The organism is Halomonas sp. M4R1S46 (genome assembly GCF_025725685.1).
Lineage (GTDB): Bacteria > Pseudomonadota > Gammaproteobacteria > Pseudomonadales > Halomonadaceae > Halomonas.
In genome coordinates this window covers 4,122,898-4,179,246 of sequence record NZ_CP107008.1, presented here as the reverse complement: position 1 = coordinate 4,179,246, position 56,349 = coordinate 4,122,898, and the positions used below count along the sequence as shown (strand labels likewise).

Sequence of the window (56,349 nt, the reverse complement as noted above, 5' to 3'; positions counted from 1 at the left end):
GGCGGTGAGCATGATCGCCATCGTGCTGTTCGGCAGCCTGCTCGGCATGTGCCTGCCCTTCGTGCTCGACCGCCTGGGCTGGGACCCGGCCACCGCCTCGGCGCCGCTGGTGACCACCCTGATCGACGCCTCGGGCGTGCTGATCTACTTCGGCTTCGCCACCCTGATGCTTACCGCCGGCTAGAGCGAATAGCAGCCCCGCTTCGACCTGTCCCGGCGTCCCCGAGCATATCCAATGGCGACTGCCTTCGCCCGTCGTGAGCGGGCGGACAGCCGGGCCCCGAGCATGTATTCTCTTGCTCCGCCCGAACGCCTTTTCCCAACGTCTCACAGGATACTTCCATGGATTGGTTACAGATTGTCCTGCTGTCTTTCATCCAGGGGCTGACCGAGTTCCTGCCGATCTCCAGTTCCGCTCATCTGATCCTGCTGCCGGTGTTGACCGACTGGTCCGACCAGGGCCTGGCCTTCGACGTGGCCCTGCACCTGGGCAGCCTCGCCGCGGTGGTCCTCTATTTCCGCCACGAACTGGTCGCCATGGTCGGCAGCTGGGGGCGCAGCGTGGCGGGGCGCGGCACCGACGAGGATGCCCGCCTGGCCTGGTGGGTGATCCTGGCGACCGTGCCGGTGGGCCTGGCGGGGCTCGCCTTCAAGGACAGCATCGAGGTGGTGATGCGCTCGCCGCTGGTGCTCGCCGGCGGGCTGATCGTCTTCGGCCTGCTGCTCGGCTATGCCGACTGGCGGCACCGCGGGGTGCGCAACGAGTATCACATGCTCTGGCGCGATGCCCTGTGGATCGGCCTGGCCCAGGCCCTGGCGTTGATTCCGGGGACCTCGCGGTCGGGCATCACCATGACCGCGGCGCTGCTGCTGGGCCTGAACCGCGAGGCCGCGGCGCGCTTCTCCTTCCTGCTGTCGATCCCGGTGATCGTGCTGGCGGGGGGGCTGGAGGCGCTGAGCCTCGCCGAATCGGCCGTCCCGGTGGCCTGGCTCGACCTGGCGGCGGGGACGCTGCTGTCCGGCATCAGTGCCTATCTGTGCATCCACTTCTTCCTGGTGTTCATCAAGCGGATCGGCATGCAGCCCTTCGTGGTCTATCGGCTCATTCTCGGGGGCGCCCTGATCTGGCTGTTCGGCTGAGAGTTTTTCCAAACGCCGGGCGAGATGAGCGCCGGGGACGAGGCGGAGCGAGGGTCTTTTGACCATGGACGGCAAAAGTAGCGCCCATGGACGGGTTTACAGCGCCCTCGCGCAGGCTTGTCGCCGGGAAAGCTCATCTCATTTGCCTGGCTGTGAAAGAAGATCCAATACGTCTCGCTCTATTTGGAGTCCCGTCATGTCACTCCCTTCCCATCGCCTCGCCATGCTGCTGCTGCTGGTCGTCCTGCTGGCCGGCTGCTCGGAGCGGACGCTGGAGTCGCCGGTCACCCTCGAGGGCGATATCTTCGGCACCTACTACCAGGTGACCCTCGCCGACCCGATCACCGCCGAGCGCCGCGCCGCGTTGGAGGACGGCATCCTCGCCGAGCTCGAGAGCGTCGACGCGGCCATGTCCACCTACCGCGACGATGCCGAGCTGGTGGCCTTCAACCAGGCCCCGGTCGGCAAATGGCAGACACTCTCCGCGCCGCTGATCGAGGTGCTGTCGATCGCCCATCGAGTGGGCGAGGCCAGCGGCGGCGCCTTCGACGTCACCGTGGGCGGGCTGGTCAACCTGTGGAGCTTCGGCCCCGAGGCGCGGCCCCGAGAGGTGCCGGAAGACGCGCTGATCGAGCAACGGCTCGCCGAGGTCGGCATGGACACCCTGGAGATCGATGCGGACCAGCGGCGCGCGCGCCGCCTGAAGGACGTCTTCGTCGACCTCTCCGGGGTGGCCAAGGGCCATGCCACCGACCGGGTGGCGGCCTATCTGGCGGCACAGGGTATCGAGAATTACCTGGTCAACATCGGCGGCGAGCTCGCGGTGGCCGGTCACCGCGACGGCGAGGCCGATCCCTGGCGCATCGGCATCGAGGTGCCGCGGGATGGCCGGCCCCAGGCCCAGCATGTGCTGCCCCTCCACGCTACATCGGTGGCCACCTCCGGCGACTACCGCAACTATTTCGAAGAGGATGGCCACCGCTACTCGCATACCATTGACCCGCGCACCGGGCGCCCGATCCAGCATCGCCTGGCCTCGGTGACGGTCGTGGATGCCTCCAACGCCCGTGCCGACGCCTGGGCCACCGCCATGTCGGTGCTCGGCGAGGACGAGGGCATGGCCCTGGCCCGCGAGCACGACCTGGCCGTGCTGGTGCTGGTGCGCAACGAGGCCGGCGACGGCTGGATGAGCCTGGCCAGCCCGGCCTTCGCGGCGCGCTTCGGCCACGACAGGCTCGAGGAGATGGGCATCGAGGTGGCCGACGGGGCGGCCGGCAACGTGGCAGCCAGCGACGTGGCAGCCGAGGCCCCGGAAGCACTAGAATGACCCGATTCAATGAGTGATCACAAGGAGTCACGATGAGCCTCGACGTGGTGATACTGGCGGCCGGGCAGGGCACCCGGATGCGTTCCACCCTGCCCAAGGTACTGCACCGCCTGGCGGGCAAGCCCATGGTGCGGCACGTGATCGACACGGCCCGGGGGCTCGAGGCCGAGCGTACCCATGTGGTGGTCGGCCATGGCGCCGAGCACGTGCGCGAGGCCCTGGCCGACTGCCGGCTGCGCTTCGCCCTGCAGGCCGAGCAGAAGGGCACCGGCCACGCCGTGGCCCAGACCCTCGATGCCCTCGGCGACGGCAAGGTGCTGGTGCTCTATGGCGATGTGCCGCTGATCCGCCGCGAGACCCTGCGCGGGCTGCTCGAGTCCGTCGACGAGCAGCACCTGGGCCTGCTCACCGTGACCCTCGAGGAGCCCGACGGCTATGGCCGCATCCTGCGCGATGAGGCCGGCGAGGCCGTGGCCATCGTCGAGCACAAGGATGCCTCGGAGGCCGAGCGTGCGGTACGCGAGTGCAACACCGGCATCATGGCCATGACCGCCGCCCAGCTGCGTCGCTGGCTGCCCCGGCTATCGGCCGACAATGCCCAGGGCGAATACTACCTCACCGACATCATCGCCATGGCCGCCGCCGAGGGCGTGAAGATCGCCACCGCCCAGCCGGCGCGCCCCCTGGAGGTCGAAGGCGTCAACAACCGCGCCCAGATGGCCCGTCTCGAGCGCGCCCACCAGGCGGATATCGCCGAGGCGCTGATGGCGCAAGGCGTGGCCCTGCTGGACCCCTCGCGTCTGGACGTGCGGGGCACCCTGAGCTGCGGGCACGACGTCGAGATCGATGTGGGCTGCGTGTTCGAGGGCGAGGTGGAACTCGGCGAGGGGGTGCGCATCGGGCCACATTGCGTGATTCGCGACAGCCATATCGGTGCCGAGACCGTGGTCGAGCCGCACAGCGTCATCGAGGGCGCCGTGGCCGCCGGGCGCAACCGCATCGGGCCCTTCGCCCGGCTGCGTCCCGGCTCGCGGCTGGCGGTGGGGGCACGGGTCGGCAACTTCGTCGAGACCAAGAACGCCGAGGTCGGCGAGGGCAGCAAGATCAACCACCTGAGCTATGTGGGCGATGCCCGGCTGGGGCGAGACGTCAACGTCGGTGCCGGCACCATCACCTGCAACTATGACGGCGCCAACAAGCACCACACCGAGATCGGCGACGGTGCCTTCATCGGCTCCAACACCGCCCTGGTGGCCCCGGTGAGCGTCGGCAAGGGCGCCACCGTGGGGGCCGGCTCGACCCTGAGCCGCGACGTGGCGGACAACGCCCTGGCGGTGAGCCGGGCGCGGCTGATCACCAAGGACGATTGGCTACGACCGGTCAAGCACAAGGACTACTGAGGAGAACGGCATGTGTGGAATCGTCGGCGCTGTCGCCCAGCGCAACGTCCAGGGCATCCTGCTCGAGGGCCTCAAGCGCCTGGAATATCGCGGCTATGACTCGGCGGGCATGGCCATCCGGGCCGACGACGGCCGGTTGCAGCGCCGCCGCGCCCTGGGCAAGGTGGCGGCCCTGGAGGACAAGCTCGCGGCGGCCCCCCTGGCCGGCCACAGCGGCATCGCCCACACCCGCTGGGCGACCCATGGCCGGCCCAGCGAGGCCAATGCCCACCCCCACCAGTCCGGGGAGCGCCTGGCGGTGGTGCACAACGGCATCATCGAGAACCACGAGGCCCTGCGCCACGAGCTCGAGGCCGACGGCTACACCTTCGCCTCCGAGACCGATACCGAGGTCGTGGCGCACCTGCTCGAGCGCGAGGCGCGTCAGGGCGACCTGCTCGGCGCGGTGCAGCGGGTGCTGGCGCGCCTCGACGGGGCCTATGCCCTGGGCGTGATCCATGCCGACGAGCCGGATGTGGTGATCGGGGCGCGCAAGGGCAGCCCGCTGGTGGTGGGCGTGGGAATCGAGGAGGCCTTCCTGGCCTCCGATCCCCTGGCCCTGCTGCGCGTCACCGACCGTTTCATCTACCTGGAGGAGGGCGACGTGGTGCGCCTCGCCGCCGGCGGGGAGATCACCATCCTCGATGCCATGGGGACCCCGGTGACCCGGGAGATCCAGACCTTCGAGCACGGTGATGGCGCCGCCAGCAAGGGCGAGTATCGCCACTTCATGCTCAAGGAGATCCACGAGCAGCCGGCGGTGATCGCCGCGGCCCTGGAAGGGCGCCTGGGCGATCGCAGCGTGCTGGTGGAGAGCTTCGGGCCCGAGGCCGAGACGCTGTTCGCGGGCGTCAGGCAGCTCCACCTGGTGGCCTGCGGGACCAGCTACCATGCCGGCCTGGTGGCGCGCTACTGGCTGGAGCGCTATGCGGGGGTCCCCGTGCAGGTGGAGGTGGCCTCGGAGTACCGCTACCGCCAGGTGGTGGTCCCCGAGGGCACGCTCTTCGTCACCCTGTCCCAGTCCGGCGAGACCGCCGACACCCTGGCGGCCCTGCGCTTCGCCAAGGACCGCGGGTACCTGGGCAGCCTGGCGATCTGCAACGTCCCGGGCAGCTCCCTGGTGCGGGAATCCGACCTGACGCTGATGACCCGGGCGGGGCCGGAGATCGGGGTGGCCTCGACCAAGGCCTTCACCACCCAGCTGACCGCGCTGATGCTGCTCACCCTGGCGTTGGGCCGGGTACGCGGCCAGGACCCCGACGAGCAGGCCGGCCTGGTCGAGGCCCTGCGTGGCCTGCCCGGGTTGGTACGGCGCGTGCTGTCCCTGGACCCGGCCATCGAGGCGCTGTCCACGGCCTTCGGCGAGAAGCACCATGCCCTCTTCCTCGGCCGCGGCGCGCACTTCCCCATCGCCCTGGAGGGGGCCCTGAAGCTCAAGGAAATCTCCTACATCCATGCCGAGGCCTATCCGGCCGGCGAACTCAAGCACGGGCCGCTGGCCCTGGTCGACAGCGAGATGCCGGTGATCTCGGTGGCGCCCAACGACGAGCTGCTCGACAAGCTCAAGTCCAACCTCCAGGAGGTGCGGGCGCGGGGCGGCGAGCTGTTCGTCTTCGCCGACGCCGAGGTGGGCCTGGCGGAGGAGGAGGGGGTCCATGTGCTGCGTCTGCCCCATGTGCACGAGGCGCTGGCGCCGATCCTCTATACCCTGCCGCTGCAGCTGCTCTCCTATCACGTGGCGGTGCTCAAGGGCACCGACGTGGATCAGCCGCGCAACCTGGCCAAGTCCGTGACGGTGGAGTGAGCGCGGCGGACATCCCGCCGCCCCTGCACCTGGGCCTGCCCATGTGGGCCAATCCCGACTGGCGCGGCGGCCTCTACCCGCCGCACGGGGGCGGCGACGGACACCTGGCCGACTATGCTCGGGTGTTCTCCGCCGTGGAAGGCAATACCACCTTCTACAGCGGGGCCCCGCGGCCGGAGACCGTGGCCGCCTGGTCACGCCAGGCGCCCTCGGCCTTCCGCTTCTGCTTCAAGCTGCCGGCGAGCCTGACCCACGAGCGCCGCCTGGTCGGGGTGGCCGCGGATCTCGAGGCGTTCCTGGCGACCCTGGCCCCCCTGCGGGATCGCCTGGGCCCGGTGATGATCCAGTTGCCCCGCGACTTCGGCGCCGACGAGCTGCCACGGTTGGACGCCGTGCTGTCCCGCTGGCCGAGGGCGATTCCCTGTGCCGTGGAGGTACGCCACAGCGATTTTTTCCACAAGGGCGCGGCCGAGACGGCTCTCAACAGGTTGTTGATAAGTCATGGCGTGAACCGCGTCATGCTCGACGTCCGCCCGCTGTTCTCCACACCGGCCGGCGACCACCCCGGCATGCGTCAGGCCCAGGGGGAAAAGCCGAAACGTCCATTACACGTGCTTTCCACGGCGAATCATCCGGTGGTGCGTTTCATCGGGCATGTTGACGCGGCGATCAACATCCGCTATTTCGCCCCCTGGATCGAGCGCCTCTCCCTGTGGATAAAACGGGGGAAAACCCCTTTCCTCCTTGTGCATACCGCCGACAACCGTCAGGCGCCCGAACTGGCTCGGCGGCTCTACCGGGACCTGGCGCTCCGGGCCGACCTTCCTGCCTTGCCGGCCTTCCCCGGGGAGCGGCAGACGCGGCTGTTCTGATCGACCTCGAGGCGCCGGGCGGTTTCGTGCCGATGGCTGGCCATCAAGCGTATGATCGGATACTTTTACGGGTCGATCGTCACTTGCCATCGGATATTGCGGATTTTCACGCCTATCCCGCGTGATCCTGCGCATATCCCTCCATGAGGTTTCCGCCGCCATGAGGTTGGCGGAAGCGTTGCCTCGGCAGCGATCCTGCTCGGCATCCGTGATGCCCTTGAATGCGCCATCCCGTGATCCGGGGTGGCGCGGACGTGGCGACTACAACCACAACGCCGTCATCGCATCCGATCGATCGATGACGACACGTACCATCAGGGTGATTTATGTCCATCAAGCAACATCAACATGCGCACTGGTCGTCCCGGCTGGCCTTCATCCTCGCGGCGACGGGGTCCGCGGTCGGCCTGGGCAATATCTGGAAGTTTCCCTACATGGTGGGGGAGAGCGGCGGGGCGGCCTTCGTGCTGGTCTACCTGCTGTGCATCGGCCTGATCGGCCTGCCGATCCTGGTGGCCGAATGGCTGATCGGCCGCCGCGGCCAGAACAACCCGGCGAACGCCATGGCCGACCTGGCCAGGGCCGCCGGCCGTCCGCGGGTCTGGGTGCTGGTCGGCATCAGCGGGATCCTCGGCGCCTTCCTGATCCTCTCCTTCTACAGCGTGATCGGCGGCTGGTCGCTGTACTACACCCTGAACTCGGTCACCGGCGCCTTCAGCGGCCAGGACGCCGACGGCATCGGCGCGCTGTTCAACGCCATGCTGGCGAGTCCCGGCCTGCTGCTGGCCGGTCACTCGGTGTTCATGCTGCTGGTCATCGGCATCGTGGCCCGCGGCGTGACCAAGGGCCTGGAAGGCGCCGTGCGCACCCTGATGCCGGCGCTGGGCGTGCTGATGGTGGTGCTGGTCGGCTACGGCATGACCACCGGCCACTTCGGCCAGGCACTGGTCTACCTGTTCAACCCGGACTGGAGCGCCCTGTCCGGCGAGACCGTCCTGGCGGCCCTGGGGCATGCCTTCTTCACGCTGTCGCTGGGCATGGGCATCATGATGGCCTATGGCTCCTACCTGGGCCGGGAGGTCGACCTGCTCAAGACCGCCCGCACCGTGGTGATCATGGACACCGTCATCGCCCTGGGGGCCGGCCTGGCGATCTTCCCCATCGTCTTCGCCAATGATCTCGACCTGGCCTCCGGCCCGGGCCTGATCTTCGTCACCCTGCCGCTGGCCTTCGGCCAGATGGGCGGCGGCATCATCGTCGGCCTGATGTTCTTCCTGCTGCTGACCTTCGCCGCCCTGACCTCGGCCATCTCGCTGCTCGAGCCGGTGGTGGAGTTCGTCGAGGAGCGCACCCCGCTGTCCCGCGTGGCCTCCACCCTGGTGGCCGGCGTGGCCGCCTGGGGGCTGGGCATCGCGGCGCTGCTGTCGTTCAACCTGTGGAGCGACCCGGTGCTGTTCGGCCTGAACGTCTTCGACCTGCTCGACAAGCTGACCAGCAAGTTCATGCTGCCGCTGACCGGGCTGGGGGTGATCCTGTTCACCGCCTGGCAGCTGGATCGCCATGAGGTGGCCAGGGAACTGGGACTGTCGGGCACCGCTGCGAGCCTCTGGCACCTGGTGACCCGCTTCATCGCCCCCATCGGCGTGGCGGTGGTGTTTATCTCCAGCCTGTAAGGCAGGCCGGCGACCGCCGGGGGAAAGCGCCCCCAAGAGCCCCGCTGCGGCGGGGCGCTGCATGTCCGGGGACGCGGGCCGGGGCGGTCGAGGTCAGTGCATCTCGTCCTCGCTCGCCTCGTCCTCCGGCAGGTCGGCGATGTCCTGGCTGAGGCGCTTGAACTCCTCATGGAGCTCGATGCCCCGCCGGGCCCGCAGGTTGCGCTGCGCCGCGGTGCGGGAGCGCTGTTCGTGTTCGGCGACTTCCATGCTCATGAAGATGTCGAGAAGTTCGCTCTTGACGGAGGTTAACCGTTCGACATTGCGCATGATCGACTCTCCTGTCTGCAGTGAGGGTGCCGGCATCGAGGGACGCTGCGCGACACTGCATTTCTTACTATACCGTACTTGACAGAATGATGACCGTCAGGGCCCAGCGCTGCCTGGCACCGGCCGCCGGGTCTGGCCCGGGAGGCGAGGGCACGCGAGAGTCCCCCTCGAGGGCCCGCTTGGGGCATAATGTGGTCCATAACCCGCTGAGTCGCGTGGCGCGCCGAGCGAACGCCCCGTGACTCGCCGACAAGGAGTGCCGCGTGAGCCTTGGCCTGTTCGATGAAATGAGACGCCGCATGGAGCACTTCCGTCGCTCCGAGCAGAAGGTGGCGCGTTTCGTGCTGCGCAACCCCGACGAAGTGATTCACATGCGCATCGTCGACCTGGCCACCGAGGCCAAGGTCAGCGAGCCCACGGTGGTGCGCTTCTGCCGGGCCCTGGGCTGCAATGGCTTCCAGGACTTCAAGCTCAAGCTGGCGCAGATGCTGGCCACCGGGAGCCAGTTCGCCCAGTTCTCCATGAACGACAGCGACTCGGTGGCCGAATTCTCCCACAGCATCTTCGACTCCACCGTCGGCACCCTGCTGTCGGTGCGGGACCGGCTGGACAACGAGGCGCTGAGCAAGGCGATCAACGCCCTGGGCATGGCCAACCGGGTGGAGTTCTACGGGTTCGGCGCCTCCGGTGCGGTGGCCTTCGATGCCCAGCACAAGTTCTTCCGCCTGCAGATCTCCACGGCGGCCTATGCCGACCCGCACATGCAGAACATGTCGGCGGCGACCCTCAAGGACGGCGACGTGGTGGTGGCCATCTCCCAGACCGGGCGGACCCGGGCCCTGGTGGCCAGCGTACGCATGGCCAGGGAGGCCGGTGCCACGGTGATCGGCCTCTGCCCCAGCGGCTCGCCGCTGGCCGGCGAGGTCACCCTGCCGCTGTACATCGACGTCCACGAGGACACCGAGATCTACACGCCGATGAGCTCGCGCATCGCCCACCTGGTGCTGATCGACGTGCTGGCGGTCGGCGTCGCCAAGACCCGCGGCCCGAAGCTCGACGAGCAGCTCAAGGCGGTCAAGAAGAGCCTCAACCCCCTGCGCTTCCCCGAACCCAAGCCATAAGCCCGGTTGCGCCGGGAGCTATAAGCTTTAAGCCGGAAGCTTGAAGAAACCCCCTGGACCCTAGCCTGGGTGGCCACATGCTGCCTTCGAGCTTCCGGCTCCGCCGGGTGCAATATGCTAAGCTGTCGACCCATTTTCCAAGCAGCGATGCCTTCCCGCTATGGACGACGTCACGGCGATTCTCGACCACATGAACCCGGCCCAGCGCGAGGCCGTCAGCGCGCCTCAGGGCAACATGCTGGTACTGGCCGGCGCCGGGTCGGGCAAGACCCGGGTGCTGGTGCACCGCATCGCCTGGCTGATGCAGGCCGAGGGGCTCTCGCCCTATGCCGTGCTGGCGGTGACCTTCACCAACAAGGCCGCCCGGGAGATGCGCACCCGTCTGGAGGCCCTGCTGGGCATCTCGCTGCGTCACGTCTGGGTCGGGACCTTCCACTCCATCGCTCATCGCCTGCTGCGTACCCACTGGCAGGACGCCCGCCTGCCCCAGCACTTCCAGATCATCGACAGTGACGACCAGCTTCGCCTGATCAAGCGCCTGCTGAAGGATCATCGCATCGACGATGAGCGCTTCCCGCCGCGCCAGGTGCAGTCCTTCATCTCCGGCTGCAAGGAGGAGGGCCTGCGACCCCATCAGGTGGATGCGCATGGCGACGCCTATCTGGGCCAGATGGTCGAGCTCTACGAGCGCTACCAGCTGACCTGCGAACGCGGCGGCCTGGTCGACTTCGGCGAATTGCTGCTCCGAAGCCTCGAGCTGCTGCGCGACAACCCGGCGCTGCTGGCCCATTACCAGGAGCGCTTCGCCCATGTGCTGGTCGACGAGTTCCAGGACACCAATACCCTGCAGTATGCCTGGCTCAAGCTGCTCACCGGCATGCGCACGCCGATGACCGTGGTCGGTGACGATGACCAGTCCATCTACGGCTGGCGCGGTGCACGGATCGAGAACATCCGCCGCTTCGAGCAGGAGTTCCCGGCGACCCGCACGGTACGCCTGGAGCAGAACTACCGCTCCACCAGTGCCATCCTCGATGCCGCCAACGCCCTGATCCGCCATAACGCCGAGCGCATGGGCAAGGAGCTGTGGACCGCCGGCGAGCGGGGCGAGCCGATCTCGGTCTACAGCGGCTTCAATGACCTCGACGAGTCGCGCTTCATCGTCGACACCATCCGCGAGAAGGTCGAGGAGGGCATCAACCGCCGCGAGATCGCCATCCTCTACCGCTCCAACGCCCAGTCCCGGGTGCTCGAGGAGACGCTGATCCGCCAGGGCGTGCCCTACCGGATCTATGGCGGCCAGCGCTTCTACGAGCGCCTGGAGATCAAGAATGCCCTGGCCTACCTGCGCCTGCTGCTCAACCGCGACGATGACGCCTCGCTGGAGCGGGTGATCAATGTCCCGGCCCGGGGCATCGGCACCCGCACCGTGGAGGTGCTGCGGGAACGGGCACGGCAGGCCGGCGTGCCCCTCTGGCAGGCGCTGCACGACGCCCAGTTGGACGGGGCCCTCAGGGGCCGGGCCGCCACCTCGGTGAAGGCCTTCGCCGACCTCATCGAGCGGCTCGACAACGAGACGGCGGGCCTGGCGCTCCACGAGATCATCGACCATGTCAACGAGCGCTCCGGCCTGGTGGAACACCATCGCAACGAGCGTGGCGAGAAGGGCCAGGCCCGGGTCGAGAACCTCGAGGAGCTGGTCACCGCCGCCAAGGCCTTCACCCAGGGCGAGGCCCTGGAGCCGGTGGAGGCCGGCGAGGGCGCGGCGGCCCTGGAGGCCTTCCTCGCCGAGGCGGCGCTGAATGCCGGCGACCATGAGGCGGACGAGTTCGAGGATTGCGTGCAGTTGATGACTCTGCACTCGGCCAAGGGCCTGGAGTTCCCGGTGGTGTTCGTCGCCGGCGTCGAGGAGGGGCTCTTCCCCCACAAGATGTCCCTGGAGGAACCCGGTCGCCTCGAGGAGGAGCGCCGGCTGTGCTATGTGGGCCTGACCCGGGCGATGCGCAAGCTCTATCTCACCCACGCCGAGCTGCGTCGGCTGCATGGCAAGGAGACCTTCCAGCGGCCGTCGCGCTTCCTGCGTGAGCTGCCCGAGGAATTCCTCGAGGAGGTGCGCCTGCGCGGCCAGATCTCGCGCCCGGTCACCGCCTCCCGCCCCATGCCGGCTCGGCGTCGGGACGCCATCGACGGGGGCGGCGACCTGCCGTCGCTGTCGCTGGGCCAGCGAGTCAGCCACCCGATCTTCGGCGAGGGGGTGATCCTCAACGCCGAGGGTGAGGGCGAGCGGGCTCGGGTCCAGGTCAGCTTCGAGGGCGAGGGGGACAAGTGGCTGGTGCTGGGGTTCGCCAAGCTGACGCCGCTGTAGGAAACCCGGATTTAGTGTTGCGCTCGATGACCCGCCTCTCAGCGCTCACGACATGAATCCGCGCTTTCTGTTGAGGGCGGCTGATATTGGCAATGGGCCAGGCAGTCGTTCGCTTGCCGCTGAAATCGGCTTTCACGCATACTGCCGAAGGAACAGGCGTGCCCCTCGGCGCGCCGTACAACAATCATCGAGGAGTCGCGCCCGTCATGGAACGTCGCAATTTTCTCAAGACCGTCGGGGCCGGCACCGCCGGTGTCGTCGCCGCGCCCTTCGTCTCCACTGCCGGTGCCCAGGAGCCCATCACCTGGAACATGGTGACGTCCTGGCCCAAGAACTTCCCGGCCCTGGGCACCGGTGCCAACGAGTTCGCCGAACGCATCGAGCGGATGTCCGGTGGCCGCATGCGGGTCCGGGTCCACGGCGCCGGCGAGATGGTCCCGGCCCTGGAGGTCTTCGACGCGGTGTCCGGCGGTACCGCGGAGATGGGCCATTCCGCATCCTACTACTGGCGCGGCAAGGTCGCGGCCGCGCAGTTCTTCACCGCGGTGCCCTTCGGCATGACCACCACCGAGACCAACGCCTGGCTCTACCATGGCGGCGGCCAGGCGTTGTGGGACGACCTCTACGCCGAGCACAACCTCAAGCCCTTCGCGGTGGGCAACACCGGCACCCAGATGGCCGGCTGGTTCAAGAAGGAGATCGACTCCCTGGAGGACATGCAGGGACTCAAGCTGCGGCTGCCGGGGCTGGCCGGCGAGGCGATGAGCGGCATCGGCGTGACCACCCTGACCATCCCGGGCAGCGAGATCTTCACCTCCCTGCAGACCGGGGTGCTGGACGCCGCCGACTGGGTCGGCCCCTACAACGACCTGGCCTTCGGCCTGCACCAGGTGGCGGAGTACTACTACACCTCGGCCTGGAACGAGCCCAGCGCCATCCTCGAGGGCACCGTCAACCTGGAGGCCTGGAAGGCCCTGCCGGACGACCTGAAGGCGGTGGTGAGCGAGGCGGCCCGAGCCTCCAACCTGGCGATGATCAGCGAGTTCGCCTTCCGCAACGCCGAGGCGCTGCGGACCCTGGTCGACGAGCACGGCGTGAAGCTGCGCGCCTTCCCCGATGACGTCATGGCGGCGCTCCACGAATCGTCGCAGCGGGTCCTTCGCCAGCAGGTCGAGAGCGACGAGGCGTCGCGCCGTGTGTACGAGGCCTACCGCGACTTCCAGCAGAAGGTCAGGCCCTTCACCGACGTCGGCGAGTTCGCCTACCTCAAGGCGCGGGAGCGCCTGGCCTGAGCCCGCGGAGGTCCTGCCGCGGCGATGACGGGAAGGAGGGCCGGGTGGCTCAGCCGCCCTGACGCACCGCGCGGATCCGGCCGTTGTCGTCCAGCGCGACCATCACGAAGCGCGCCTCGGTCACCTTGTGCAGTTCGTCGGGGTCGCGCTCGTGGGGGGCGCGGCTCCAGACCTCCACATCGATCTTGATCGAGCTGTGGCCGATCTCGCGGACGTCGGTGAAGATGTTGACCATGGAGCCCACGCGGACCGGGCACAGGAAGTCCATGGCCTCGATGGCGACCGTGGCCGTGCGGCCGAGCGCCTCGCGGCCGGCGGCCAGTTCGGCGGCCTGGTCCATGTGGCCGACCAGCCAGCCGCCGGGGATGTCGCCATGGAAGTTGGTGTCCTGGCGGCTCGCCACCAGCTTGAGCGTCAACTGGCCACGGGGCGCCGGGATATCGTCGAGATCGGTCATGGGGGAGCTTGCCTGGCTTGTTGTTGTGAGCGGTGTCAGCAGCCGGGGGCGAGACGCTGCCGTGGCCCCTGGATCGGCAACTCATGATAAACAGCATGGCCCCGGGGGCTCCACCTTTGCGACATCATGCCACGCGACGCGAGCCCTCGCGCCCGGTTTCCTTGGAGGACGCATGACACGGGCCTATCGCTCCCCATCATTCTGGGCCGCGCTGTTGATCGTGGCCGGGCTGTTCGCCGGCCCCGCGGAGGCGGAGCATCGCATCGGGACCCTGGATACCGTCGGCTCGGACACCATGGCGGGACTGATGCTGCGCTGGGGCGAGCGCCTCGCCCGGCGGCACCCGGGTCTGCGGGTCCAGTTGCAGGCCAGCGGTTCGGCCAGCGCGCCGCCTGCCCTGACCGCGGGCACCACCCTGGTGGGCCCCATGTCGCGCCCGATGACCGAGGCCGAGCGCCAGGCCTTCGTGGCGCGCTACGGCTATCCGCCCCGGGAAGTGGTGGTGGCCCGGGACGCCCTGGTGGTGGTGGTGCATCGGCACAATCCGCTGTCGAGCCTCTCCCGGCAGCAGCTCGACGCGATCTTCTCGGAGACCTATCGTTGCGGGGCCGAGGTCGGCATTCGTCGCTGGGCGGCGCTGGGGCTCGAGGTCCCGTCCGGTCGCATCGTGCTGCACGGACGCAACGCCGTCTCCGGCACCCATGGCCTGTTCCGCCGAGAGGCCCTGTGCGGCGGTCGCTTCCGGCCCTCGGTCAACGAGCACCCCGGGTCGGCCGCCGTGGTGGCCGCCGTGGCCGCGGACCCCCAGGCCATCGGCTATGCCGGCCTCAATCACCTGATGCCCAGCGTCCGGGCGATCCCCCTGCGGAATGCCGAGGGCTTGCGCCGGGCCCCCGAGCCTGGCGCGGTGCGCCGCGGCGACTATCCGCTGGCCCGGGATCTGCGCCTCTACGTGAACCTGCCGCCGGGGGAGTCCCTGCCGGCCGCCGAGCAGGCCTTCATCGAGCTGGTGCTGTCCACCGAGGGCCAGGCGATCGTCGAGGAACTCGGCTTCGTCTCGCTGCCCGAGGGCGTACTGTCGCGACAGCGGCGTCGGCTGGGGCTCGAGACGCGGTAGTGCTTTCACCAGACTGTCATGACAATGTCGTATTTTTCCGCTAGCCCATTCATCCCGGCCCGGACCCCATGACGCCATCCCCCTCCACCTCGCCCATGCGACAGCGCCTGCGCCAGGGGCGCGACCGCCTGGCCACCGCCCTGATCACCGCCGGGGGGATCGGCGTGATCGCCGCGGTGATGGGCATCGCGGTCTTCCTGGTCGTCGAGGTCGTGCCGCTGTTCTGGCCTGCCGAGCCCCCCGGGGTCCGCCTCGAGGCGCTGTGGCTGCCCCAGGACGTGGCGGGGCTGGACGCCCCGGCCTACCGCTGGCAACCCACGCTGGCCGACGATAGCGGCCCCCTGTTCAGCTTGCCCCCGCTGGTCTGGGGCACCCTGGAGGCGGCGGCCTGGTCGCTGGTGATCGCCGTGCCGCTGGCGCTGGGGGCCGCGGCCCATTCGGCGCTGTTCATGTCGCGTCGCCTGCGGGCCCGCCTGCGGCCCACCCTGGAACTGATGGAGGCCCTGCCCGGCGTGGTCATCGGGTTCGTCGCCGGCCTGGTACTGGCACCCTGGCTGGAAAGTCACCTGGGCCTGGCCCTGGCACTGTTGCTGCTGGTGCCGCCCGGCCTGCTGCTGGCCGGCGGGCTGTGGCGGCAGCTGCCGGCCCGACTGCAGCGACGCCTGCCGTTGGGCTGGGCGGCCCTGTGGCTGATGCCCTGGCTGGTGCTGACCTGGCTGCTGGCCCATTGGCTGGGGCCCCGCCTCGAGACCCTGTGGTTCGGCGGCGACCTGCGGGCCTGGCTGGAGATCACCCTGGGACTGGACTATGCCAACCGCAATGCGGTGATCGTCGGCATGGCCATGGGCTTCGCGGTCGTGCCCAGCATCTATGCCCTGGCCGAGGATGCCCTCTCCGGGGTGCCGCGAAGTCTCGCCGAGGGGGCCCAGGCCCTGGGGGCGACCCGTTGGCAGACCCTGTGGCGGGTCATGCTGCCGGCGGCCAGCCCCGGGGTGCTGTCGGCGGTGATGATCGGCGCCGGCCGGGCGGTGGGCGAGACCATGATCGTGCTGATGGCCAGCGGCAACACCGCCCTGATGACGGCCAATCCCCTGGATGGCCTGCGTTCCATGGCGGCCAGCATTGCCATCGAGCTGCCGGAGGCCGCGCCGGGAGGTACCCACTATCGGCTGCTGCTGCTGGCGGCCTTGCTGCTGTTCGCCTTCACTTTCCTGGTGAACACCCTGGCCGAGGTGGTGCGGACCCGGCTGCGCCGTCGCTATCGTCGCCTGGGAGGCCCGTCATGAGAGGCTGGCATCGCGAGACGGGGCGCGCTCGCCTGCCCCGCGGCGAGGGGCCCTGGGCCTGGCTGTCCGCCGGCAGCGTGTCGCTGTCGCTGCTGCTGTTGGCCCTGCTGCTGGGGCTGCTGGCGAGCCGTGGGCTGGGCCACTTCTGGCCCGGGGATGTCGCCCTGGTCACCCTGCAGGACGGTCGCCAGCTGGCCGGCCGGGCGGTGAGGGAGGACCCCCTGCCCGACGGCAGCGGCCATGAGCGGCTCTATCGCACCGGCAACCGCGACCTGGACGGGGCCATCTGGGACTGGGTGGCCCTGGACGCGATCCGCGAGGTGAGCCATCCGCCGGAGCTGCTGGTGGTGGAGCGCCGGCGCTGGAGCGAGTTCGTCGGCCGGCTGGTGGCCCTCGAGCCCGAGGCGGGCCCCCGGCTCGAGGGCGAGGCGGCCTGGTCGGCCCTGACGGACCGCCTGGTGGAGCTCGCGGCGCGGCGCGAGGCGATACGCGAGCTGCGCGAGCAGACCATCCTGCCGCTGGTGCGTCGCCTGGAGCGTGAGGGCGAGAGCGCCGGGGCCACGCGGGCGCTGGCGGCGGCCGAGGCCCGGATCGCCGAGCTGCGCGCGTCCCTGGGCGGGGCCCGCCTGGTGCTGGAGAGCGTGTCCGGGCAGCGGCTGATCCAGCCCCTGGACGAGATCGTCCGGGCCCGGCGTCCCAATGCCATGTCCGGGCTCGACAAGCTCGCCGCCTGGGGACAGGGCGTCTGGCGCTTCCTCTCCGAGGGCCCCCGGGCCGCCAATACCGCCGGCGGCGTGTGGCCGGCGATCTTCGGCACCGTGCTGATGGTGGTGCTGATGTCGCTGGTGGTCACCCCCTTCGGGGTCCTGGCGGCGGTGTACCTCAACGAGGTGGCCCACCAGGGGCGCCTGACCCGGCTGGTGCGCATCGGCGTGCGCAACCTGGCCGGGGTGCCCTCCATCGTCTACGGGGTCTTCGGCCTGGGGGTGTTCGTCTACGGCATCGGCGGGCGCCTGGACAGCTGGTTCTTCGAGGCCTCGCTGCCCTCGCCGACCTTCGGTACGGGGGGGCTGCTATGGGCGTCGTTGACCCTGGCGCTGCTGACCCTGCCGGTGGTCATCGTGGCCACCGAGGAGGGCCTGGCGCGCATCCCCCACCGCCAGCGCGAGGGAGCCCTGGCGCTGGGCGCGACGCGCCTGGAGATGCTGACCCGGGTGGTGCTGCCCATGGCCACGCCGGCGATGCTCACCGGGGTGATCCTGGCGGTGGCCCGGGCGGCGGGGGAGGTGGCGCCGCTGATGCTGGTGGGGGTGGCCAAGCTGGCGCCCCAGGTGCCGATGGACGGCGACTTTCCCTTCCTGCATCTTGAAAGGAAGTTCATGCATCTGGGGTACCATATCTTCGATGCGGCCTTTCACGGCGGCGATGTGCAGGCGGCCATGCCGTTGATCTACGCCACGGCGTTGCTCTTGGTGCTGGTGATCCTGGTGCTTAATCTGACTGCAATATTTCTGCGTCACCATCTGAGATCGCGCCACGGTACTCTCTCGTCGTATTGAGCTCGTCGTATCGAGATGCTGCTGTCGCCCCAAGGAGCCCTGATGCCAGTCATGCGGGAAGCGCGCCCCGCCAGGGGAGCGTTCATCGACTTCGATCCCGAGGCCACCAGCCTGGAGATCCGCGGCTTCGGCTTGCGCTATGGCGACAAGCCGGCCCTCAACGACCTGACCCTGCGGGTGCCGCGGCATCGGGTCACGGCCTTCATCGGGCCCTCGGGCTGCGGCAAGTCGACCCTGCTGCGGGCCCTCAATCGCCTGCACGACCTCAACGAGGAGGTGGTGCAGGAGGGCGAGATCCGCCTCGAGGGACAGGATATCCATGCGCCCGAGGTAGCGGTGGCGGAGCTGCGTCGACGGGTGGGGATGGTCTTCCAGGCGCCCAACCCCTTCCCCATGTCGATCTACGACAACGTGGCCTTCGGACTGCGCCTGCAGGGCGGGCTGCGCAAGCGACGCCGCGACGACATCGTCGAGTGGGCGCTGCGCTCCGCGGCCCTGTGGGACGAGGTGAAGGATCGGCTGCGGGCCTCCGCCTGGTCGCTGTCGGGGGGCCAGCAGCAGCGCCTGGTGATCGCCCGCACCCTGGCGGTGGGGCCCGAGGTGCTGCTGCTCGACGAGCCGGCCTCGGCCCTGGACCCGATCTCGACCCTCAAGGTCGAGGAGCTGATCCGCAACCTGAAGGCGAGCCTGACCCTGGTGCTGGTCACCCACAACATGCAACAGGCGGCGCGGGTCTCGGACTACACCGCCTTCCTGCAGAACGGCGAGCTGGTGGAGTATGCCCCCACCGATACCCTCTTCACCAACCCGCGCCTCGCGCGCACCGAGAATTACATCACCGGGCGCATGGCCTGACGCACTGCGCCCCCAGGAGAGTCTCATGGACATCACCAGCGATATCCACAGCCAGCATATCTCGCGGCAGTTCAATCATGAGCTCGAGGAGCTCAAGACCCACCTGATGGCCATGGGTGGCCTGGTCGAGAAGCAGGTGCAGGATGCCGTCCGGGCCCTGCTCGACGGGGACTCCACCCTGGCCCGTCAGGTGGTCGACAACGACCGTGCCGTCAACGACATGCAGATCAAGATCGACGACGAGTGCACGCGTGTGCTGGCCCGTCGCCAGCCCGCGGCCTCGGACCTGCGCCTGGTGCTGGCGGTGATTCGCGCCGCCTCCGACCTGGAGCGCATCGGCGACGAGGCCAGCAAGATCGCCCGCAACGCCGGGGAGCTGGTGGACAGCCACAGCGGCACCCGCGGCTTCGTCGAGGTGCGCATCATCAGCGAGCACGTGCGCAAGATGGTGCGTGATGCCCTGACCGCCTTCGCCCGCTTCGACACCGAGCTGGCGCTCAAGGTGGTCCAGGAGGACGATCAGGTCGACAGCGAGTATCAGAGCGCGATGCGTTCCTTGATGACCTTCATGATGGAGGATGCCCGGGCGATCTCGCCGGTCCTCGGCATCATGTGGATCCTGCGGGCCCTGGAGCGGATCGGTGACCACGCCAACAACCTGGCCGAGTATGTGGTCTATCTGGTCAAGGGGCTCGACATCCGCCACACGGACCCGGATGATCTCGACGAGGACATGCTCGGCGAGGGCTGAACCGCCCCCGATGCGCGCTGTCCCTGAACGGGCCGTCGCCCCTGGCGACGGCCCCTTTCGTCGTGATGGAGGAAATGACACCGATGCTGGATGCCTTCACGGCGCTGTCCCGGGGGACCCGACTGGTCTACTCCCGGGGGCTGCGCCGCTACGTGTTCCTGCCGATTCTCGCCAACCTGGTGGTCTACGCCGGCATGCTGGCCTACGTGCTGGCCCATTTCAGCGGCTGGCTGGAGGGCTGGATGGCCATGGTGCCGGCCTGGCTCGACTGGCTCAGCTGGCTGATCTGGCCGCTGTTCCTGCTCAGCCTGGTGGTGATCGTGTTCTTCACCTTCACCCTGGTGACCCACCTGATCGCCGCGCCCTTCTATGGCTTCCTGGCGGAGAAGGTCGAACGCGAGGTGACCGGCCGGGCGCCGCTGGACGATCGCGGCTTGCTGCGCGCCGGCGTCGATGCCATGGGGCGTGAGCTGGTCAAGCTGGGCTACATCCTGCCGCGCCTGGCGGTGCTCCTCGTGATCAGCTGGATCCCGGTGGTGAACCTGGTCGCGCCGTTGCTCTGGGCGCTGTTCTCGGCCTGGACCATGGCCATCACCTACCTCGACTACCCCATGGACAACAACCAGGTGACCTTCGGCGACATGCGACGCCGCCTCGCCGCGCGGCGCTGGCCGACGCTCAGCTACGGCGGCTGGGTGACGCTGATCACCTGGCTGCCCCTGGCCAATCTGTTCCTGCTGCCCGGCGCGGTGGCCGCCGCGGTGCTGATGTGGGATCGCCACTATCGCGACCTCGCGCCGCTTGGCCAGGCGGCACCGCCCCGGGCGCGCTGAGGCACCCGGCATCGGTGACACGCGGCCGGCGCGGCGAGGCTGCCCGCATCGCCCGGCCCGTTCAGGCGCGCTGCGAGGCCGGCTGTGGCTGGCCATCGACCAGCCGGGCGGCGGGAAACAGGCAGCGGAAGGTGGCGCCCTCGCCGGGGCGGGAGTCGATCTCGAGGCGGGCGTCGTGGCGCAGCAGCACGTGCTTGACGATGGCGAGTCCCAGGCCGGTGCCGCCGGTGGCGGTGCTGCGCCCCTTGTCGACGCGGTAGAAGCGCTCGGTGAGGCGCGGGATGTGCAGGGGGTCGATGCCCTCGCCGTCGTCCTCCACCTCCAGGCAGGCGCCCTCGCCCCAGGCCCGCCAGCGCAGCACGATCCGGCTGCCCTCGCCGGCGTAGCGCACGGCATTGAAGGCCAGGTTGGAGACGGCGCTGTGGAGTTCCTTCTCCGAGCCCCGCACCCCCCGCGGGTCCTCGATGGCCACCTCGAGGTGGTGACGCCCGGCGGAGAGCGCCTCGGCATCCCGCCGCACGGCCTCCAGCAGGGCGGCGGGGTCGAGACGGGTGTCGTCCTGGCCGCCCCGGTCGATCTCCAGGCGCGAGAGCAGCAGCAGGTCGTTGACCAGGTTCTGCATCCGCGTGGTCTGGCTCTGCATCTGGGCGATGCCCCGTCCCAGCCGGGGGGGCAGCTGGTCGGCCATGTCGCCGTAGGTCTCGAGATAGCCCGCCAGCACCGTCAGCGGGGTGCGCAGCTCGTGGGAGACGTTGGCCACGAAGTCGCGGCGCATCTGCTCCAGGCGGTGGAGGCGGGTGATATCGCGGGCCATCAGCAGGCGTTCGTCGTCGCCGTAGAGGGTGATCTGGAACTGCAGGATCATCTCCTCGTCGATCGGCGACGAGAGGGTCAGGGGCTCGCGATAGTCCCGGGCATGCAGGTAGTCGACGAAGCGCGGATCGCGCAGCAGGTTGGTGATGTGCTGGCCGCGGTCATGGGCCGGTTGCAGGCCCAGCATGCGCTCGGCGGCGCTGTTCCACCATTCCATGTCACCGTGACGGTCGAGCATCACCACGCTGTCGCGCATCGCCTCCGAGGACTCCTGGATGCGCCGCAGGGTGTCGCGCAGCCGCCGCTGGGTGATGCGCTGGCCCTTCTGGTAGCGGTAGAGGCGGTCGAACAGCTCGCCCCACAGGCCGGAGGCCGCCGGCGGCTCGTCATGGGGGCGGTGCGTCAGCCACTGCTGGAGGGCATGCAGCTGGCGCAGCTGGTAGCCGAGATAGAGCGCCAGCGCCACCGCGACGCCGGCACCGATGGCCGAGAAGGGCCAGCCGACCAGGGCGCCGGCGAGCACCAGGGCCGTCAGCCGCCACAGTTCCCGTCGCCACAGCCGCGTCACGTCAACCCTTGGCGGAGAAGCGGTAGCCCGTGCCGCGCACGGTCTGGATCAACTGCTGGTGGGGCTCGCCCAGGGCCTTGCGCAGGCGGCGGATGTGTACGTCGACGGTGCGTTCCTCGACGTAGACGTTGCCGCCCCAGACCTGGTCGAGCAGTTGTCCCCGGGTGTAGGCGCGCTCCTGGTGGGTCATGAAGAACTGCAGCAGCCGGTACTCGGTGGGGCCGATCTCCAGGGACTGGCCGTCGACGCTGACCCGGTGGCTCACCGGGTCGAGCATCAGGCCGTCGACCTCCACCGGGTCCTCCACGCCGCGGGGGGTGGCCCGGCGCAGTACGGCCTTGAGGCGGGCCACCAGCTCCCGGGGCGAGAAGGGCTTGGTGATGTAGTCGTCCGCCCCGGACTCGAGCCCCTGGATCTTGTTGTCCTCCTCGCCCTTGGCGGTGAGCATGATGATCGGCAGCTCGGCGGTGCTCTCCTCGCGCTTCAGGCGCCGGGCGAGCTCGATGCCGCTGGTGCCCGGCATCATCCAGTCGAGCAGTACCAGGTCGGGCTGGTGGTCGACGACCATGGCATGGGCGGTCTGGACATTGTCCGCCTCGAGGACGCGATAGTCGGCCATCTCCAGCGCCACGGCGATCATCTCGCGGATCGGCGCTTCATCATCGACGATCAGTACGGTCTTGGCGGTCATCCCGGGGCCTCATGGTCAGGTCAATGACGGGTCGATGACGATGACAGCATGTCCTTGTGACAATACCGTGACAGTACCGGGCTGTCGCCCCCCTTCAGCCGCCTTGCCCCGGCCACAGGCTGAGGCCGATGCCGGCGAAGACCAGCAGGCCCGACCAGTGGTTGTTGAGGAAGGCCTGGAAGCAGCGCTCGCGTTCGCGATGGCGAATCAGGCGTTGCTGGTGGGCGAAGGTGGCCGCCATGGCGGCGAGGCCCAGCCAGAAGAAGCCGCCCAGGCCGAGGCGCAGCCCGACCCCGGCCAGCAGGCCCAGGGTCGCCAGCTGCAGCGCACCGATCATCAGCCGGTCGGCGCGGCCGAACAGCACCGCCGTGGACTTGATGCCGATCTTCAGGTCGTCGTCCCGGTCGACCATGGCGTATTCGGTGTCGTAGGCCACCGTCCAGGCCAGGTTGGCGGCGAACAGCAGCCAGGCCTCCACGGGAACCCGGCCGAGCACCGCCCCGAAGGCCATGGGGATGGCCCAGGAGAAGGCCGCCCCCAGCACCAGCTGGGGCAGGTGCGTGTAGCGCTTCATGAAGGGGTAGACGGCGGCGAGCGCCACCCCCACCACGGACAGCATCACGGTGAACAGGTTGGTGAACCACACCAGCACGAAGGCGGCCATGACCAGGAGCGCGAACAGCCCCTGGGCCTCGCCCTCGGCGATGCGGCCGTTGGCCAGGGGGCGGTCCCGGGTGCGCCTGACGTGGCCGTCGAAGTGGCGGTCGGCGTAGTCGTTGACCACGCAGCCCGCGGCGCGCATCAGGTAGACGCCGGCCACGAAGATCAGCAGCAGCCGGCGTTCGGGGAGGCCGTCCGCGGCCACCCACAGCGCCCACAGGGTGGGCCACATCAGCAGCCAGGTGCCGATGGGGCGGTCGAGACGGGTCAGGTGCAGGAAGTCGGGGAGCCGGGCCAGCCCCCTGGGGCGCATCAGGGTACGGTCCATCAGGGTCTCTCGCATGGGTCGATCGGGGCCTGTGCCAGGGGCGGGGCGCCTCCCGACACGTGCCGCTCAAGCCTATCGTGAAGGCAAGGCGAGGTCATCCACCATGGCCTCCAGGAAGAATTCCTGCACCAGCACGGCGAAGTCGCCATGACGGAACACCGAGCGGCGCCCCCAGGGGCCCGTGGTGGGGTGGAAGGGGGCGGGGTCGGCGCTGACCTCGATGGGGCCGCGCTCCAGGTCGGGCTGGCGGAACAGCCAGTGGCCCAGCGAGTGCTCGCCGAGCCGCTCGAGCCGCCGGCGGTGTGGCTGGTCCAGCGGCGCCACCGAGCGGGCGATCACCCAGGGGCGGTCGTCCAGGGTCAGCGCCACCTCGCGCAGCCAGGCTCGCCGACCCAGCGGCAGGCCCAGGGCCAGGGCCTCGTCGCGGCGTGGCCGACCGAGGCCCTGGCCGAGCAGGCGGACCCGGAAGCGCCAGGGGCGGCCGGCCTCGGTCAGGCGGCTGGTGAGGGAATCGCGGGAGGCGACCCATTGCCACCAGGCGGGACTCATGGCCGGGCGTGCCGCCGCCAGGGGGCGCCATCGGGGGGCGAGTGCCGGGCCGTGATCCACCGCTCTACTCCGCGTCCAATCCAAAGGGCGGCTAGTGTACCATGGCTCGCCGATACGCCATCCCACACGGGCCGAACCGTGACGGGCCATCCCATGCCGGGCCGTCGCGTCCCTCGCAGCGAGGCATCCCATGACCGCTCCCCTGACCATCATCGGCTCCGGCATGGCCGGTCTCGGCCTGGCACGCCAGGTGCGCGCCAGCCAGGCCGAGCGGCCGATCACCCTGATCACCGCCGACGGCGGTGACGACTACTCCAAGCCACTGCTCTCCACCGGCTTCGCCAAGCGGCTTCCCCCCGAGCGGCTGGCCAGCCGCTCCGCCCTCGAGGTGGCCGACCAGTTGGGGGTGGTGATGCGCACCCATAGCCGGGTCGAGGCCCTGGATCCGGACACGCGGACCCTGACGCTCGGCGCCGAGCGTCTGCCCTATGGAGAGCTGGTGCTGGCCACCGGGGCCGCGCCGGTCGCCCCCTTCGCGATTCCCGAGGCCGTGGCGGAGCGGGTCTTCACGATCAACGATCTCGACGACTACCGGGGCTTCCATGGGGCGCTGGATGCCCTGGGGCGGCCGGCGCGGATCGCCATCGTCGGCATCGGTCTGGTCGGTTGCGAGTTCGCCAACGACCTGGCCGCCGGCGGCCACGCGGTCGAGCTGGTCGCCCCGGAGCCGGCGCCCCTGCCACGGCTGCTGCCGGAACCCCTGGGCCATGCCCTGGGCGAGGCCTTCGTCGCGGCCGGCATCCGGCTGCATACGGGACGCACCGTGCGCGAGCTGATGGCCCTCGGCAGCCGCGTGGGGCTGGGGCTGGACGATGGCGCGAGCCTGGAGGCCGACCTGGTGCTGGTGGCCACCGGCCTGCGGCCGCGCAGCGAGCTGGCCGCGGCAGCCGGGCTCGAGGTCGGCGCGGCGGGCATCCACACCGACCGCCTGCTGGCCACCTCGACCCCCGGCATCTTCGCCCTGGGCGATGTGGCCTGCGTCGATGGCCTCAATGCCATGTATGTCCAGCCGTTGCAGGCCGGCGCCAAGGCCCTGGCCAGGACCCTGACCGGCACGCCCACGCCCGTGCACTATGGTCCCTGGCCGGTGCTGGTCAAGACGCCACTGCTGCCGGTGGTGTCGCTGCCCCCCACCGTGCCACCCGCCCGCTGGCGCCTCGAAGGGGAAGGACCGGATCTGACTGCCCTCGCCGAGGATGAGGACGGTCGTTTGATCGGATTCGCGTTGACAGGCGGCTGCGTACGTCGGAAAGTCGAACTGGCGCGGGCTGCACCGCCGTTGCTAGGCTAGTGACGTCAACGACGGCGCCTCGGGTCGCCGGCCGTCGGGTCGCCAGAGATCCCGTTGCATAGTGGCGTCATTCGCATGTCGCTCCCTGGGCCGCATGCGAGTGAGGCAGTCATGGATGTTCCGTGAAGAACAACGAGCCGGTGGGATCACCGGTAGCTCATCGAAACCAGGAGGGCTGTATGCGCAAACCAGAACTCGCCGCGGCGATCGCCGAGCGTGCCGATCTATCCAAGGACAAGGCCAGCCAGGTCCTGAATGTCATCCTCGACGAGATCACGGGCAGTGTCTCCGATGGCAAGGATGTCTCGCTGATCGGCTTCGGTACCTTCACCGTGCGCGAGCGGGCCGCTCGCACCGGCAAGAACCCCCAGACCGGTCAGCCGCTGACCATCCCGGCCAGCAAGACCGTGGCCTTCAAGCCGGGCAAGGGCCTCAAGGACGCTGTCGCCAAGTAAAGGCCTGCTGAACCCGCCTGCGGCCCGCCCCATGGCGGGCCGCGGACGTTCTGGCCACTTTCCCCCGATTACCTTTCCCGGATGGGTGCCGATGAAGCTGCGATTGATGCTGTGGGTGCTGGGCGTGCTGCTCAAGCGGGCGCTGCGCCGCAAGGTGGCGTTCCGTGACCGCCTGGCCGGAATGCGCGGCCTCGACTGGGGGATCGGCACGGAGGACCTGGCCATCGCCCGCTATTACCGCATGTCGCCCGGTGGTATCGAGACGGGGCCTGGCCTGCCGGTGGATCTCGACCTGGAGCTGCGCTTCGAGGATCCCGACGCAGCCGTGCAGGTACTCAGGAAACCCACCCAGAAGGCCTTCCTCGACGGCATGATGGCCGGCAAGGTGCGCCTGGTCGGTGATGCCAAGGATCTGGAGCGGCTCCAGGGATTGCTGAAGCACTTATAAGAAGGTGCGGCGACGCCGCTCGCAGAAGGAAGAACGGTATTTCGCGCCCTGAAGAGGCAAGAAGAATACCTACCCCATCTTCCCTCTTCCCTCTTGCATCAGACCTGCCCGTAACGCCCCGCTTCCTCGCCGAGCCAGCGGCGGATCAGCGGGCGGCTGGCCTCCGGCCGTGTGGTCAGCAGCGCCTCGGCCAGCGGCGAGACCGAGGGCAGCAGGTCGGCATCGCGCTCCAGGTCGGCGATCTTCATGGCGGCCAGTCCCGTCTGTCGGGTGCCCAGCACCTCGCCGGGGCCACGGATCGCCAGGTCCTGCTCGGCGATGCGAAAGCCGTCCGTGGTCTCGCGCATCACGGTCAGTCGGCGCCGCGAGTGGTCCGACAGGGGCGGATGGTAGAGCAGCACGCAGAAGCTCGCGGTGGCGCCGCGGCCCACCCGGCCCCGCAGCTGGTGCAGCTGCGACAGGCCGAGACGCTCGGGATTCTCGATGATCATCAGGCTGGCGTTGGGCACATCGACACCGACCTCGATCACCGTGGTGGCTACCAGCAGGTCGAGCGCCCCCTCCTTGAAGGCGTCCATCACCTCCGCCTTCTCGGCAGCCTTCATGCGGCCATGGACCAGGCCGATGGCGAGCTCGGGAAGGGCCTCCCCCAGTTCGTCACGGGTGGCCTCCGCCGCCTGGCACTGCAAGGCCTCGGACTCCTCGATCAGGGTGCACACCCAATAGGCCTGGCGACCCTCGGCACAGGCGTGGCGGATCCGCGCCACCACCTCGGGGCGCCGCTCGTCGGGCACCACCGCCGTGGTCACCGGGGTGCGCCCGGGGGGCAGCTCGTCGATGACCGAGACGTCCAGGTCCGCATAGGCGCTCATCGCCAGGGTGCGCGGGATGGGGGTGGCGGTCATCACCAGCTGATGAGGGGTCAGGCCGCCGGCCTCGCCCTTCTCGCGCAGCGCCAGGCGCTGGTGAACGCCGAAGCGGTGCTGCTCGTCGATGATCGCCAGGCCGAGGCGCTGGAAGTGCACGTCGCCCTGGAACAGCGCATGGGTCCCCACCACCATCTGCGCCCGACCGTCGAGGATCGCCGCCTTGGTATCCAGCCGGGCCTTGCCCTTGAGCTTGCCGGCCAGCCAGGCCACCTCGATGCCGAGCGGTGCGAACCAGCGCTGGAAGGCGCGGTAGTGCTGCTCGGCGAGGAGCTCGGTGGGTGCCATCATGGCCGCCTGGCAGCCGCCGGCGATGGCCGACAGCGCCGCCATGGCGGCCACCACCGTCTTGCCCGAGCCGACGTCGCCCTGCACGAGGCGCAGCATGGGCATCTCGTCGGCGAGGTCGGTCCGGATCTCGTCGAGCACCCGACGCTGGGCGGCGGTCAGCGAGAAGGGCAGCTGGGTGAGGAAGCGAGCCTGCAGCCCGCGCCCATCGGGCAGCGGCGGGGCGCCGTCTTCCTGGATGCGCAGGCGCACCTCCCGCAGGCTCAGCTGGTGAGCCAGCAGCTCCTCCAGGGCCAGGCGCCGGGTGGCGGGGTGATGACCCTCGGCGAGGGTCCCGGGATCGACCTCCGGCGGGGGATGGTGCAGCACGGCCAGGCAATGGTGGAGCTCGGGCAGGGCGAAGCGCTGACGCAATGCCTCGGGCAGCCATTCCGGCAGGGCCTCGGGGGCGGCGTCGAGGCGCGCCAGGGCCTGGTCGATCAGGGCCCGCAGCCGGGTCTGGTGCAGGCCCTCGGTGGTCGGGTAGATGGGGGTCAGGTGATCCTCCACCGGTGGCGCCCCCTCGCCCAGCAACCGGTATTCCGGGTGATAGAGCTCGAGCCCCGTGGCGCCGGCCCGGGCCTCGCCGAAGGCGCGCACCCGCACGCCCGGGCGGAACTGCTGCTGCTGGGCCGGCGAGAAGTGGAAGAAGCGCAGGCTGAGGATGCCGGAGCCGTCGCGCAGGCGCACCAGCAGGCTGCGCCGCCGGCCGCGCACGACCTCGGCGGCCATCACCTCGCCCTCCACCACGGCCTCGCCGCCGGCGCGCAGGGTGGCGATGGGCGTGACACGGGTACGGTCCTGGTAGCGCAGCGGCAGATGGAACAGCAGGTCGGTAACGGTCTCGATGCGCAGTCGGGACAGCTTCAGGGCCAGTGCCTCGCCGACGCCCTTGAGGTCCGTGACGGGGGCATCGAGGCCACTCATGCCGGGGACGGCTCGGCGGCGCGGCAGCGCTGGATGGCCTCGGTCACCGCATCGATGGCCTGGGGCCGGGGGAAGCTCGCGCGCCAGGCGATGGCCACGGTCCGCGCGGGGGCCGGCGCGGTGAAGGGACGGCTGACCAGCAGGCCGCTCTCGTAGTGGCTGGTGCCGATGGCCGAGCGCGGCAGCACGGTGATGCCGAGGCGCGAGGCCACCATGTGGCGGATGGTCTCCAGCGAGCCGCCCTCGGCGGTGAGGGTGTTGTGGGGGCTGTTGAGCTTGTGGCTGATGGCCGGGCAGGCCTCGAGGATCTGGTCGCGAAAGCAGTGTCCCTCGCCGAGCAGCAGCAGGCGCTCCTCGAGGAGGTTCTCCTTGTCGATGCTGTTGCGGCTGGCCCAGGGGTGGTCGGCCGGCATCAGCACCTCGAAGGCCTCCTCGTAGAGCGGCTTGGTCACCACATCGGTCTCGGTGAAGGGCAGCGCCACGATGATGGCGTCGAGCTCGCCGCTGCGCAGCTTGCGTCGCAGGTCGCCGGTGAAGCCCTCCTCGATATACAGCGGCATCTGGGGCGCCCCCCGGGTGAGTTCCGGCACCAGGTGGGGAAACAGGTAGGGGCCGATGGTGTAGATGGCGCCGATGCGCAGCGGGCTCGTCAGCTGGTCGCGTCCGGCGGTGGCCAGCTCCTTGATCACGCTGCTCTGTTCCAGCACGCGCTGGGCCTGCTCGACGATCTTCTCGCCCAGCGGGGTGACCTGGACGGTGGACTTGGAGCGCTCGAACAGCGCGACCCCGAGCTCCTCCTCGAGCTTCTTCACCGCCACCGAGAGGGTGGGCTGGGACACGAAGCAGCGCTCGGCGGCGCGCCCGAAATGGCGCTCCTGGGCCAGGGTTACGATGTAGCGGAGTTCTGTTAGAGTCATCTTGGTGCCGGGGCATCCTCTCATCTGCGTCACGGGCCCCACGATAAGGGCACCCTCATACGATAGGGACTTTTTATCAGGGGGCGAAGGAAAGGTGAAGAACACGACGCTGATTCTGGGCTGTGGTGATATCGGGACGACGCTGGGCCGCGAGCTGCTGGCGGCCGGCCATCGCGTCGTCGGCGTGCGGCGCCAGGCCGACAAGCTGGCCGGCACCGGCATCGAGGGCCGCGCCGCGGACCTGGGCGATGCCGCGGCGCTCGCCGAGTTGCCGGATGCCGACCTGCTGGTCTACGTGGTCAGTGCGGACCACTTCGAGGAGGACGCCTATCGGGCGGCCTACCCGGATGGCCTCAAGGCGGTGCTGGCGGAGTATGCCGGCCGCCGGCAGGCGCCGAAGCACGTCTTCTTCGTCTCCTCCACCAGCGTCTATGCCCAGCAGGACGGCGAGGTCGTGGACGAGACCAGCCCCGCCGACTCCGCCGGCTTCTCGGGCCAGCTGATGCGCGAGGCCGAGCAGGCGCTGATCGCGCATGCGTTGCCGGGCACCGTGGTGCGCTTCTCGGGCATCTACGGCCCCGGCCGCGACCGGCTGATCCACCAGGTCGGCGAGGGGCGCATCGCCGCGGCCACCCCGGCCATGTACTCCAACCGCATCCATCGCGATGACTGCGCCGGCGTGCTGGCCCACCTGATCGGCCGGGCCCTCGCCGGCGAGTCGCTCCATGAGCTCTACCTGGCCAGCGACTGCGAGCCCACGCCGCTCCACGAGGTGATGACCTGGCTGGCCAGGCAGCTCAAGGTCGAGGCCACCGAGACCATCCAGTCGCCGCTGCGCCGCCGGGCCAGCAAGCGCTGCGACAACACCCGCCTGCTCGAGAGCGGCTATCGCTTCCGCTACCCCACCTTTCGGGAGGGCTATGCCCAGGTGCTGCGCGAGGGCGGCTTCCTGCCGACCGACTCGGCGCTGAGCTAGCCCGGCTTGCCGGCCGAGCCCGCCACTGGCTAGAGCGGCTGGCGATAGGCCAGGGCGTAGACCTCGAACCCCTCGTTGGGCAGGTCCATGCGGGCATTGGAATAGTGGGCGGCACTGGCGCCGAACTCGCCGCCGAAGGCGAAGCTTCGCCCGATGGCCAGGCGGCTCTCGAACTGCCACGCCGTGGACAGCGCCTGGTCGCCCACTTCCGTCTCCATGAACAGGCCCCCGCCCAGGCCGGCCTCGAGGAAGGTGCGGCCATCGTCGAGGTGGTAGCGCAGCGCCGGGGTCAGCTTCCAGGCGGCATTATCCTCGCCGTTCTCGCCCGGCAGCAGCAGCAGGCCGGTGGTCAGGCGCAGGTCCAGGGCCGGATGCCAGTGGCTCAGGTCATGCATCCAGTCGAGGTTCACGCCCAGCGTCGGGGTGTCCTCGCTGGTGGTGCCGAGTTCGAGGCTGGGGGCGGCGGCCGCCGGCAGGATGCCGAGACAGGCGGTGAGGGCGGCGGTGGTCGCGAAGCGGGGGAGCAGGCGCGTCATGGCATCTCCTCGGGCGGGGCGGTCCGCGCGAGGGGGCGATAGTGGCTTCCCTGTTGCGTTACGACCGACTGTATTAGCTCTACCCGAGTATAGTCCCATGTCATGGCGATGCGCGGCAGGTCGGGACCGGGCGGCCGCCGAGCCTGGCGCAGCAGGGTGATATGCGGGGCGAAGCGGTCGGGCCGTCCGGTGATGCCCATCTCCTCGAGGCCGTCCCAGAGCTGGCGCTGCAGGTCTCTCAGGGCCGGCTCCCCCTCGCCCCCGCCGACCCAGACGATCCCCGGGCGGTGGAAGTAGCCCCAGGCATCCAGCCGCCAACTCCCCGGCAGGATCGAGAAGCGCGCCAACCAGTCGCCGATCGCCATGGCCCGGGTCTCCGGCTGCTCGCCGAGGAAGGCCAGCGTCAGGTGCAGGCTGTCATCGGGCATGCGTCGCCCGCCGCAGCGGGCCCGGGTCCGCTCGGCGAGCTCGCCGAGCCGCCGGCGCAGCGCCGGCGGCGGCATCAGAGCCAGGAAGAGGCGCATGGCGCCGATGCCTTTCCTCAGTCGCCGATGACCAGCACGGCCTCGGCTTCCACCTGGCTGCCCTTGGGCAGCGCCTTGACGCCGACGGCGGCGCGGGCGGGATAGGGCGCCGTGAAGAACTCCTCCATCACCTGGTTGACGATGGCGAAGTTGTCCAGGTCCACCAGGTAGAGGTTGAGCTTGACCACGTCCTGCAGGGTGCCGGCGGCCTCCTCGCAGACCGCCTTCAGGTTGGTGAACACCTGGCGGGCCTGGGCCTCGACGTCGTCGGAGACGAGCTCCATGGTCGCCGGGTCCAGCGGGATCTGCCCGGACAGGTAGACGGTATTGCCGGCCTTGATGGCCTGGGAGTAGGGGCCGATGGCGGCGGGTGCCTGGTCGGTGTTGATGACGGCCTTGTTGCTCATGGTGTGCTCCGTGTGTTGATTGCGGTGAGGTCCAGCCAATGACAGCCCCCGCCCGCCGCGACCGCGACGGGCGGGGGCGGGATGCTTCAATTGCCCAGGCGGGTGATCCTGCCGACATGCGACAGGTTGCGCAGGCGCTTGATGATGCGGGCCAGGTGTACGCGGTTGCGCACGGCCAGGGTCAGGTTGACGATCGACAGCCGGGCGTCGCGCTCCTCGATGCCGATACGCTCGATGTTGGCGTCGGCATCGGTGACCAGGCTGGCCAGCTCGGCGACCAGGCCGCGGCGGCTCTCGATCTCCAGGCGCAGCGGCACGGGGAAGTCCTCGTCGGCCTGGTCGGACCACTCCAGGGCGAACAGCTTGTCCGGGTCGCTCTTGAGTTCGGCCAGGTTGCGGCACTCGTCCCGGTGCACCACGATGCCCTTGCCGGCCGAGAGGTGGCCGATGACCGGGTCGCCGGGCAGCGGATGGCAGCAGCGGGCGAACTTGATCACCATGCCCTCGGCGCCGCTGATCAGGATGGGGCCCTGGGCCTGGCGCTCGCTGCGGGACGGCACCGGCTCGCCATGCTGGAGATCGACCAGCCGGCGCGACACCACATGGGCGACCCGGGTGCCGAGCCCGATGGATTCCAGCAGGGCATCCTCGCTCTTGAGCTCGAGTTCGTCGAGCAGCACGTCCAGCGGCTTCGCCGGCAGCTCCTCGAGGCTGGTCTCGAACTCGGCGAGGGCCTTGTTGAGCAGTCGGCGGCCGAGCTGGACGGCCTCGGTGTGCTGCTGGTGCTTGAGGGCGTGGCGGATCGCCGAGCGCGCCTTGGCGGTGACCACCACGTTGAGCCAGGCCAGGTTGGGGCGGGCCCCGGGGGCGGTGATGATCTCCAGGGTCTGGCCGCTCTGCAGGCGGGTGGAGAGCGGGGCCAGGTGACGGTCGATGCGGCAGGCGATGCAGCTGTTGCCGATGTCGGTGTGCACGCTGTAGGCGAAATCGATCACGGTGGCGCCCTGGGGCAGCTCCATGATGTCGCCCTTGGGCGTGAAGACGTAGATATCGTCGGGGAAGAGATCGTTCTTGACGTGCTCGATGAACTCCAGCGAGTCCCCGGCGTGGCGCTGCATCTCCAGCAGGCCCTTGACCCAGGCCCGGGCCCGGGCGTGACTGCCCTCGGCGATGGGGTGCTCGGTCTGGCCGGCCTTGTAGAGCCAGTGGGCGGCGATGCCGTTGTTGGCCATGGCCTCCATCTCGCGGGTGCGGATCTGCACCTCGATGGGCATGCCGCCGCTGCCGAACAGGGTGGTGTGCAGGCTCTGGTAGCCGTTGGCCTTGGGGATGGCGATATAGTCCTTGAAGCGGCCCGGGACCGGCTTGTAGAGGTTGTGGACCACCCCGAGGATCCGGTAGCAGCTGTCGACGTCCTCGGTGATGATGCGAAAGCCGAAGACATCCATGATCTCGGCGAAGGACTTCCGCTGGTCGCGCATCTTGCGGTAGATCGACAGCAGGTGCTTCTGGCGGCCCACCACCGAGCCGTTCAGGCCCTCGTCGTCGAGGCTCTTCTGCAGGCTGTTCTGGACCTGGCGGATCGTCGAGCGGCGATGTCCCCGGGCGCTGGCCACGGCGCGCTTGATGCGCTCGGCGCGCATCGGGTGCAGGGCCTGGAAGGACAGGTCCTCGAGCTCGACGCGGATGGTATTGATGCCCAGCCGGCTGGCGATGCGGGCATAGATCTCCAAGGTCTCGCGGGCGATGCGACGCTTCTTCTCCGGGCGCAGGGCGCCCAGGGTGCGCATGTTGTGCAGCCGGTCGGCCAGCTTGACGATGATCACCCGGATGTCCCGGGACATCGCCAGGACCATCTTCTGGAAGTTCTCGGCCTGGGCGACGGCCTTGTCCTCGAAGGTGATCTGGGTCAGCTTGGAGACGCCGTCGACCAGTTCGGCCACCGGCTTGCCGAACTGCTCGCCGAGGGCCTCCTTGGCTACCCCGGTATCCTCGATCACGTCGTGCAGCATGGCGGCCATCAGGCTCTGGTAGTCCATGTGCATGTTGGCGAGGATGTTCGCCACCGCCAGGGGGTGGGTGACATAGGGCTCGCCGGAACGCCGGCGCTGGCCATCATGGGCCTGCTCGGCGTAGTAGAAGGCACGCTTGACCTGCTGGATCTCGTCCTGGGGAAGGTAGCCGCCGAGACGGTCGGCCAGGTCATCGATGGTGAACATGCGGCGCGCCCTGAAGGTTTCGTGATGGCCCTGGGGGAGGCGTCGGCGGGACTCCGGCGGGCCGGATCACTCCTCGGCGGGGATGCCCGGCTCGGCCTCGGGGCGGGGGCGGATCGGCGCGGCCTCGACCGGTTCATCCAGCACGCTGGAATCGACCAGGCCCTCGGCGATCTCGCGCAGCGCCATCACGGTGGGCTTGTCGTTCTCCCAGGGCAGCAGGGCATCGCGGGAGCCGCGGGCCAGCTGACGGGCACGCTGGGTGGAGATCATCACCAGCTTGAAGCGGTTTTCGACGTTTTCCAGACAATCTTCGACTGTGACTCGCGCCATGGAGGCCTTCCTGAATGCTGACGGGCGAAGCCCCGGCCGACGTCACTGCGCCCCGGGGATTCCACCAATGAATAGATCGGATAGATTACTCGACCCCCGGCTCTCCTGACAAGAGCGCCGCCAGCAGCGGCCCGTGGCGCGCCTGGACGCGGTCGAGGGTCAGGCGGCGGGCGATGACCAGGGACTGCAGCTCGCGCAGGGCGGTGGTGAAGTCGTCGTTGATCACCAGGTAGTCGTACTCATCGTGATGGGACATCTCGCTGACCGCCTCGCGCATGCGGGAGGCGATCACCGCATGCTCGTCGGTGCCGCGGCCGGCCAGGCGACGCTCCAGCTCCTCCCGGGAGGGTGGCAGGATGAAGATCGACACCGCGTCGGGCAGCTGCGCGCGGACCTGGCGGGCGCCCTGCCAGTCGATCTCGAGGATCACGTCCTGGCCGGCGGCGAGCCGGGCCTGCACCGCCCGGCGCGAGGTGCCGTAGTAGTTGTCGAACACCCGGGCGTGCTCGAAGAACTCCCCCCGCTCGATCATCGTCTCGAAGGCTGCCTTGTCGACGAAGTGGTAGTTCACGCCGTCGACCTCGCCGTCGCGACGCGGCCGGGTGGTGTGCGACACCGAGACCTGGATGCCGTCGAGGCTTTCGATCAGCTCGCGCACCAGGCTGGTCTTGCCGGCGCCGGAGGGAGCGGAGACGATGAAGAGCGTACCTTGGGGCATGGCGGATCCTGCGGAGTTGACGGCTGCGGGAAGGCGCGAAGTATCGCACACTTGGCGCCATCGCCCCAGCACCGGCCGTCAGGCCGCGGCCGCCCGGAGCCGCGCCCGCTGCTCCAGCCGGCGGTCGGCGGCGAACACCAGCAGCCCGCCGAGCGCCAGGGCGGCACCGACCAGCCCGCTGGCCGACCAGTCCGCCCCCGCCTTGATGACCACGGCCGCCAGCCAGGCGCCCAGGGCGTTGGCGCAGTTGAAGGCGGCGTGGTTCATCGAGGCGGCCATGGTCTGGGCGTCGCCGGCGACGTCCATCAGGCGCGTCTGCAGCGCCGGCCCCAGGGCCATGCTGGTGCCGACCAGCCCGACGAACAGCAGGCCGCTGACCAGGTGGTTGGCGGCGACGTAGAAGCCACCCTGCACCACCAGGCACCACCCCAGGATGCAGGGGATCGCCCGCATCAGGTGCTTGTCGGCGGCCCGGGCCCCGACGAGGTTGCCGAGGATGGTGCCGATGCCGAAGATCGCCAGCACCCAGGGGCCCACCGACTCCGCCATGCCGGCCTGGGCGGAGAGGGTCGGTACCACATAGCTGAACACCGCGAACATGCCGCCGAAGCCGATGCTGGCCACGCCCAGGGTGGCCAGCACGCGCCGCTTGACCAGCCCCGACAGTTCGCGGCGCGGGCTGGCCTGGGGGTTGGGCGCCTGGGCCGGCACCCACAGGCGGATCAGCACGGCGGTGGCCAGGGCGATGCCCCCGACGCCGGCGAAGGCCACCGGCCAGCCCAGCCACTGTCCGGCCCAGGTGGCTAGCGGCGCCCCCACCACGATGGCGCTTGTCAGGCCCAGCATCACCCGGCTGACCGCCCGGGCGCGCTGGTCGATGGGCACGGCCGCCGCGGCCACCAGGGCGGCAACGCCGAAGTAGGCGCCGTGGGGCAGGCCGGCGAGAAAGCGCAGGCCGACGAAGGGCCAGAAGGCCGTGGCCAGGGCGCTGGCCAGGTTGCCGACGGCGAAGACCAGCATCAGCGCGATCAGCAGGGCCCGGCGCGGGACCCGGGCGGCCAGGGCCGCGATCAGCGGGGCGCCCACCACCACCCCGAGGGCATAGCTGGAGATCGCGTAGCCGACATCGGCGGTGGCCACCTGCAGGTCGGCGGCGACCCGGTTCATCAGGCCCATGATCACGAACTCGCTGGTGCCGATACCGAAGCCGCCCAGGGCCAGCGCGAGCTCGGCCAGGCGGGGGTTGCGCGCCGTGGCGCTGGGGGTGGCGGACGCCATGGCGGCTCCTCCCATAGACAGGCGCCCCCGGCGGGGGACCGGGAGCGAGGAAAATGACCTACACTTTGCGACGAAAGTATAGGGTCTGGGGGCGCTGGCTGCGAGGAGTTGTGCGTTTTGTTATGTAATAAAACTACATTCTGGCAGGAGAGGGATCAGGGCGTGGCTGCCGGGGCGAGCCGGCCGGTTCCCTGGGTCCAGCGGCCAAGCCCCTCGGCGAGCCGTTCCAGGGCGTACTGGGCGGCCACCGAGTTGCCGCTGGCGTCGAGCGCCGGTGACCAGGCGCAGATCGACATCCGGCCGGGCACGATGGCGACGATGCCGCCGCCCACGCCACTCTTCGCCGGCAGCCCCACGCGATAGGCGAAGTCGCCTGCGGCGTCGTACATCCCGGAGGTGAACATCAGGGCATTGATGCGCTGCGCCATGGCCGGCGGCACGAAGCGTTCGCCCGTGGTCAGCGCACGGCCATCGGCCGCCAGGTAGTTCAAGGCGACGGCGAGGTCGGCACAGCTCATGCGCAGGGCACAGCAGGCGAAGTAGGCCTCCAGGACCTCGTCGACCTCGTTGTCGAGGTTGCCGAAGGCCTTCATCAGGTAGGCGGCGGCGGCGTTGCGGGCGCGATGCTGCCACTCCGACGCCAGGACCTGCCGGTCGATCAGGATGCCAGCGTTGCCGGACAGCGTCCTGGCGATGTCCTGGAGGTGCTTCGACGGGGTGGCGAAGGCGCCGACCAGGTGGTCGGCGACCACGATGGCCCCGGCGTTGATGAAGGGGTTGCGGGGCTTGCCGCGCTCCGTCTCCAGCTGCATCAGGGAGTTGAACGGCATGCCCGACGGGTTGAGGCCGACGCGCTGCCACAGGACATCCCCGTGGGTGCGCAGCGCCAGGCTCAGCAGCAGCACCTTCGACAGGCTCTGGATCGAGAAGGGCATCTCGGCGTCGCCGGCCGTATACAGGCCGCCGTCGTTGGTGCACAAGGCGAGGCCGAAGCGCTCGGGGTCCTGGTCCGCCAGGGCCGGGATATAGTCGGCGACCCGGCCCGTGCCGAGTCGCGACCTGGCGCGGTCGGCGATCTCGTCCACCCAGGCCTGAAGCGCCGGCGAGCTGCCGGGCCGCGGCCGGGCAGCGCGGGAAGGAGTGGTCATGCTGGGACCTCGACAGGCGAAAGGGCCCGGGCAACGCCGGGCCCTGGTCGGTTCATCGGGAGGCCGGTGCGGCTGCGGCGGCCCGCTGGGCCCGCTCGCGGTCCTCGGGCTCGATCTCCCAGGCGGCCGGATCCACGTTCAGGTCGTCGAACTTGGCGGCGTCGAAGATCGGCTGTTTCACCCCGGCCCGGATCTGGCCGTCGAAGTCGCGCATGAAGCGCAGTCCCGGCTTGAACAGCAGGATCAGCGCGACGAGGTTGGCCAGGGCCAAGAGACCCATGGTGGTGTCGGCGAAGGCGAAGATGGTGCCCAGGTCGGTCGTCGCCCCCCAGGTGCACAGGCCGATGATGGCGAGGCGGAAGGCGTTGAACAGCGTGCGGTTGCGGTGGCTGAAGAAATCGAGGCTGTTCTCGCCCAGGTAGTAGTTGTAGAGGATGGTGCTGAAGCCGAACAGCAGCAGTGCGATGCTGACGAAGCTGCGGCCCCACTCCCCCACATGGTCGGCCAGCGAGGCCTGGGTCAGGGCGATGCCGTCGATTCCGGCGCCGGCCGCCGGGTCATAGGCCCCGCCGAGCAGGATGATGAAGGCGGTAGCGGAACAGATGATCAGGGTGTCGATGAACACCGAGAAGGCCTGGACGATGCCCTGGTTGACCGGGTGCGGCACATAGGCGACGGCGGCGACGTTCGGCGCGCTGCCGAGCCCCGCCTCGTTGGAGAACAGGCCGCGCTTGACGCCCATCAGGATGGCCGCGCCGATGCCGCCGCCGATGGCCGGCTCGAGGCCGAAGGCGCTGTTGACGATCAGCGCGATGACGTCGGGCAGTTGGGTGACGTTCAGGCCCAGCACGACCAGGGCGATCAGCAGGTAGCCGCCCGCCATCACCGGGACCAGCACCTCGGTGACCCGCGCGATGCGCTTGACGCCGCCGAAGATGATCAGGCCGACGACCAGGGCCAGGCCGAGGCCGGTGTAGCCGGCCGGGATGCCGAAGGCATCGTCGAAGGAGGTGGCCACGGCATAGGACTGCAGGGCGGTGAAGGCGAAGCCGAAGGTGGCCAGCAGCAGCACCGAGTAGAGGCCGGCCAGCCAGGTCCAGCGCCGGCCGAGCCCCCGGGCGATGTAGCGTGCGGGGCCGCCGCGAAAGGTGCCGTCGGGCTCGGCGGTCTTGTAGGCCTGGGCCAGGGTGCACTCGAGGAAACTGGTGGCCATGCCCATCAGGCCGACCACCCACATCCAGAACACGGCCCCCGGGCCGCCGAGGGTGATGGCCACGGCGACGCCGGCGATGTTGCCGCCGCCGACGCGACCGGCCACCGACAGCAGCAGGGCCTGGAAGGAGCTCAGGTGGCCATGCTGGTCGCGCTTGAAGGCCTGGCTGGCGCTGAGGATGCGGAACATGCGCCCGAAGTAGCGGAACTGGACGCAGCGGGAGGCCAGGGTGAAGCCGATTCCGACGGCGACCAGCAAGGCGATCAGCACCTTGCCCCACAGCAGGTCATTGATCAGGTCCAGCATCCGGCACCTCCCTGAATCGCGCTCTTGGTGGTACGGGGTGTGGTCGCGGCCATGGCGGCCGCCTTCGTTGTTGTTGGCATCGGTCGTCGAACCTCTTGCTCTTGGAGTTGGGGTGGCTCCCGCCGGGAGCCACCCTATCCGGAGCAAGGCGCATGCCAGATGGTGAAGTTTTCGTTAGGTTGTTGTTTTATCTAGATTTATCAGAGGAGCGTGGGGCAGGGAGCGGTGGCGAAGGGCTATAACCTCGAGGCGGCCCGAGGCGGTGGGTGTGTGTAACCACATGAAATTAAAGGGTTGTGTGGCGCTATAACCCTGGTTATCAGGGCGGCGGGGTTATAGGGGTTCCGGTCCCGTTTCGCGCAGCTTCTTCAGCCGCTTGCTCAGCGCCGGCTGGGAGATGCCCAGCAGCCGAGAGGCGATGGACTGATTGCCTTCGGCCCGACGCATGGCCTCGTGCACCAGCAGGTCGGCCACCTCGTGCAGGGTCGGCAGGGGCTCGTCCGGGGCGAACACCGCGCGCTCGCCTGCATCGCCGTCGGCCGGGGCGGGGGGCGCCAGCGACGGGGCGATGGCCCGCTTGAAGACCTCCATGGACAGCGTCCGGGACCGGTGGACGCTCATGGCATCGTAGGCCATGGCGCGCAGCTCCCGCACGTTGCCGGGGAAGTCGTAGTTGGCCAGCAGCACCGGCAGTTCGGGGGGATAGGTCGGCCGGGACTTGCCGAGGTCGTCGGCGGCCTCGGCGAGGAAGTGATCCAGCAGCAGCGGGATGTCCCCCTTGCGCCGACGCAGCGGGGGGATGTGCACCTGGTGGGTACGCAGGCGGTAGTAGAGGTCCTTGCGAAAGGTCCCCGCCCGCTGGCGAGCGTCGAGGTCATGGTGGGTGGCCACGACGATGCGCCCCCGCATCCGCTTGGGCCGGTCACTGCCCAGGGGGTAGTACTCGCCCTCCTGCAGCAGCCGCAGCAGCTTGACCTGGGAGGCCAGGCTCAGGTCGCCGATCTCGTCGAGAAAGAGGGTGCCGTCCGCCGCCTGCTCGATCATGCCGGCGCGGGCCTGGTCGGCGCCGGTGAAGGCGCCGCGCTGGTGGCCGAACAGGGTGTCGGCAAAGACATTGTCGTCCAGCCCCGCCACGTTGACACAGACCAGCGGGCCCCGGCGACCGCTCAGGGTGTGGGCCGCCCGGGCGATCAGCTCCTTGCCGACGCCGCTCTCCCCGCTGATCAGCAGCGGCTGGCTGGAGGGGGCCACCGACTCGAGGTACTGGAAGACCGAGCGCATGGCCTTGTCGGCGCTGATCACATGGCCGAAGGCCTCGGGGTGCTCGAGGGTATCGTTGAGGAAGCGCCTGCGCAGCTCCTGGTTCTCGTGGCGCAGCTCCTGCAGCCGGATGGCGCGCTTGATGCCCTCGATCAGCCGGTCCTGCTCGTCGGTCTTGACGAAGTAGTCGAAGGCGCCGAGCTTGATGCAGGTCACCGCGCTTTCCACCTGGTTCAGGCCGCTGATCACGATGACCCCCACGTCCGGGTGCTCCTCGACGATGCGCCGTAGCAGCGCCTCCCCCGACAGGTGGGGCATGGTGAGGTCCAGAGTCACCAGGCCGATGTCCTCCCGGGCCAGGATATCCATCACCTCGCGGCTGTCCTGGCAGCGGTGGAGGTTGGTGATGCCGCCGCTGCGTTCCAGGGTAATGCTCAGGCTGCGCAGGAAGGAGGGTTCGTCATCGACCAGCAGGAGGCCGAAGGCGGGATAGAGGTTCATGCTCATCGGTCAGCTTGCGTCCAGGTGGTGTCGGTCGTCATCGCGTATCGGGGCCGCGGGCAGCGTCAGCGTGGCGGTCGTGCCGTCGCCGGGTCGGGAAGCGAAGGCGAGTCGGCCCTGGTGCTCGCGGACGATGCCGGCGGAGACGGAGAGCCCCAGGCCGGTGCCGCCGCATTCGCGCCGGGTGGTGAAGAAGGGGTCCGTCAGTCGGTTGATCGCCTCGGCATCGATGCCCCGCCCCTCGTCCCGCACCTCCAGGGTCACGGTCCCGTCGCCGGGAAGGTAGCGGGTCGTCAGGCGAATGCCCTGGTCGCGATCCTCCAGGGCCTGGCAGGCGTTCAGCACCAGGTTGATCACCACCTGCTCGATGCGCTGGCCGTTGCCCTGGATGGCGGGCAGGTCCTCGGCGTAGCGCGTCTCGAACCGGTCGGTGGCCTTGCGGATCGAGTTGTCGACCAGGCGCAGCGCCGTCCCGACCACCTCGTTGAGGTCGAGGCGCTCGCCGAGCTCGGCACTGCCCTGCCGGGCGAAATCCTTGAGGTCGCCGACGATTCGCTTGATGCGCTGGGTGCCCTCCAGCATCTCGTCGAGCATGGAGGGGATCTCGTCGCGCATGCGCGAGTAGGGCAGCCCGCCGAGCGAGAAATCGCCGTGTTCACGATAGTGCGCCTCGAGAATGGGGCGGGCATCGTCGTAGGCCTCCCGCAGCACCGGCAGGTTGAGCAGCAGCAGGCCGCTGGGGTTGTTGATCTCGTGAGCCACGCCGGAGACCAGGATGCCCAGGGAGGTCATCTTGTCGGCCTGGATCAGCTGCTGCTGCTGTTGGTGCAGTTCCTCGGTGCGGCTCGCCACCTCGCGCTTGAGCAGGCGGTTCCAGATCACGATGCCGCCGAGAATCAGCAGCAACAGCGCCGAGGCGATGGCCCCGATCAGGCCGAGTCGCTTCCACGGCAGGCCCTCCCCCTGCTCCAGCGGACCCAGCCACTTGGCGTAGATGGCCTGGTGACGGCCGGTGTTCTTGAGGATCGCCAGGCCCTCGCTGAACTGGGCCAGCACGTCGGCATTGCCCTCCTTCACCGCATAGCCGTAGCGCAGCGAGAAGGGGCGGGCGACCGGCACCAGGTTGGTCAGCCCGAACTCACGGCTGAGGTACAGTGCCGGGAGATTGGCCACCAGGGCATAGTCGTGCTGGCCGGCGGCGAGGGCGCGCAGCGCGTCGGCATGAGTGTCGGTGGGGAACAGCTCGGCCCCCACCTCTCGCTCGATCAGCAGGTCCTGCATGATATCGCCGCGCTGCACGATCACCTCCTTGCCAGCCAGGTCCTCCAGGCGTGCCACGGGCGGCGTGCCGCGGCGGGCGAAGATCGACTGGTGGACGATGGCGTGGGGCGGGGCGAAGTCGAAGCTGGCGTCGCGGCCCTCGGAGTAGGACATGCCCTCCAGGACGTCGATCTCGCCGTTCTCCAGCCGGCGGCGCATCTCGCTCCAGGGCCCCAGCTCGATGCGCACCTCGATGCCCATCACCTCGGCGATGGCCCGGGTCAGCTCGACGTTGTAGCCGGCGGGGCGGCCGTCCTCGTCGAGGAACTCGTAGGGCGGGTGGTAGTGGTCGCCGCCGACCACGATCACCCGGCCGGCGTTGTCCGGGGCCACGCCGGCACTCGGCTGTCCCCGGCCGGTCGCGGGCGCCGCGACGAGGCCGGCGATCACCAGGATCGCCGCCAGCCGGACCAGAAGGCGGGGCACGCCAGGGAGGGGAGAGGCGCTCGACGTCACGGTCATGCGCGTCCTACTCGATGTTCTGGATCTGCTCGCGCATCTGCTCGATCAGCACCTTGAGCTCCACGGCGCAGCGGGTCGACTCGGCGACCACCGATTTCGACGACAGGGTATTGGCCTCGCGATTGAGCTCCTGCATCAGGAAGTCGAGGCGCCGGCCGATCGGCCCCTTCTGCTTGAGCTGGCGCTCCACCTCGAGGACATGGGTCTCCAGGCGGTCGAGTTCCTCGGCCACGTCGGCCTTCTGGGCCAGCAGCACCAGCTCGGCCTCCAGGCGCTGGGGGTCGAGCTCGGCACGCATGGCCTCGAGGCGTTCGAGCAGCTGGCGGCGCTGGCGCTCGAGGATCTCCGGCATCAGGCGACGGACCTCGGCCACCTGGACGCGGATGGCCGCGAGGCGCTCGTGGATCAGGGCGGCGAGCTGCTCGCCCTCCCGGGCGCGACCGGCGACCAGGTCGTCCAGGGCGGCGCCGAACAGCCCCCTGGCCTCGGCCTTGATGGCTTCCATGTCCGGGCCTGGCGTCTCCAGCACGCCGGGGTGGTCGAGCAGCGCCAGGGCATCGGGCATGGCGGCCTTGGGAACGGTCTCGCGAACCTCGCCGAGGGCGGCGGCCAGGGCTTCCAGGCGCGGGCGGTTGACCGCCAGGGCGCTGTCGCCGTCGGCGGGAGCGAAGCGCAGCTGGCACTCCACCTTGCCCCGGGCCAGGCGACCGCGCAGGGCGTCGCGGAAGACGGGCTCCAGGTCGCGAAGGGCCTCGGGCAGCCGGAAATGGGGTTCGAGATAGCGCTGGTTGACCGAGCGCAGCTCCAGCTGCAGCCGGCCCCAGTCGGCGTCGCGGTCCTGCCGCGAAAAGGCCGTCATGCTGTGGACCATCGGGGGGCTCCTGATGCGCAGGCGATTGGTCAGGCAGTGTAAACGATTCTGCCGGCAGACCGTGTAGAATGGCGGCCAATCCATCCATTGCCGACTTCGAGAGAGGTGCCATGTCCTCGGACATCCGGCGTCCCAGCGGACGCGCCCCCGACCAGCCCCGCGACATTCGCCTGACCCGCGATTACACCCGTCATGCCGAGGGATCGGTGCTGGTGGAGTTCGGTGACACCCGCGTGCTGTGCAACGCCAGCGTCGAGGCCGGCGTGCCGCGCTGGCTGCGCGGCAAGAAGCAGGGCTGGGTCACCGCCGAGTACGGCATGCTGCCCCGGGCGACCCACACCCGCGGCGGCCGCGAGGCCACGCGGGGCAAGCAGGGCGGCCGGACGCTGGAGATCCAGCGGCTGATCGGCCGCTCGCTGCGGGCGGCGGTGAACCTCAAGAAGCTCGGCGAGTTCACCATCACCGTGGACTGCGACGTCATCCAGGCCGATGGCGGCACCCGCACCGCGGCCATCACCGGCGGCTGCGTGGCGCTGATCGATGCCATCCGCTACCTGCAGCGCGAGAAGCTGATCAAGGGCGACCCCTTCCACCAACTGGTCGGCTCGGTCTCGGTGGGCCTGTTCAAGGGGGTGCCGGTGGTCGACCTGGACTACCCCGAGGACTCCAGTGCCGACACCGACATGAACGTGGTGATGGCCGAGGGCGGCGGGTTGATCGAGGTGCAGGGCACCGCCGAGGCCGGCACCTACAGCCGCGCGGAGCTCAATGCCATGCTCGATCTGGCCGAGCGGGCCGGCGAGTCGCTGTTCGCCCATCAGCGCGAGGCGCTGGGCATTCGCGGCTGAGGTTGTCTTTCATCCTGCGGGAGCGCAGCAATAAATCAGTGCTTCCCGAACGCAACACGCCGGCCATGGGCCGGCGTGTTGCGTTGCCGCGGGGGCAACGGCGACGAAGGGAAGGCGATCAAAGCGTCAGGTCGTACTCGACGATCAGCGGCGCATATTCGGAGAAGGTCGCGTCGTAATCGATCCAGGCGTCCACCACGTGGCGGCGGAAGTTGGGGCCGACCACCTGGTAGTCGATGCGCCAGCCCTCCTGGCGCTCCCGAGGCTGGTCCTGGTCCAGGGCCGGCCACCAGGTGTACTCGCCGGCGTCGCGGTTGATCTCGCGGAAGGTGTCGATGAAGCCGGTCGGGCCGAAGACCTGATCCATCCAGGCGCGCTCCTCGGGCTTGAAGCCGGGGGTGGTCTGGTTGTCGGCCCAGTTCTCGAGGTCGATGGTCTTGTGGGCGATGTGCCAGGTACCGCAGATGATGTACTCGCGGCGCTTGCGGGCCATCTTCGACAGGTATTCCTGGTACTGGGCCATGAAGGCCTGCTTGGCGGCGGGGTCGCTGCCTTCGGGCATCAGGAAGCTGGCGATGCTGAAGCGGTCGTAGTCGGCCTGCAGGAAGCGCGCCTCATGATCGCACTGGGGAAAGCCCAGGCCGTACATGATCGCCTTGGGGATCTTGCGGCAATAGATGCCGACGCCCGAGAAGCCGTCCTGCTCGGCATCGAGGAAGTAGCCCTCGTAGCCTTCGGGGTAGAGGATGCTGTCGTCGAGCTCGAAACTCTTGGCCTTGAGGTTCTGCACGCAGACGACGTCGGCATCCTGGTTGGCCAGCCAGTCGAGGAAGCCCCGACCGACGGCCTCGCGGATGCCGTTGACATTGATGGTGGCGATTTTCATACATGGTCCCTTTTGCGTCGCGCGTGTATGATACCCGACGTTTCGACGTTTGGGTAAATGGCGTCAGCCGATAAACGTGATAGGAGGCTCCGTGGCGGATCAGCGCGTTGCATCGTCCCTGCAACCCTACCAGCAGGCATTCATCGAATTCGCCATCGAGCAGGGCGTGCTGCGCTTCGGCGAGTTCACCCTGAAGTCCGGCCGGGTCAGTCCCTATTTCTTCAATGCCGGCCTGTTCAAGACCGGCTGTGCCCTGGCGGCGCTGGGCCGCTTCTACGCCCAGGCCATCGCCGACAGCGGCATCGCGGCCGACGTCCTGTTCGGCCCGGCCTACAAGGGCATCCCCCTGGCCGCCACCACCGCCGTGGCCCTGGCCGACCATCATGACCGCGACCTGCCCTATGCGTTCAACCGCAAGGAGGCGAAGGCGCACGGCGAGGGCGGCAACATCGTCGGCGCCGAGCTCGCCGGGCGGATCCTGATCGTCGACGACGTCATCACCGCCGGCACCGCCATCCGCGAGGTGATGGGGCTGATCGACGCCGCCGGCGCCAGCGCCGCCGGGGTGGTGGTGGCCCTGGACCGCCAGGAGCGCGGTGGCGACGACGCCGACCCGCGCAGCGCCATCCAGCAGGTCGAGGCGGCCTACGGCATGCCGGTGATCAGCATCGTCACCCTGGACATGGTGCTCGAGTACCTCGAGGTGCATGCCGGCGAGGCGCTGCGCGGCCATGCCGAGGCCATCCGCGCCTATCGCGACCGCTACGGCGTGGCCGAGCGCTGAGCGCCCCCTGCGCCCGGGAGGCGTGACGGATCGCCGAGCCGGTTTCTCGGGCCCCGTTCGGGGCCCGAGTGCGTTGTCGGCCTAGCATATCAGGAGTTGTTGATGCTCGACGTGGTGCTCTACCAGCCCGAGATCCCGCCCAACACCGGCAACCTGATCCGGCTGTGCGCCAATACCGGCTTCCGGCTGCACCTGATCGAGCCGCTGGGCTTCACCCTGGACGACAAGCGCCTGCGCCGTGCCGGCCTCGACTACCATGAGTGGGCCCGGGTGCGGGTGCACCGCGACTGGGCGGCCTTTCTCGCCGCCGTGGCGCCTGGCCGGGTCTTCGCCGTCTCGACCCGCGGGTGCACCGGCTACCACACCCCGACCTACCGCGAGGGCGATGCCCTGGTGTTCGGCCCCGAGACCCGCGGCCTGCCCCAGGCGCTGCTCGATGCCCTGCCCGAGGCGCAGCGCCTGCGCATCCCCATGCTTCCCGAGAGCCGCAGCCTGAACCTCTCCAATGCCTGTGCGGTGGTGGTCTTCGAGGCCTGGCGCCAGCTCGACTTCGTGGGGGCCGGCCATCCAGGGGCCGGCCATCCAGGGGCCGGCCATCCGGGGGTCGGCCATCCAGCTATCGGCAGTGAGCCCGCCGCCGAACCGAGGGAGTTCGAATGACCCCCAGCATCACCAGTCGCCTCGCCAAGCTCAATCCCCGCCAGCAGGAGGCCGTGCGCGCCATCGACGGGCCCTGCCTGGTGCTGGCCGGCGCCGGCTCCGGCAAGACCAGCGTGATTACCACCAAGATCGCCTACCTGGTGCAGGAGTGCGGCATGAGCGCCCGACGCATCGCCGCGGTGACCTTCACCAACAAGGCCGCCCGGGAGATGAAGGAGCGGGTGGGACAGATGCTCAAGGGGCGCGAGGGTCACGGCCTCACCGTCTCCACCTTCCATACCCTGGGGCTCAACATCATCCGCGGCGAGCTCAAGGCGCTGGGCTACAAGCCCGGCTTCTCGCTGTTCGACCCCGAGGACGCCAAGGCCCTGCTGCGCGACCTGATGAACAAGGACGCCCAGGTCGATGCCGAGGCGATCAACCAGGTCCAGGCGGCCATCTCCAACTGGAAGAACGACCTGGTGCTGCCGGGGCAGGCGCTGTCGCATGTCGCCGACGACAGCGAGCAGTTCGCCGCGCGGGTCTACGAGGCCTATGTGCGCCACCTCAAGGCCTACAACGCGGTGGATTTCGACGACCTCATCCTGTTGCCGGTGACCCTGCTGCGCGACGATCCCGAGGCGCTGGCCCGCTGGCGGCGCAAGATCCACTACATGCTGGTGGACGAGTACCAGGACACCAACGTCAGCCAGTATCAGCTGGTGCGCATGCTGATGGGCGAACGCCAGACCTTCACCGTGGTGGGCGACGACGACCAGTCGATCTATGCCTGGCGCGGCGCGCGCCCCGAGAACCTGGTGACCCTGGGCGAGGACTTTCCGCGGCTCAACGTCATCAAGCTCGAGCAGAACTACCGCTCCACCGGCACCATCCTGCGCGCCGCCAACACCCTGATCAGCAACAACCCCCACGTCTACGAGAAGACCCTGTGGTCGGACATGGGCCGGGGCGAGGCGATCCGCGTGGTGGTCAATCGTCACGAGGAGGCCGAGGCCGAGCGGGTGGCCAGCGAGATCCTCACCCGGCGCATCAAGGAGCGCGCCGAGTGGCGCGACTTCGCGGTGCTCTACCGCGGCAACTTCCAGGCCCGGCTGCTCGAACTCAAGCTGCAGCACTACCAGGTGCCCTACAAGCTCTCCGGAGGCACCTCCTTCTTCTCCCGGGGCGAGATCAAGGACGCCATGGCCTACCTGCGGCTGCTGATCAACCCGGCCGACGACAACGCCTTCCTGCGCATCGTCAACGTGCCGCGCCGCGAGATCGGGCCCGGCACCCTGGAGAAGCTCGCCAACTACGCCACCGAGCGTGGCACCTCGCTGTTCGCCGCCTGCCACGAGCTGGGGCTGGCCGAGCAGCTGCCCACGCGGGCGGTCGAGCGCCTGGGGCGCTTCACCCACTTCATCGATGGCGTGCGCCGGCGCATGGACGGCGGCGATGCCCTGGCCGCGATCCGTGAGATGCTGCGCGACATGGACTACGAGGCCTGGCTCTACCAGAACGCCAGCGCCCCGACCATCGCCGAGCGGCGTATGGCCAATGTCTGGACGCTGATCGACCAGCTCGAGAAGTCGATGCAGGCCGACCCCGAGGACAGGGCGGAGGAGGCCACCGCGAGCACCGCGACCGAGACCGACGACGTGGAGTCGGCCATCTCGCGGCTGGTGCTGCGCGACATCCTCGAGCAGCAGGCCGAGGAGGACGACTCCGACCGCGTCCAGCTGCTGACCATGCACGCCTCCAAGGGCCTCGAGTTCCCCCATGTGTACCTGATGGGGCTCGAGGAGGAACTGCTGCCCCATCGCAACGCCATCGAGGTGGGGACCGTGGAGGAGGAGCGGCGCCTGGCCTACGTGGGCATCACCCGGGCGCGGCGCACTCTGACACTGACGCTCGCCCGACAGCGCAAGGCCTATGGCGAGCTGATGGACTGCACGCCCAGCCGCTTCCTCGACGAGCTGCCCGAGGATGCGCTGGAGTGGGAGGGACGCGCCGACCGTGAGGACCCCGAGAAGAAGCAGGCCCGCGGCAAGGACGCCATCGCCGGGCTGCGTTCGCTGTTGGGATGATCCGGGCTGCGGGCCGGTCCGAACCAACAAGGGGGCGCCGAATGGCGCCCCCGCTCGTCGTATTGCGATGCTGGGCGGCCTTACTGCGCCTGGCTCACCATGTAGTCGACGATGGCCTTGACCTCCTCATCGGGGAGGGTGGCGCCGCCCTTGGGCGGCATGGCGCCGATGCCGTTGATGGCGCTCTCGTACAGGGCCTCGATGCCCTTGTCGATACGCGGCGCCCAGGCTTCGGCATCGCCGATCATCGGGGCGCCGGCCGCACCGCTGGCGTGACAGGCGGCGCAGGGCGCGCTGGCATAGAGCGCCTCACCGTCGAGGCCGCTGTCGGCTTCGGCGGTGGCCTCCTCTCCGGCGGCCTCTTCGGTCGGCGCTTCCTGCTCCGCCGTGGCGGCGTCATCGGTCGGCGCGTCTTCCTCGGCGGCCGCCTCGCCGCTCCCGCTGGCCTCGGCGGGCACGTCCATGATCGGCTCGACCAGGTAGGCCACGGCGGCCTGCACCTCCTCGTCGGAGAGGTCGGGGTTGCCGCCGCGGGCCGGCATGGCGTTAAAGCCGTTGATGGCGTGACTGAGCAGGGTCTCGAAGCCCTGGCCGGTGCGCTCGCTCCAGGCCGCCTCGTCGCCGCGCTTCGGTGCACCCGCGGCGCCGGTGTCGTGACAGGCCATGCAGACATTGTTGTAGATGCTCTCGCCGTCGGCGCCGCCGGAGGAGGCGCTGTCGTCACCGCCGCTGGCCGCCATGGCGGTGCCGCAGTCTTCGCCCTGCACGCACAGCTCGCCCACCGGTTCCAGGCGTTCGGCGATGGCGTCCCGGTCCACGTCCTCCTGGGCAAACGCCATGCCCGTGGTCAGGCCGAGGGTGGCCAGGCACCCCATGATCAGCTTGCTGGATTTCACTCTCACCACCTCTTTGACGGTCTTGTCATCGAATCACGGTCGGCATCACGACAGCCGGAAGACGCCATGACGCGCACAATGGGCGCCAGTATAGCCGTATCGCCAATCGCTGGAAAATGCTGGAGATCATGCGCCGGGACATGGGCGGGTCACGTCGCGAAGATGCCGTGACCGCTGGTGGCTGGACAGCGAAAGGGCAGCGCGGTAGGATGTCGCTCGCCTGGTGGTCATTGCCCGCCAGGCCCCGCGCGCCCTTAGCTCAGCTGGATAGAGCGTCGCCCTCCGGAGGCGAAGGTCAAAGGTTCGAATCCTTTAGGGCGCGCCAAAGAATTCAAGGGCTTACGGTTATCCGTAGGCCCTTTTCTTTTGTTTCATCTCCTGGGTGCATCGCACTTTGCCGGGAGGATGCGATGCCAGCCACCGAAACAGCCCCCTTCGACTCCTGCGAACCGGGGAGGTCTACGGGAAAATCGGTGCAGTTCAGCTGATACCAAGCCTACGCTTTGTCTGAAAACTGCCTGCGCTCGCCCATCCGGCGTTAAAAATCGGCTCAAAGTACTCATTTACACCGCGTAAACTCCGTCTTTTCGCCGATTTTTGCCTTGCCTGGCCATCGCTCGCTGACTTTTCAGACAAAGCTTAGTCATGATCCCGGTCTTTTGAATGGCGTTGGCACCAGGCGTGGTATTCAGTGGCAGGGAGGGCTGGTGAATAGAGGAAGCCCTGTGCTTGATCGCAGCCGAGGCTACGCAAGATTGCGGCCTGCTCCACTGTCTCCACACCTTCGGCGGTCACCACCAGGTCAAGAGCATGGCCCACGTCGATCATGCAGGCCATCAGCTTGCGCGCTCGCTCGTCTCGCTCCAGATGGGAGACAAAGACACGATCGATCTTGAGCCCCGTGATCGGCAGGTGCTGTAAGTACTCGAACGAGGAAAAGCCTGTGCCGAAGTCATCGATACTCACGCCGATGCCGATATCACGAATGCGTTGTATGGCGCTGCGTGCTGCCTCCAGGTCACCGATCAAGGCGCTTTCTGTGATTTCCACTTCCAGTCGTTCAGGGCGCACACCAGAGTGTTCGACGAGTTCCAGGAGTAGATCATGGAGTTCTTCATTGTGCAGGTCATGCACCGAGACATTGATGCTGATGGCCCCCACGCTCCCGTCATGGATGGCAAAGGCACCGGCTGCTTTAGCGACGAAGTGGGTGACAGGGCCAATCAGCGAGGTATTTTCCACCTTGGGCATGAACTGGCCTGGCGGGATCAGCCTACCGTTCGCGCCTCGCCAGCGGATCAACCCTTCACATCCACAGACCTTGCCATCAGCCAGTCGGATCTTGGGTTGGTAATGCAGCTCGAACTCCCTCGCGGCCAACCCGTCCCGGACCCGAGCAATCAGCTTGAGCGACTCCAGGGTGCGCCGGTCGAAGGAGGGATTGAAATGTGTATGGCCACGTCTTTGCCGCATAGTGGCCAATAGCGCGATGCGGGCCTCTCGGAGTAGTTCTTTGGCCCCCGTCGAGCCATCTCGCGCGATGGCACTGCCCATGGCTAACTGGACGCGTACAGGCACCTGCTGAATCAACAGGCTGTCCTCGCCGACATCCATCAGTCTCTGGCTGATATGGCCGAGATCACCCGGCCCGACATCCTTCAATATCAGCGCAAGCTCATCAAGACTGAGACGGTACGCCTTGCCGCCACCGCGAATCACCCGACTCAGCCGTTCGCCCATCGCCAAGACAAGCTCATCGGCGGCGTCCATGCCCAGGGCTTCGACGACGTCCGTCATATCGGTGATCTTCACCTTTATCACCCCGGTCTGTGAGACCTGACCCACCGGTTGCGACAAGCAATGGTCAAGATCCTCGTTGAGCGCGACCTGGTTGGGGAGTCCCGACTGGGGATCGGTGCGGGCGATGAGCCGATGTTCGTTTGCCGAACGTCGGCGGATATGGAACAACCAGCCGGCCAATCCGCCCAATAGCAGATAGAATGCCAGGCGTGTCAGGTAGTTGGCGGTGGTTTGCTCGATACCCAGGGCGGCATCCTGTGGCATGGTCGCCATCATGGCTCCTGCGAGCAAGGCCGCGATCAGCCCGCCTGGCGTGGTGTACCAAGACGCCGCGACGAGTACCGGGATCAGCATCAAGTAGGGATAGGCGTAGGCGGTGCCTCCGGTGGCATAGACGATCGCTGAGCCTGCGATCAGCAGTAGCGCCACGACGCCGCAGCACGTGGTATGGCGACTGCCGATGATCTGTATGGCCCGGCGCGGCCATGCCGTCGACCTCACACTATCGCTTGACCCCATCTCCTAGGCCTCCACGTGGATAACCTTGACCCTGTATTAGGGTATACCAATTCGACATGCTTCATAGGGCATGACGACGAACGGCTCCGGATACAATCCATTAGTCGATCCAGGAGCCCGGTGAGCGTAGCGTCGATGCCGTCCGTCGTCTGACATGGACAGTGATGGAATCCTTGACGATAGTGGGCCGAAAGTGGATACATTTCCAGTCAGGTCTCGGCAGGCCAGCGCCGGCTCGCCGGCGTGGAATCATCCGAAACCGGACCACTCGTCTCGAAGAGGCTGCATGAGAGGTTGCCGTGAGTATTGTTCTCAAGCGTGCCTTCGAACCTGCCAGGGCCCGGGATGGTTACCGCGTGCTGGTTGACAGGCTGTGGCCCAGGGGGGTGACGAAGCTGGAAGCCAGGATCGATGAGTGGCCAAAGGAGATCGCTCCGAGCAAGGCACTTCGCCAGGCGTTTCATCAGGGAGATATTGGCTGGGGGAGCTTCCGCCGTCGTTATCTTGCTGAGCTCAAGGAGCATCGCGAAGCCGTTCGCCCACTGGCCAGGCGTGCCCAGAGCCAGCGAGTGACCCTCGTGTTTTCCGCCAAGGACGAATGCCACAACAATGCCGTGGTACTCAAGCAGTATCTCTCGATGCTGAAAAGTTGAGTGGGCGCTGCCCCGGCTCGCTGAAGATGCCATTCATCGAGTGAGAACAACCCCGAGACCGCCCTGCCCCGGACGTGTCCGATCAGGTCCCTGACAGGCTGTTGCCGGCCAGGGTGTCCGTATCGACTATGCGCGTGTCGCACCGAGGATGTCGCCCCCGGGCAGGGAGTTCCACGCTTCTTCTAGCCCCGCGCGATCCGGAAGGCTGTGATGGATCGGGTGGGGCTTCGGGCCGTGATTCCCCACCGCCGACGGTGTAGCGAGGAAGGGCGAGATGACCGACTATGTCCCGTTGCGACACGACAAGCCCCTCCGCGGGGAGGGCCTGGACCTCGAGACCGCCCCCGGTGCCCCTCCCGACGATGGTCTTCCGCCGCCGGGGGGGCCGGATATCGCCATCGCCCGGGCGGCCACGCCCTGGCCGATCGGCGAGGTGGCCGCCCGGCTCGGCATCGAGCCCCGGCAACTGCTGCCCTATGGCCATGACAAGGCCAAGCTCTCCCACGACTTCACCGATGCCCTGGTGGGGCGTCCGCCGGGCAAGCTGGTGCTGGTCACCGCCATCACCCCGACCCCGGCCGGCGAGGGCAAGACGACGACCACCGTGGGGCTGGGCGACGGCCTCAGCCGGCTCGGGCACAAGGCCGCGGTGTGTCTGCGCGAGCCCTCCCTCGGGCCCTGCTTCGGCATGAAGGGGGGCGCGGCCGGAGGCGGGCGCTCCCAGGTGATTCCCATGGAGGACATCAACCTGCACTTCACCGGCGATTTCCATGCCGTCACCAGCGCCCACAACCTGCTGGCCGCCCTGATCGACAACCACCTGCAGTGGGGCAATGCCCTGGATATCGATCCGCGGCGCATCTCCTGGAAGCGGGTGATGGACATCAACGACCGCGCCCTCCGGCACCTGACCATCGGCCTGGGCGGCCCGGCCCACGGCGTGCCGCGGGAAGCGGGCTTCGACATCACCGCGGCCTCGGAGATCATGGCGATCCTCTGCCTGTCCGCGGACCTGGCCGACCTGCAGCGCCGCCTGGGCGAGATCATCGTCGCGCGGCGCCGCAACGGCAGCCCGGTGCGCGCCCGGGATCTGGAGGCCGAGGGGGCCATGGCGGTGCTGCTCAAGGAGGCCCTGGCCCCCAACCTGGTGCAGACCCTGGAACACACCCCGGCCTTCATCCATGGCGGCCCCTTCGCCAACATCGCCCATGGCTGCAACTCCCTGATGGCGACCCGCAGTGCCCTGTCCCTGGCCGATATCGTGGTCACCGAGGCGGGCTTCGGTGCCGATCTGGGCGCCGAGAAGTTCTTCAACATCAAGTGCCGGCAGGCCGGCCTGACACCCAGTGCGGTGGTGGTGGTCGCCACCCTGCGGGCCCTCAAGCTGCACGGCGGTGCCGAGCGGGACGCCCTCGGCCAGCCGGACCCCGAGGCGGTGCGTCGCGGGGCGAGCAACCTCAGCCGGCATGTGGCCAACCTCCGCGGTTTCGGGGTGCCCGTGCTGGTGGCGGTCAACCACTTCTCGCAGGATGACGACCAGGAGCATCGCGCCCTGCAGGACGCCTGCGACGAACTGGGCGTCGAGCGGGTGGTCACTCGCCACTGGGCGGAGGGCTCCCGGGGCAGCGAGGCCCTGGCGGAGCGGGTCGCGACGATGGTGGCGGGGTCGCCCCCCGGGCTGTCGCTGACCTACGGGGATGACGCCAACCTCGAGGACAAGGTCAGGGCCGTCGCCCAGCGCCTCTACGGGGCGGCGGATATCAGCCTGGAGCCTCGGGCGCGGCGGCAACTGGAGGAATACGAGGCGCTCGGTTACGGCCACCTGCCGGTGTGCATCGCCAAGACCCAGTACAGCTTCGCCGCCGACCCGGCACTCACCGGCCTCGCCGAGGGGCACGTGCTGCCCGTGCGCGAAGCGGAGCTGGCCGCCGGTGCCGGCTTCGTCGTGGTGATCTGCGGCGATATCATGCGCATGCCCGGCATGCCGCGTCAGCCGGCGTCATCCGGCATCCGGCTCGACCCGGCGGGCGAGATCGAGGGCCTGTCCTGAGGTCGTTCCCTGGGACGAGGCTGGTCTCCTGACGCATGATCAGCGTGCCATCAACCGCTGAAAGCCTATCTCGACAAGGTCACCCAACCCTTCGAGCTGGTCGCCACCCTGGATGACGGCGACAAGTCCAGGGAACTCCACGGCCTTCTCGTCGAAATCGCCGGCCTCTCCGACAGGATCACCCTGTCGACCCAGGGCACCGACCAACGCGTGCCCTCCTTCGCCCTGCACAAGAAGGGTGAGCCCACCGGCGTGGCGTTCGCCGGGATTCCCATGGGGCATGAGTTCACCTCCCTGGTGCTCGCCCTGCTGCAGGTGGGCGGCCACCCGCCCAAGGCCAGCGACGAGCTCATCGAGCAGATCCGCGCGCTCGACGCGGACCTGCACTTCGAGACCTACTTCTCGCTGTCCTGCCAGAACTGCCCGGAGGTGGTCCAGGCGCTCAACCTGATGGCGATCCTCAACCCGCGCATCTCCCACGATGCCATCGACGGCGCCCTCTTCCAGGGCGAGGTCGAGGCCCGTGAGGTGATGTCGGTGCCGAGCATCTTCCTGAACGGCGAGCCCTTCGACCAGGGGCGCATGAGCCTCGAGCAGATCCTGGCCAGGGTCGATACCGGCGCCGCCGAGCGCGAGGCCGCCAGGCTCGGCGAGCAGGCCGCCTTCGATACGCTGATGATCGGCGGCGGTCCGGCCGGTGCCGCGGCGGCGGTCTATGCCGCGCGCAAGGGCATCCGCACCGGGGTGGCCGCGGAGCGCTTCGGCGGCCAGGTGCTGGACACCCTGGCCATCGAGAACCTGATCTCCGTGCCCCGCACCGAGGGCCCCCGGTTGGCCGCGGCGCTGGAGGAGCACGTCAGGGAGTACGAGGTCGACATCATGAACCTGCAGCGGGCCGTCGAGCTGGTGCCGGGCGAGCCGGGCGGCGAGCACGAGGTGCGTTTCGCCTCCGGCGCCAGCCTGCGCAGCAGGACCCTGGTGCTGGCCACCGGCGAGCGGCGCCGGGTCGACCTGGAGGGCGTCTTCGTGCAGATCGGCCAGGTGCCCAACACCGAGTGGCTCGTGGACTCGCCCATCGAGCTGTCCGACCGGGGCGAGATCGTCATCGACGCACGCGGCATGACCTCGGTGCCCGGCATCTTCGCCGCCGGCGACGTGACCACCGTGCCCTACAAGCAGATCGCCATCGCCATGGGCGAGGGCTCCAAGGCCGCCCTCGGCGCCTTCGACCACCTGATTCGCAGCTGACGGAACGCACGGCGTGCGACGCCTCCGCCGGCATCACCGGCGGAAGCGTCGTCGTGTCCGGTGTCAGTCCAGTGCGGTGAGGCTCGCCGGCGCCAGGGGCGGGCGGTCACGGTGCTCGCCCAGGGGCCGGCCCTCGAGGCTGGTGAGCAGGATCTGCAGCGGATCGCCGTGGCCGACCAGCAGGATGGTCTCGCCCCGGCAGCGGGCCTCGAGGGCGTCGATCACGGCGCGCATGCGCGCCGCGACCCGCACGACACTCTCCACGTCATGGACCCCATGCGCGGGGTCCCGGGCATCCTGCGCCCATACCTCGGCGTAGCGCGTGTCGGGTTGGCCCTCCAGGTCCCCGAAGTGGCGTTCCCGCAGCTGGGGCTCGGCCTGCGGGCGGAGCCCGAAATGGCCCGCCACGCGCTCGGCGGTGTCCCGGGTGCGCAGGAAGTCCGAGTGCAGCAGGCGGCTCGGGGCGGGGGCCGGCCACTCGGCCAGCAGGACCGCGAGCTGGTCTTCCCCCCGCCGGGACAGCCCGTAGTGCGCCAGGCCTCGCGCCGGCGTGCTGATGATGATGCCCCGGGCGTTGGCCTCGCTGTGGCCATGGCGCATCAGCAGGTAGCGGTTGCCCCGCCGTGGCGGCGCGTTGACGGCGTCGTTGGTCATCGGCTTGTCATCTTTCCCGAAGTGGTCGACAGTTTTTCCCATGCGGCAAGTCCGGC

At 69.0% G+C, this 56,349-nt stretch carries 51 protein-coding genes and 1 tRNA gene (1 of these 52 only partly in view); 28 read left to right on the top strand and 24 right to left on the bottom strand.

The window, feature by feature from the left end:
• The 7 genes from mgtE to OCT48_RS19255 form a co-directional block, all read left to right on the top strand.
• Nucleotides 1-184, top strand: the 3' portion of a protein-coding gene (gene mgtE, locus OCT48_RS19285) for a magnesium transporter (RefSeq protein WP_263590737.1). 1,187 nt of this gene lie to the left of the window's left edge; the window shows 184 of its 1,371 coding nt (coding positions 1,188-1,371); the start codon falls outside the window, past its left edge; its stop codon occupies nt 182-184.
• Between the two features lie 158 nt (nt 185-342).
• Entirely contained in the window at nt 343-1,140 is a 798-nt protein-coding gene (locus OCT48_RS19280; protein WP_263590736.1) for an undecaprenyl-diphosphate phosphatase, read from the top strand.
• 196 nt (nt 1,141-1,336) lie between these two features.
• Nucleotides 1,337-2,467, top strand: a complete 1,131-nt coding sequence (locus OCT48_RS19275) for an FAD:protein FMN transferase (protein ID WP_263590735.1) — start codon at nt 1,337-1,339, stop codon at nt 2,465-2,467.
• A gap of 32 nt (nt 2,468-2,499) precedes the next feature.
• Complete coding sequence (gene glmU / locus OCT48_RS19270; RefSeq protein WP_263590734.1) at nt 2,500-3,867, top strand: bifunctional UDP-N-acetylglucosamine diphosphorylase/glucosamine-1-phosphate N-acetyltransferase GlmU; 1,368 nt, start codon at nt 2,500-2,502, stop codon at nt 3,865-3,867.
• A 10-nt stretch (nt 3,868-3,877) separates the two neighbouring features.
• The gene (gene glmS, locus OCT48_RS19265) at nt 3,878-5,710 is read left to right on the top strand and encodes a glutamine--fructose-6-phosphate transaminase (isomerizing) (protein ID WP_263590733.1); all 1,833 of its coding nucleotides are present in this window, start codon (nt 3,878-3,880) and stop codon (nt 5,708-5,710) included.
• An 11-nt stretch (nt 5,711-5,721) separates the two neighbouring features.
• Complete coding sequence (locus tag OCT48_RS19260) at nt 5,722-6,582, top strand: DUF72 domain-containing protein (RefSeq protein ID WP_263592654.1); 861 nt, start codon at nt 5,722-5,724, stop codon at nt 6,580-6,582.
• A gap of 326 nt (nt 6,583-6,908) precedes the next feature.
• Nucleotides 6,909-8,255 (top strand): sodium-dependent transporter, encoded by a 1,347-nt coding sequence (locus tag OCT48_RS19255; protein ID WP_263590732.1) that lies wholly within the window; start codon nt 6,909-6,911, stop codon nt 8,253-8,255.
• A gap of 93 nt (nt 8,256-8,348) precedes the next feature.
• On the opposite strand, the gene OCT48_RS19250 is transcribed toward OCT48_RS19255, so the two are convergent.
• Complete coding sequence (locus OCT48_RS19250) at nt 8,349-8,564, bottom strand: PA3496 family putative envelope integrity protein (RefSeq protein WP_183383138.1); 216 nt, start codon at nt 8,562-8,564, stop codon at nt 8,349-8,351.
• A gap of 263 nt (nt 8,565-8,827) precedes the next feature.
• Here OCT48_RS19250 and hexR point away from each other — a divergent pair, with 263 nt between their 5' ends.
• From hexR to OCT48_RS19235, 3 genes are all read left to right on the top strand, one after another.
• Nucleotides 8,828-9,685, top strand: a complete 858-nt coding sequence (gene hexR / locus OCT48_RS19245) for a transcriptional regulator HexR (RefSeq protein WP_263590731.1) — start codon at nt 8,828-8,830, stop codon at nt 9,683-9,685.
• A gap of 160 nt (nt 9,686-9,845) precedes the next feature.
• Entirely contained in the window at nt 9,846-12,050 is a 2,205-nt protein-coding gene (uvrD, locus tag OCT48_RS19240) for a DNA helicase II (RefSeq protein WP_263590730.1), read from the top strand.
• A 206-nt stretch (nt 12,051-12,256) separates the two neighbouring features.
• Nucleotides 12,257-13,342, top strand: a complete 1,086-nt coding sequence (locus OCT48_RS19235; protein ID WP_263590729.1) for a TRAP transporter substrate-binding protein — start codon at nt 12,257-12,259, stop codon at nt 13,340-13,342.
• A gap of 49 nt (nt 13,343-13,391) precedes the next feature.
• On the opposite strand, the gene OCT48_RS19230 is transcribed toward OCT48_RS19235, so the two are convergent.
• Nucleotides 13,392-13,799 carry an acyl-CoA thioesterase gene (locus tag OCT48_RS19230; RefSeq protein ID WP_263590728.1) on the bottom strand — a complete coding sequence of 136 codons (408 nt, stop codon included), beginning with the start codon at nt 13,797-13,799 and terminating at the stop codon, nt 13,392-13,394.
• Nucleotides 13,800-13,971: 172 nt separating this feature from the next.
• On the opposite strand from OCT48_RS19230, the gene OCT48_RS19225 reads away from it, so the two are divergent.
• The 6 genes from OCT48_RS19225 (at nt 13,972) to cysZ (ending at nt 20,200) form a co-directional block, all read left to right on the top strand.
• Nucleotides 13,972-14,916 carry a phosphate ABC transporter substrate-binding protein gene (locus OCT48_RS19225; protein WP_263590727.1) on the top strand — a complete coding sequence of 315 codons (945 nt, stop codon included), beginning with the start codon at nt 13,972-13,974 and terminating at the stop codon, nt 14,914-14,916.
• Nucleotides 14,917-14,984: 68 nt separating this feature from the next.
• Nucleotides 14,985-16,202 carry an ABC transporter permease subunit gene (locus OCT48_RS19220; protein WP_263590726.1) on the top strand — a complete coding sequence of 406 codons (1,218 nt, stop codon included), beginning with the start codon at nt 14,985-14,987 and terminating at the stop codon, nt 16,200-16,202.
• Nucleotides 16,199-17,761 carry a phosphate ABC transporter permease PstA gene (gene pstA, locus OCT48_RS19215; RefSeq protein ID WP_263590725.1) on the top strand — a complete coding sequence of 521 codons (1,563 nt, stop codon included), beginning with the start codon at nt 16,199-16,201 and terminating at the stop codon, nt 17,759-17,761. The genes OCT48_RS19220 and pstA overlap by 4 nt, the downstream gene beginning before the upstream one ends.
• Nucleotides 17,762-17,803: 42 nt before the next feature.
• Entirely contained in the window at nt 17,804-18,616 is an 813-nt protein-coding gene (gene pstB, locus OCT48_RS19210) for a phosphate ABC transporter ATP-binding protein PstB (protein ID WP_263590724.1), read from the top strand.
• A 25-nt stretch (nt 18,617-18,641) separates the two neighbouring features.
• Nucleotides 18,642-19,367, top strand: a complete 726-nt coding sequence (gene phoU / locus OCT48_RS19205) for a phosphate signaling complex protein PhoU (RefSeq protein WP_263590723.1) — start codon at nt 18,642-18,644, stop codon at nt 19,365-19,367.
• An 83-nt stretch (nt 19,368-19,450) separates the two neighbouring features.
• A complete protein-coding gene (gene cysZ, locus OCT48_RS19200; protein WP_263590722.1) occupies nt 19,451-20,200 on the top strand; it encodes a sulfate transporter CysZ in 750 nt (249 codons plus the stop codon).
• Nucleotides 20,201-20,261: 61 nt separating this feature from the next.
• On the opposite strand, the gene phoR is transcribed toward cysZ, so the two are convergent.
• The 4 genes from phoR to OCT48_RS19180 all read right to left on the bottom strand — a co-directional run bounded on the left by phoR (nt 20,262) and on the right by OCT48_RS19180 (nt 23,809).
• Nucleotides 20,262-21,581, bottom strand: coding sequence for a phosphate regulon sensor histidine kinase PhoR (gene phoR / locus OCT48_RS19195; protein ID WP_263590721.1), 1,320 nt, complete (start codon nt 21,579-21,581; stop codon nt 20,262-20,264).
• Between the two features lies 1 nt (nt 21,582).
• Entirely contained in the window at nt 21,583-22,272 is a 690-nt protein-coding gene (phoB, locus tag OCT48_RS19190) for a phosphate regulon transcriptional regulator PhoB (RefSeq protein WP_263590720.1), read from the bottom strand.
• 94 nt (nt 22,273-22,366) lie between these two features.
• Nucleotides 22,367-23,260: a 4-hydroxybenzoate octaprenyltransferase gene (ubiA, locus tag OCT48_RS19185; protein ID WP_263592653.1), complete on the bottom strand. Its 894-nt coding sequence runs from the start codon at nt 23,258-23,260 to the stop codon at nt 22,367-22,369.
• A 72-nt stretch (nt 23,261-23,332) separates the two neighbouring features.
• Nucleotides 23,333-23,809, bottom strand: a complete 477-nt coding sequence (locus OCT48_RS19180) for a chorismate--pyruvate lyase family protein (RefSeq protein WP_263592652.1) — start codon at nt 23,807-23,809, stop codon at nt 23,333-23,335.
• 190 nt (nt 23,810-23,999) lie between these two features.
• On the opposite strand from OCT48_RS19180, the gene OCT48_RS19175 reads away from it, so the two are divergent.
• The 3 genes from OCT48_RS19175 (at nt 24,000) to OCT48_RS19165 (ending at nt 26,063) form a co-directional block, all read left to right on the top strand.
• On the top strand, nt 24,000-25,160 hold the full coding sequence (locus OCT48_RS19175) for an NAD(P)/FAD-dependent oxidoreductase (RefSeq protein ID WP_263590719.1): 1,161 nt from the start codon (nt 24,000-24,002) through the stop codon (nt 25,158-25,160).
• Between the two features lie 140 nt (nt 25,161-25,300).
• Nucleotides 25,301-25,615 carry an HU family DNA-binding protein gene (locus OCT48_RS19170; RefSeq protein WP_263592651.1) on the top strand — a complete coding sequence of 105 codons (315 nt, stop codon included), beginning with the start codon at nt 25,301-25,303 and terminating at the stop codon, nt 25,613-25,615.
• A 91-nt stretch (nt 25,616-25,706) separates the two neighbouring features.
• Entirely contained in the window at nt 25,707-26,063 is a 357-nt protein-coding gene (locus OCT48_RS19165) for a hypothetical protein (RefSeq protein ID WP_263590718.1), read from the top strand.
• A 98-nt stretch (nt 26,064-26,161) separates the two neighbouring features.
• Here OCT48_RS19165 and recG read toward each other — a convergent pair whose 3' ends face one another.
• Together recG and OCT48_RS19155 are read right to left on the bottom strand one after the other, a co-directional pair.
• On the bottom strand, nt 26,162-28,243 hold the full coding sequence (recG, locus tag OCT48_RS19160) for an ATP-dependent DNA helicase RecG (protein WP_263590717.1): 2,082 nt from the start codon (nt 28,241-28,243) through the stop codon (nt 26,162-26,164).
• The gene (locus OCT48_RS19155; RefSeq protein ID WP_263590716.1) at nt 28,240-29,160 is read right to left on the bottom strand and encodes a hydrogen peroxide-inducible genes activator; all 921 of its coding nucleotides are present in this window, start codon (nt 29,158-29,160) and stop codon (nt 28,240-28,242) included. The genes recG and OCT48_RS19155 overlap by 4 nt, the downstream gene beginning before the upstream one ends.
• Before the next feature lie 94 nt (nt 29,161-29,254).
• Between OCT48_RS19155 and OCT48_RS19150 the strand changes: the two genes are divergently transcribed.
• Complete coding sequence (locus OCT48_RS19150) at nt 29,255-30,136, top strand: SDR family oxidoreductase (protein ID WP_263590715.1); 882 nt, start codon at nt 29,255-29,257, stop codon at nt 30,134-30,136.
• Between the two features lie 29 nt (nt 30,137-30,165).
• Here the strand turns inward: OCT48_RS19150 and OCT48_RS19145 are convergent, their stop codons facing one another.
• The 12 genes from OCT48_RS19145 to OCT48_RS19090 form a co-directional block, all read right to left on the bottom strand.
• Complete coding sequence (locus OCT48_RS19145; protein ID WP_263590714.1) at nt 30,166-30,672, bottom strand: acyloxyacyl hydrolase; 507 nt, start codon at nt 30,670-30,672, stop codon at nt 30,166-30,168.
• Entirely contained in the window at nt 30,669-31,196 is a 528-nt protein-coding gene (gene thpR / locus OCT48_RS19140; RefSeq protein WP_263590713.1) for an RNA 2',3'-cyclic phosphodiesterase, read from the bottom strand. Before thpR ends, OCT48_RS19145 begins: the two co-directional genes overlap by 4 nt.
• 17 nt (nt 31,197-31,213) lie before the next feature.
• Complete coding sequence (locus tag OCT48_RS19135; protein WP_263590712.1) at nt 31,214-31,603, bottom strand: RidA family protein; 390 nt, start codon at nt 31,601-31,603, stop codon at nt 31,214-31,216.
• Between the two features lie 86 nt (nt 31,604-31,689).
• Entirely contained in the window at nt 31,690-33,822 is a 2,133-nt protein-coding gene (locus OCT48_RS19130) for a RelA/SpoT family protein (RefSeq protein ID WP_263590711.1), read from the bottom strand.
• 66 nt (nt 33,823-33,888) lie between these two features.
• A complete protein-coding gene (gene rpoZ, locus OCT48_RS19125) occupies nt 33,889-34,152 on the bottom strand; it encodes a DNA-directed RNA polymerase subunit omega (protein WP_126482171.1) in 264 nt (87 codons plus the stop codon).
• Between the two features lie 85 nt (nt 34,153-34,237).
• On the bottom strand, nt 34,238-34,870 hold the full coding sequence (gene gmk / locus OCT48_RS19120; RefSeq protein ID WP_263590710.1) for a guanylate kinase: 633 nt from the start codon (nt 34,868-34,870) through the stop codon (nt 34,238-34,240).
• 78 nt (nt 34,871-34,948) lie between these two features.
• Nucleotides 34,949-36,148, bottom strand: a complete 1,200-nt coding sequence (locus OCT48_RS19115) for an MFS transporter (protein WP_263590709.1) — start codon at nt 36,146-36,148, stop codon at nt 34,949-34,951.
• Between the two features lie 155 nt (nt 36,149-36,303).
• On the bottom strand, nt 36,304-37,296 hold the full coding sequence (gene glsB / locus OCT48_RS19110; protein ID WP_263590708.1) for a glutaminase B: 993 nt from the start codon (nt 37,294-37,296) through the stop codon (nt 36,304-36,306).
• A gap of 52 nt (nt 37,297-37,348) precedes the next feature.
• Complete coding sequence (locus OCT48_RS19105) at nt 37,349-38,815, bottom strand: alanine/glycine:cation symporter family protein (protein WP_263590707.1); 1,467 nt, start codon at nt 38,813-38,815, stop codon at nt 37,349-37,351.
• A 333-nt stretch (nt 38,816-39,148) separates the two neighbouring features.
• Entirely contained in the window at nt 39,149-40,582 is a 1,434-nt protein-coding gene (locus OCT48_RS19100) for a sigma-54-dependent transcriptional regulator (protein WP_263590706.1), read from the bottom strand.
• Nucleotides 40,583-40,585: 3 nt separating this feature from the next.
• Nucleotides 40,586-42,358 carry a transporter substrate-binding domain-containing protein gene (locus OCT48_RS19095; RefSeq protein WP_263590705.1) on the bottom strand — a complete coding sequence of 591 codons (1,773 nt, stop codon included), beginning with the start codon at nt 42,356-42,358 and terminating at the stop codon, nt 40,586-40,588.
• Between the two features lie 7 nt (nt 42,359-42,365).
• Nucleotides 42,366-43,229: a YicC/YloC family endoribonuclease gene (locus tag OCT48_RS19090; protein WP_263590704.1), complete on the bottom strand. Its 864-nt coding sequence runs from the start codon at nt 43,227-43,229 to the stop codon at nt 42,366-42,368.
• Nucleotides 43,230-43,339: 110 nt separating this feature from the next.
• On the opposite strand from OCT48_RS19090, the gene rph reads away from it, so the two are divergent.
• A complete protein-coding gene (rph, locus tag OCT48_RS19085) occupies nt 43,340-44,077 on the top strand; it encodes a ribonuclease PH (RefSeq protein ID WP_263590703.1) in 738 nt (245 codons plus the stop codon).
• 118 nt (nt 44,078-44,195) lie between these two features.
• Here rph and OCT48_RS19080 read toward each other — a convergent pair whose 3' ends face one another.
• On the bottom strand, nt 44,196-44,963 hold the full coding sequence (locus tag OCT48_RS19080) for an exodeoxyribonuclease III (RefSeq protein ID WP_263590702.1): 768 nt from the start codon (nt 44,961-44,963) through the stop codon (nt 44,196-44,198).
• Between the two features lie 91 nt (nt 44,964-45,054).
• Between OCT48_RS19080 and pyrE the strand changes: the two genes are divergently transcribed.
• From pyrE to rep, 3 genes are all read left to right on the top strand, one after another.
• A complete protein-coding gene (gene pyrE, locus OCT48_RS19075; protein WP_263590701.1) occupies nt 45,055-45,747 on the top strand; it encodes an orotate phosphoribosyltransferase in 693 nt (230 codons plus the stop codon).
• Between the two features lie 102 nt (nt 45,748-45,849).
• The gene (gene trmL, locus OCT48_RS19070) at nt 45,850-46,407 is read left to right on the top strand and encodes a tRNA (uridine(34)/cytosine(34)/5-carboxymethylaminomethyluridine(34)-2'-O)-methyltransferase TrmL (RefSeq protein WP_263590700.1); all 558 of its coding nucleotides are present in this window, start codon (nt 45,850-45,852) and stop codon (nt 46,405-46,407) included.
• The gene (rep, locus tag OCT48_RS19065) at nt 46,404-48,473 is read left to right on the top strand and encodes a DNA helicase Rep (RefSeq protein WP_263590699.1); all 2,070 of its coding nucleotides are present in this window, start codon (nt 46,404-46,406) and stop codon (nt 48,471-48,473) included. Before trmL ends, rep begins: the two co-directional genes overlap by 4 nt.
• An 80-nt stretch (nt 48,474-48,553) precedes the next feature.
• Here the strand turns inward: rep and OCT48_RS19060 are convergent, their stop codons facing one another.
• Nucleotides 48,554-49,369 (bottom strand): c-type cytochrome, encoded by an 816-nt coding sequence (locus tag OCT48_RS19060; RefSeq protein ID WP_263590698.1) that lies wholly within the window; start codon nt 49,367-49,369, stop codon nt 48,554-48,556.
• 248 nt (nt 49,370-49,617) lie between these two features.
• On the opposite strand from OCT48_RS19060, the gene OCT48_RS19055 reads away from it, so the two are divergent.
• Nucleotides 49,618-49,694: transfer RNA gene (locus tag OCT48_RS19055), tRNA-Arg, on the top strand.
• A gap of 314 nt (nt 49,695-50,008) precedes the next feature.
• Here the strand turns inward: OCT48_RS19055 and OCT48_RS19050 are convergent.
• On the bottom strand, nt 50,009-51,598 hold the full coding sequence (locus OCT48_RS19050) for a putative bifunctional diguanylate cyclase/phosphodiesterase (protein ID WP_263590697.1): 1,590 nt from the start codon (nt 51,596-51,598) through the stop codon (nt 50,009-50,011).
• Between the two features lie 389 nt (nt 51,599-51,987).
• Here OCT48_RS19050 and OCT48_RS19045 point away from each other — a divergent pair, with 389 nt between their 5' ends.
• The 3 genes from OCT48_RS19045 to OCT48_RS19035 all read left to right on the top strand — a co-directional run bounded on the left by OCT48_RS19045 (nt 51,988) and on the right by OCT48_RS19035 (nt 55,639).
• On the top strand, nt 51,988-52,341 hold the full coding sequence (locus tag OCT48_RS19045; protein WP_263590696.1) for a DUF488 domain-containing protein: 354 nt from the start codon (nt 51,988-51,990) through the stop codon (nt 52,339-52,341).
• Between the two features lie 274 nt (nt 52,342-52,615).
• On the top strand, nt 52,616-54,391 hold the full coding sequence (locus tag OCT48_RS19040) for a formate--tetrahydrofolate ligase (protein WP_263590695.1): 1,776 nt from the start codon (nt 52,616-52,618) through the stop codon (nt 54,389-54,391).
• 57 nt (nt 54,392-54,448) lie between these two features.
• The gene (locus tag OCT48_RS19035) at nt 54,449-55,639 is read left to right on the top strand and encodes an FAD-dependent oxidoreductase (protein ID WP_263592650.1); all 1,191 of its coding nucleotides are present in this window, start codon (nt 54,449-54,451) and stop codon (nt 55,637-55,639) included.
• 63 nt (nt 55,640-55,702) lie between these two features.
• Here the strand turns inward: OCT48_RS19035 and OCT48_RS19030 are convergent, their stop codons facing one another.
• On the bottom strand, nt 55,703-56,293 hold the full coding sequence (locus OCT48_RS19030) for a histidine phosphatase family protein (protein WP_263590694.1): 591 nt from the start codon (nt 56,291-56,293) through the stop codon (nt 55,703-55,705).
• Nucleotides 56,294-56,349 lie beyond the last annotated feature (56 nt).

What these genes read in the sequence shown, in the direction of transcription:
- rpoZ (WP_126482171.1), bottom strand. Translation starts at nt 34,152, where the DNA reads ATGGCGCGAGTCACAGTCGAAGATTGTCTGGAAAACGTCGAAAACCGC.
- OCT48_RS19095 (WP_263590705.1), bottom strand. Translation starts at nt 42,358, where the DNA reads ATGACCGTGACGTCGAGCGCCTCTCCCCTCCCTGGCGTGCCCCGCCTT.
- OCT48_RS19230 (WP_263590728.1), bottom strand. Translation starts at nt 13,799, where the DNA reads ATGACCGATCTCGACGATATCCCGGCGCCCCGTGGCCAGTTGACGCTC.
- OCT48_RS19090 (WP_263590704.1), bottom strand. Translation starts at nt 43,229, where the DNA reads ATGGTCCACAGCATGACGGCCTTTTCGCGGCAGGACCGCGACGCCGAC.
- OCT48_RS19130 (WP_263590711.1), bottom strand. Translation starts at nt 33,822, where the DNA reads ATGTTCACCATCGATGACCTGGCCGACCGTCTCGGCGGCTACCTTCCC.
- pstA (WP_263590725.1), top strand. Translation starts at nt 16,199, where the DNA reads ATGAGAGGCTGGCATCGCGAGACGGGGCGCGCTCGCCTGCCCCGCGGC.
- OCT48_RS19175 (WP_263590719.1), top strand. Translation starts at nt 24,000, where the DNA reads ATGACCGCTCCCCTGACCATCATCGGCTCCGGCATGGCCGGTCTCGGC.
- OCT48_RS19235 (WP_263590729.1), top strand. Translation starts at nt 12,257, where the DNA reads ATGGAACGTCGCAATTTTCTCAAGACCGTCGGGGCCGGCACCGCCGGT.
- OCT48_RS19115 (WP_263590709.1), bottom strand. Translation starts at nt 36,148, where the DNA reads ATGGCGTCCGCCACCCCCAGCGCCACGGCGCGCAACCCCCGCCTGGCC.
- gmk (WP_263590710.1), bottom strand. Translation starts at nt 34,870, where the DNA reads ATGCCCCAAGGTACGCTCTTCATCGTCTCCGCTCCCTCCGGCGCCGGC.
- OCT48_RS19165 (WP_263590718.1), top strand. Translation starts at nt 25,707, where the DNA reads ATGAAGCTGCGATTGATGCTGTGGGTGCTGGGCGTGCTGCTCAAGCGG.
- trmL (WP_263590700.1), top strand. Translation starts at nt 45,850, where the DNA reads ATGCTCGACGTGGTGCTCTACCAGCCCGAGATCCCGCCCAACACCGGC.
- pstB (WP_263590724.1), top strand. Translation starts at nt 17,804, where the DNA reads ATGCCAGTCATGCGGGAAGCGCGCCCCGCCAGGGGAGCGTTCATCGAC.
- ubiA (WP_263592653.1), bottom strand. Translation starts at nt 23,260, where the DNA reads ATGGACCGTACCCTGATGCGCCCCAGGGGGCTGGCCCGGCTCCCCGAC.
- cysZ (WP_263590722.1), top strand. Translation starts at nt 19,451, where the DNA reads ATGCTGGATGCCTTCACGGCGCTGTCCCGGGGGACCCGACTGGTCTAC.
- OCT48_RS19220 (WP_263590726.1), top strand. Translation starts at nt 14,985, where the DNA reads ATGACGCCATCCCCCTCCACCTCGCCCATGCGACAGCGCCTGCGCCAG.
- OCT48_RS19100 (WP_263590706.1), bottom strand. Translation starts at nt 40,582, where the DNA reads ATGAGCATGAACCTCTATCCCGCCTTCGGCCTCCTGCTGGTCGATGAC.
- OCT48_RS19080 (WP_263590702.1), bottom strand. Translation starts at nt 44,963, where the DNA reads ATGAAAATCGCCACCATCAATGTCAACGGCATCCGCGAGGCCGTCGGT.
- OCT48_RS19030 (WP_263590694.1), bottom strand. Translation starts at nt 56,293, where the DNA reads ATGACCAACGACGCCGTCAACGCGCCGCCACGGCGGGGCAACCGCTAC.
- glsB (WP_263590708.1), bottom strand. Translation starts at nt 37,296, where the DNA reads ATGACCACTCCTTCCCGCGCTGCCCGGCCGCGGCCCGGCAGCTCGCCG.
- OCT48_RS19280 (WP_263590736.1), top strand. Translation starts at nt 343, where the DNA reads ATGGATTGGTTACAGATTGTCCTGCTGTCTTTCATCCAGGGGCTGACC.
- OCT48_RS19155 (WP_263590716.1), bottom strand. Translation starts at nt 29,160, where the DNA reads ATGACTCTAACAGAACTCCGCTACATCGTAACCCTGGCCCAGGAGCGC.
- phoB (WP_263590720.1), bottom strand. Translation starts at nt 22,272, where the DNA reads ATGACCGCCAAGACCGTACTGATCGTCGATGATGAAGCGCCGATCCGC.
- OCT48_RS19180 (WP_263592652.1), bottom strand. Translation starts at nt 23,809, where the DNA reads ATGAGTCCCGCCTGGTGGCAATGGGTCGCCTCCCGCGATTCCCTCACC.
- OCT48_RS19275 (WP_263590735.1), top strand. Translation starts at nt 1,337, where the DNA reads ATGTCACTCCCTTCCCATCGCCTCGCCATGCTGCTGCTGCTGGTCGTC.
- OCT48_RS19135 (WP_263590712.1), bottom strand. Translation starts at nt 31,603, where the DNA reads ATGAGCAACAAGGCCGTCATCAACACCGACCAGGCACCCGCCGCCATC.
- OCT48_RS19145 (WP_263590714.1), bottom strand. Translation starts at nt 30,672, where the DNA reads ATGACGCGCCTGCTCCCCCGCTTCGCGACCACCGCCGCCCTCACCGCC.
- OCT48_RS19105 (WP_263590707.1), bottom strand. Translation starts at nt 38,815, where the DNA reads ATGCTGGACCTGATCAATGACCTGCTGTGGGGCAAGGTGCTGATCGCC.
- thpR (WP_263590713.1), bottom strand. Translation starts at nt 31,196, where the DNA reads ATGCGCCTCTTCCTGGCTCTGATGCCGCCGCCGGCGCTGCGCCGGCGG.
- uvrD (WP_263590730.1), top strand. Translation starts at nt 9,846, where the DNA reads ATGGACGACGTCACGGCGATTCTCGACCACATGAACCCGGCCCAGCGC.
- glmU (WP_263590734.1), top strand. Translation starts at nt 2,500, where the DNA reads ATGAGCCTCGACGTGGTGATACTGGCGGCCGGGCAGGGCACCCGGATG.
- OCT48_RS19250 (WP_183383138.1), bottom strand. Translation starts at nt 8,564, where the DNA reads ATGCGCAATGTCGAACGGTTAACCTCCGTCAAGAGCGAACTTCTCGAC.
- OCT48_RS19040 (WP_263590695.1), top strand. Translation starts at nt 52,616, where the DNA reads ATGACCGACTATGTCCCGTTGCGACACGACAAGCCCCTCCGCGGGGAG.
- phoU (WP_263590723.1), top strand. Translation starts at nt 18,642, where the DNA reads ATGGACATCACCAGCGATATCCACAGCCAGCATATCTCGCGGCAGTTC.
- OCT48_RS19225 (WP_263590727.1), top strand. Translation starts at nt 13,972, where the DNA reads ATGACACGGGCCTATCGCTCCCCATCATTCTGGGCCGCGCTGTTGATC.
- rep (WP_263590699.1), top strand. Translation starts at nt 46,404, where the DNA reads ATGACCCCCAGCATCACCAGTCGCCTCGCCAAGCTCAATCCCCGCCAG.
- recG (WP_263590717.1), bottom strand. Translation starts at nt 28,243, where the DNA reads ATGAGTGGCCTCGATGCCCCCGTCACGGACCTCAAGGGCGTCGGCGAG.
- rph (WP_263590703.1), top strand. Translation starts at nt 43,340, where the DNA reads ATGTCCTCGGACATCCGGCGTCCCAGCGGACGCGCCCCCGACCAGCCC.
- OCT48_RS19255 (WP_263590732.1), top strand. Translation starts at nt 6,909, where the DNA reads ATGTCCATCAAGCAACATCAACATGCGCACTGGTCGTCCCGGCTGGCC.
- glmS (WP_263590733.1), top strand. Translation starts at nt 3,878, where the DNA reads ATGTGTGGAATCGTCGGCGCTGTCGCCCAGCGCAACGTCCAGGGCATC.